At 64.7% G+C, this 56,350-nt stretch carries 55 protein-coding genes (1 of these 55 cut by a window edge); 29 read left to right on the top strand and 26 right to left on the bottom strand.

Annotated features, from left to right (window positions below):
• The 5 genes from J2X62_RS07635 to zapE all read right to left on the bottom strand — a co-directional run.
• Positions 1-194, bottom strand: partial view of a pirin family protein gene (locus J2X62_RS07635; RefSeq protein ID WP_310179484.1) — the 5' portion only. Its footprint begins 691 nt before the window's first position; only the first 194 of its 885 coding nucleotides appear in the window; the start codon lies at positions 192-194; the stop codon falls past the left edge of the window.
• On the bottom strand, positions 194-649 hold the full coding sequence (locus J2X62_RS07630) for a MarR family winged helix-turn-helix transcriptional regulator (protein ID WP_310179482.1): 456 nt from the start codon (positions 647-649) through the stop codon (positions 194-196). Before J2X62_RS07630 ends, J2X62_RS07635 begins: the two co-directional genes overlap by 1 nt.
• Positions 639-1,748 carry an LLM class flavin-dependent oxidoreductase gene (locus tag J2X62_RS07625; RefSeq protein ID WP_310179481.1) on the bottom strand — a complete coding sequence of 370 codons (1,110 nt, stop codon included), beginning with the start codon at positions 1,746-1,748 and terminating at the stop codon, positions 639-641. Before J2X62_RS07625 ends, J2X62_RS07630 begins: the two co-directional genes overlap by 11 nt.
• 88 nt (positions 1,749-1,836) lie before the next feature.
• Positions 1,837-2,211 (bottom strand): hypothetical protein, encoded by a 375-nt coding sequence (locus J2X62_RS07620; protein ID WP_145916547.1) that lies wholly within the window; start codon positions 2,209-2,211, stop codon positions 1,837-1,839.
• Between the two features lie 102 nt (positions 2,212-2,313).
• Positions 2,314-3,270, bottom strand: a complete 957-nt coding sequence (gene zapE, locus J2X62_RS07615) for a cell division protein ZapE (RefSeq protein ID WP_310179477.1) — start codon at positions 3,268-3,270, stop codon at positions 2,314-2,316.
• A 60-nt stretch (positions 3,271-3,330) separates the two neighbouring features.
• Here zapE and J2X62_RS07610 point away from each other — a divergent pair, with 60 nt between their 5' ends.
• The gene (locus J2X62_RS07610; RefSeq protein WP_310179475.1) at positions 3,331-3,864 is read left to right on the top strand and encodes a hypothetical protein; all 534 of its coding nucleotides are present in this window, start codon (positions 3,331-3,333) and stop codon (positions 3,862-3,864) included.
• Here the strand turns inward: J2X62_RS07610 and J2X62_RS07605 are convergent.
• On the bottom strand, positions 3,852-4,739 hold the full coding sequence (locus J2X62_RS07605; protein WP_032382327.1) for an oxidoreductase: 888 nt from the start codon (positions 4,737-4,739) through the stop codon (positions 3,852-3,854). The genes J2X62_RS07610 and J2X62_RS07605 overlap by 13 nt on opposite strands.
• 35 nt (positions 4,740-4,774) lie before the next feature.
• Between J2X62_RS07605 and J2X62_RS07600 the strand changes: the two genes are divergently transcribed.
• Positions 4,775-4,972, top strand: a complete 198-nt coding sequence (locus J2X62_RS07600; RefSeq protein WP_370878648.1) for a helix-hairpin-helix domain-containing protein — start codon at positions 4,775-4,777, stop codon at positions 4,970-4,972.
• 4 nt (positions 4,973-4,976) lie between these two features.
• Here the strand turns inward: J2X62_RS07600 and J2X62_RS07595 are convergent, their stop codons facing one another.
• Entirely contained in the window at positions 4,977-5,783 is an 807-nt protein-coding gene (locus J2X62_RS07595) for a pentapeptide repeat-containing protein (RefSeq protein WP_310179473.1), read from the bottom strand.
• 46 nt (positions 5,784-5,829) lie between these two features.
• Positions 5,830-6,213, bottom strand: a complete 384-nt coding sequence (locus J2X62_RS07590; protein WP_310179472.1) for an MmcQ/YjbR family DNA-binding protein — start codon at positions 6,211-6,213, stop codon at positions 5,830-5,832.
• Positions 6,214-6,294: 81 nt separating this feature from the next.
• Between J2X62_RS07590 and J2X62_RS07585 the strand changes: the two genes are divergently transcribed.
• The 4 genes from J2X62_RS07585 (at position 6,295) to J2X62_RS07570 (ending at position 12,238) form a co-directional block, all read left to right on the top strand.
• On the top strand, positions 6,295-7,056 hold the full coding sequence (locus J2X62_RS07585) for a putative protein N(5)-glutamine methyltransferase (RefSeq protein ID WP_310179471.1): 762 nt from the start codon (positions 6,295-6,297) through the stop codon (positions 7,054-7,056).
• Between the two features lie 116 nt (positions 7,057-7,172).
• Positions 7,173-7,874 carry a type 1 glutamine amidotransferase domain-containing protein gene (locus J2X62_RS07580; RefSeq protein WP_027495228.1) on the top strand — a complete coding sequence of 234 codons (702 nt, stop codon included), beginning with the start codon at positions 7,173-7,175 and terminating at the stop codon, positions 7,872-7,874.
• Positions 7,875-7,982: 108 nt separating this feature from the next.
• On the top strand, positions 7,983-10,298 hold the full coding sequence (gene lon / locus J2X62_RS07575) for an endopeptidase La (RefSeq protein WP_371832716.1): 2,316 nt from the start codon (positions 7,983-7,985) through the stop codon (positions 10,296-10,298).
• Between the two features lie 65 nt (positions 10,299-10,363).
• Positions 10,364-12,238, top strand: a complete 1,875-nt coding sequence (locus tag J2X62_RS07570) for an ABC transporter ATP-binding protein (RefSeq protein ID WP_027495230.1) — start codon at positions 10,364-10,366, stop codon at positions 12,236-12,238.
• Positions 12,239-12,375: 137 nt separating this feature from the next.
• On the opposite strand, the gene J2X62_RS07565 is transcribed toward J2X62_RS07570, so the two are convergent.
• The 3 genes from J2X62_RS07565 to J2X62_RS07555 all read right to left on the bottom strand — a co-directional run bounded on the left by J2X62_RS07565 (position 12,376) and on the right by J2X62_RS07555 (position 17,216).
• On the bottom strand, positions 12,376-13,371 hold the full coding sequence (locus tag J2X62_RS07565) for an ABC transporter substrate-binding protein (protein WP_310179468.1): 996 nt from the start codon (positions 13,369-13,371) through the stop codon (positions 12,376-12,378).
• Positions 13,372-13,454: 83 nt separating this feature from the next.
• Positions 13,455-14,669: a lipase family protein gene (locus J2X62_RS07560; RefSeq protein WP_094661868.1), complete on the bottom strand. Its 1,215-nt coding sequence runs from the start codon at positions 14,667-14,669 to the stop codon at positions 13,455-13,457.
• Positions 14,670-14,900: 231 nt separating this feature from the next.
• Positions 14,901-17,216 carry an ATP-dependent DNA ligase gene (locus J2X62_RS07555; RefSeq protein WP_310179464.1) on the bottom strand — a complete coding sequence of 772 codons (2,316 nt, stop codon included), beginning with the start codon at positions 17,214-17,216 and terminating at the stop codon, positions 14,901-14,903.
• Positions 17,217-17,275: 59 nt separating this feature from the next.
• On the opposite strand from J2X62_RS07555, the gene J2X62_RS07550 reads away from it, so the two are divergent.
• A complete protein-coding gene (locus J2X62_RS07550; RefSeq protein ID WP_032372543.1) occupies positions 17,276-17,704 on the top strand; it encodes an SRPBCC family protein in 429 nt (142 codons plus the stop codon).
• A gap of 91 nt (positions 17,705-17,795) precedes the next feature.
• Here the strand turns inward: J2X62_RS07550 and J2X62_RS07545 are convergent, their stop codons facing one another.
• The 3 genes from J2X62_RS07545 to J2X62_RS07535 all read right to left on the bottom strand — a co-directional run bounded on the left by J2X62_RS07545 (position 17,796) and on the right by J2X62_RS07535 (position 20,306).
• On the bottom strand, positions 17,796-19,223 hold the full coding sequence (locus J2X62_RS07545; RefSeq protein WP_310179462.1) for a DUF222 domain-containing protein: 1,428 nt from the start codon (positions 19,221-19,223) through the stop codon (positions 17,796-17,798).
• Positions 19,224-19,513: 290 nt separating this feature from the next.
• A complete protein-coding gene (locus tag J2X62_RS07540) occupies positions 19,514-19,918 on the bottom strand; it encodes a hypothetical protein (protein ID WP_027495236.1) in 405 nt (134 codons plus the stop codon).
• Positions 19,911-20,306, bottom strand: a complete 396-nt coding sequence (locus J2X62_RS07535; protein ID WP_230074147.1) for a hypothetical protein — start codon at positions 20,304-20,306, stop codon at positions 19,911-19,913. The genes J2X62_RS07540 and J2X62_RS07535 overlap by 8 nt, the downstream gene beginning before the upstream one ends.
• 232 nt (positions 20,307-20,538) lie before the next feature.
• Here J2X62_RS07535 and J2X62_RS07530 point away from each other — a divergent pair, with 232 nt between their 5' ends.
• The 8 genes from J2X62_RS07530 to J2X62_RS07495 are packed head-to-tail and all read left to right on the top strand — an operon-like array spanning position 20,539 to position 27,945.
• The gene (locus J2X62_RS07530; RefSeq protein ID WP_310179459.1) at positions 20,539-21,063 is read left to right on the top strand and encodes an MSMEG_0572/Sll0783 family nitrogen starvation response protein; all 525 of its coding nucleotides are present in this window, start codon (positions 20,539-20,541) and stop codon (positions 21,061-21,063) included.
• 9 nt (positions 21,064-21,072) lie between these two features.
• The gene (locus tag J2X62_RS07525; protein WP_032369567.1) at positions 21,073-22,128 is read left to right on the top strand and encodes an MSMEG_0568 family radical SAM protein; all 1,056 of its coding nucleotides are present in this window, start codon (positions 21,073-21,075) and stop codon (positions 22,126-22,128) included.
• A 1-nt stretch (position 22,129) separates the two neighbouring features.
• Positions 22,130-23,545 (top strand): MSMEG_0567/sll0787 family protein, encoded by a 1,416-nt coding sequence (locus tag J2X62_RS07520; RefSeq protein ID WP_310179456.1) that lies wholly within the window; start codon positions 22,130-22,132, stop codon positions 23,543-23,545.
• Positions 23,542-24,423 (top strand): carbon-nitrogen hydrolase family protein, encoded by an 882-nt coding sequence (locus J2X62_RS07515; protein WP_032406338.1) that lies wholly within the window; start codon positions 23,542-23,544, stop codon positions 24,421-24,423. The genes J2X62_RS07520 and J2X62_RS07515 overlap by 4 nt, the downstream gene beginning before the upstream one ends.
• Positions 24,416-24,706, top strand: coding sequence for an MSMEG_0570 family nitrogen starvation response protein (locus tag J2X62_RS07510; RefSeq protein ID WP_027495242.1), 291 nt, complete (start codon positions 24,416-24,418; stop codon positions 24,704-24,706). The genes J2X62_RS07515 and J2X62_RS07510 overlap by 8 nt, the downstream gene beginning before the upstream one ends.
• Entirely contained in the window at positions 24,703-26,028 is a 1,326-nt protein-coding gene (locus J2X62_RS07505; RefSeq protein ID WP_052067134.1) for an MSMEG_0569 family flavin-dependent oxidoreductase, read from the top strand. The genes J2X62_RS07510 and J2X62_RS07505 overlap by 4 nt, the downstream gene beginning before the upstream one ends.
• A gap of 7 nt (positions 26,029-26,035) precedes the next feature.
• Entirely contained in the window at positions 26,036-26,887 is an 852-nt protein-coding gene (locus J2X62_RS07500; RefSeq protein WP_027495243.1) for a carbon-nitrogen hydrolase family protein, read from the top strand.
• Entirely contained in the window at positions 26,884-27,945 is a 1,062-nt protein-coding gene (locus J2X62_RS07495) for an MSMEG_0565 family glycosyltransferase (protein WP_310179450.1), read from the top strand. The genes J2X62_RS07500 and J2X62_RS07495 overlap by 4 nt, the downstream gene beginning before the upstream one ends.
• Here the strand turns inward: J2X62_RS07495 and J2X62_RS07490 are convergent.
• The 3 genes from J2X62_RS07490 to J2X62_RS07480 are packed head-to-tail and all read right to left on the bottom strand — an operon-like array spanning position 27,927 to position 32,672.
• Entirely contained in the window at positions 27,927-28,958 is a 1,032-nt protein-coding gene (locus J2X62_RS07490; RefSeq protein WP_027495245.1) for an adenylate/guanylate cyclase domain-containing protein, read from the bottom strand. The genes J2X62_RS07495 and J2X62_RS07490 overlap by 19 nt on opposite strands.
• On the bottom strand, positions 28,951-30,378 hold the full coding sequence (locus tag J2X62_RS07485; RefSeq protein ID WP_057474468.1) for an HAD-IB family hydrolase: 1,428 nt from the start codon (positions 30,376-30,378) through the stop codon (positions 28,951-28,953). The genes J2X62_RS07490 and J2X62_RS07485 overlap by 8 nt, the downstream gene beginning before the upstream one ends.
• Positions 30,375-32,672, bottom strand: coding sequence for a glycerol-3-phosphate 1-O-acyltransferase (locus J2X62_RS07480; RefSeq protein ID WP_310179447.1), 2,298 nt, complete (start codon positions 32,670-32,672; stop codon positions 30,375-30,377). Before J2X62_RS07480 ends, J2X62_RS07485 begins: the two co-directional genes overlap by 4 nt.
• 326 nt (positions 32,673-32,998) lie before the next feature.
• On the opposite strand from J2X62_RS07480, the gene J2X62_RS07475 reads away from it, so the two are divergent.
• Together J2X62_RS07475 and J2X62_RS07470 are read left to right on the top strand one after the other, a co-directional pair.
• On the top strand, positions 32,999-33,784 hold the full coding sequence (locus J2X62_RS07475) for a DUF6319 family protein (RefSeq protein WP_310179445.1): 786 nt from the start codon (positions 32,999-33,001) through the stop codon (positions 33,782-33,784).
• Between the two features lie 66 nt (positions 33,785-33,850).
• Complete coding sequence (locus J2X62_RS07470; RefSeq protein WP_027495249.1) at positions 33,851-34,507, top strand: hypothetical protein; 657 nt, start codon at positions 33,851-33,853, stop codon at positions 34,505-34,507.
• A gap of 64 nt (positions 34,508-34,571) precedes the next feature.
• Here J2X62_RS07470 and J2X62_RS07465 read toward each other — a convergent pair whose 3' ends face one another.
• Entirely contained in the window at positions 34,572-35,192 is a 621-nt protein-coding gene (locus tag J2X62_RS07465) for a TetR/AcrR family transcriptional regulator (RefSeq protein ID WP_310179438.1), read from the bottom strand.
• Positions 35,193-35,375: 183 nt separating this feature from the next.
• Between J2X62_RS07465 and J2X62_RS07460 the strand changes: the two genes are divergently transcribed.
• Positions 35,376-37,349, top strand: coding sequence for an MFS transporter (locus J2X62_RS07460; RefSeq protein ID WP_371831959.1), 1,974 nt, complete (start codon positions 35,376-35,378; stop codon positions 37,347-37,349).
• Positions 37,350-37,515: 166 nt separating this feature from the next.
• Here J2X62_RS07460 and ilvD read toward each other — a convergent pair whose 3' ends face one another.
• Complete coding sequence (gene ilvD / locus J2X62_RS07455; protein WP_310179435.1) at positions 37,516-39,228, bottom strand: dihydroxy-acid dehydratase; 1,713 nt, start codon at positions 39,226-39,228, stop codon at positions 37,516-37,518.
• Between the two features lie 220 nt (positions 39,229-39,448).
• Between ilvD and J2X62_RS07450 the strand changes: the two genes are divergently transcribed.
• From J2X62_RS07450 to J2X62_RS07425, 6 genes are all read left to right on the top strand, one after another.
• The gene (locus J2X62_RS07450) at positions 39,449-40,450 is read left to right on the top strand and encodes an Acg family FMN-binding oxidoreductase (RefSeq protein WP_310179433.1); all 1,002 of its coding nucleotides are present in this window, start codon (positions 39,449-39,451) and stop codon (positions 40,448-40,450) included.
• Positions 40,447-41,328 carry a universal stress protein gene (locus tag J2X62_RS07445; protein WP_310179431.1) on the top strand — a complete coding sequence of 294 codons (882 nt, stop codon included), beginning with the start codon at positions 40,447-40,449 and terminating at the stop codon, positions 41,326-41,328. The genes J2X62_RS07450 and J2X62_RS07445 overlap by 4 nt, the downstream gene beginning before the upstream one ends.
• On the top strand, positions 41,325-41,792 hold the full coding sequence (locus J2X62_RS07440) for a pyridoxamine 5'-phosphate oxidase family protein (RefSeq protein WP_045841632.1): 468 nt from the start codon (positions 41,325-41,327) through the stop codon (positions 41,790-41,792). The genes J2X62_RS07445 and J2X62_RS07440 overlap by 4 nt, the downstream gene beginning before the upstream one ends.
• 105 nt (positions 41,793-41,897) lie before the next feature.
• The gene (locus tag J2X62_RS07435; RefSeq protein ID WP_139278565.1) at positions 41,898-42,170 is read left to right on the top strand and encodes a hypothetical protein; all 273 of its coding nucleotides are present in this window, start codon (positions 41,898-41,900) and stop codon (positions 42,168-42,170) included.
• 83 nt (positions 42,171-42,253) lie between these two features.
• Positions 42,254-42,583 (top strand): hypothetical protein, encoded by a 330-nt coding sequence (locus J2X62_RS07430; protein ID WP_310179425.1) that lies wholly within the window; start codon positions 42,254-42,256, stop codon positions 42,581-42,583.
• A 96-nt stretch (positions 42,584-42,679) separates the two neighbouring features.
• The gene (locus tag J2X62_RS07425) at positions 42,680-43,558 is read left to right on the top strand and encodes a universal stress protein (protein ID WP_310179424.1); all 879 of its coding nucleotides are present in this window, start codon (positions 42,680-42,682) and stop codon (positions 43,556-43,558) included.
• Between the two features lie 4 nt (positions 43,559-43,562).
• Here J2X62_RS07425 and J2X62_RS07420 read toward each other — a convergent pair whose 3' ends face one another.
• Together J2X62_RS07420 and J2X62_RS07415 are read right to left on the bottom strand one after the other, a co-directional pair.
• A complete protein-coding gene (locus J2X62_RS07420; RefSeq protein ID WP_231578237.1) occupies positions 43,563-44,915 on the bottom strand; it encodes an MFS transporter in 1,353 nt (450 codons plus the stop codon).
• A gap of 98 nt (positions 44,916-45,013) precedes the next feature.
• A complete protein-coding gene (locus J2X62_RS07415) occupies positions 45,014-45,616 on the bottom strand; it encodes a hypothetical protein (protein WP_310179421.1) in 603 nt (200 codons plus the stop codon).
• 104 nt (positions 45,617-45,720) lie between these two features.
• Here J2X62_RS07415 and J2X62_RS07410 point away from each other — a divergent pair, with 104 nt between their 5' ends.
• Positions 45,721-46,770: an ATP-dependent DNA ligase gene (locus J2X62_RS07410; RefSeq protein ID WP_222065503.1), complete on the top strand. Its 1,050-nt coding sequence runs from the start codon at positions 45,721-45,723 to the stop codon at positions 46,768-46,770.
• A 2-nt stretch (positions 46,771-46,772) separates the two neighbouring features.
• Positions 46,773-47,858, top strand: a complete 1,086-nt coding sequence (locus tag J2X62_RS07405; RefSeq protein ID WP_222097338.1) for a DNA polymerase domain-containing protein — start codon at positions 46,773-46,775, stop codon at positions 47,856-47,858.
• Between the two features lie 91 nt (positions 47,859-47,949).
• Here the strand turns inward: J2X62_RS07405 and nhaA are convergent, their stop codons facing one another.
• On the bottom strand, positions 47,950-49,806 hold the full coding sequence (nhaA, locus tag J2X62_RS07400) for a Na+/H+ antiporter NhaA (RefSeq protein ID WP_032369555.1): 1,857 nt from the start codon (positions 49,804-49,806) through the stop codon (positions 47,950-47,952).
• Positions 49,807-50,018: 212 nt separating this feature from the next.
• On the opposite strand from nhaA, the gene J2X62_RS07395 reads away from it, so the two are divergent.
• Positions 50,019-51,041 carry a putative zinc-binding metallopeptidase gene (locus tag J2X62_RS07395; RefSeq protein ID WP_027495263.1) on the top strand — a complete coding sequence of 341 codons (1,023 nt, stop codon included), beginning with the start codon at positions 50,019-50,021 and terminating at the stop codon, positions 51,039-51,041.
• Positions 51,042-51,174: 133 nt separating this feature from the next.
• The gene (locus J2X62_RS07390) at positions 51,175-51,915 is read left to right on the top strand and encodes a GAF and ANTAR domain-containing protein (protein WP_201010175.1); all 741 of its coding nucleotides are present in this window, start codon (positions 51,175-51,177) and stop codon (positions 51,913-51,915) included.
• 18 nt (positions 51,916-51,933) lie between these two features.
• Here the strand turns inward: J2X62_RS07390 and J2X62_RS07385 are convergent, their stop codons facing one another.
• From J2X62_RS07385 to J2X62_RS07370, 4 genes are read right to left on the bottom strand one after another with little or no spacing between them, the layout of a single operon-like run.
• Positions 51,934-52,563: an SAM-dependent methyltransferase gene (locus J2X62_RS07385; RefSeq protein ID WP_310179410.1), complete on the bottom strand. Its 630-nt coding sequence runs from the start codon at positions 52,561-52,563 to the stop codon at positions 51,934-51,936.
• Between the two features lie 13 nt (positions 52,564-52,576).
• Entirely contained in the window at positions 52,577-53,326 is a 750-nt protein-coding gene (locus tag J2X62_RS07380) for a PIG-L deacetylase family protein (RefSeq protein WP_179274116.1), read from the bottom strand.
• Positions 53,320-54,318 (bottom strand): acyl-CoA dehydrogenase family protein, encoded by a 999-nt coding sequence (locus J2X62_RS07375; RefSeq protein WP_057474453.1) that lies wholly within the window; start codon positions 54,316-54,318, stop codon positions 53,320-53,322. The genes J2X62_RS07380 and J2X62_RS07375 overlap by 7 nt, the downstream gene beginning before the upstream one ends.
• The gene (locus tag J2X62_RS07370) at positions 54,315-55,034 is read right to left on the bottom strand and encodes a glycosyltransferase family 2 protein (protein ID WP_256987349.1); all 720 of its coding nucleotides are present in this window, start codon (positions 55,032-55,034) and stop codon (positions 54,315-54,317) included. The genes J2X62_RS07375 and J2X62_RS07370 overlap by 4 nt, the downstream gene beginning before the upstream one ends.
• A 278-nt stretch (positions 55,035-55,312) precedes the next feature.
• Between J2X62_RS07370 and J2X62_RS07365 the strand changes: the two genes are divergently transcribed.
• Positions 55,313-56,227, top strand: coding sequence for a L,D-transpeptidase (locus J2X62_RS07365; protein ID WP_310179403.1), 915 nt, complete (start codon positions 55,313-55,315; stop codon positions 56,225-56,227).
• The last annotated feature ends 123 nt before the right edge of the window (positions 56,228-56,350 follow it).

Genomic DNA, 56,350 nt, shown 5'->3' with positions numbered 1-56,350 from the left:
AACAGCCAGCTGACGGTCTGTAGGCCGGTGTGCGGGTGCGGTGCGACGTCCATGCGCGAGTGCTCGGGCCCGTAGTGGTCTGCGAAACACCATGCGCCGATGAGGGATCGGTCCTTGTGCGGCAGGGTGCGGCGCACCTTCATGGCACGAGGGCCGCCGAGTGGAACCTCGCGTGGGGTGAAGACCTGGATCATCAGTGCTCCCGAATGTCGGTCTGGGCGAGTCTGAGCTTGGTGCACAGACTGTCGAGTGTCCTGAGCTCGTCGGTGTTCAGTGCATCGCCGACGTAGCGCCTGATGCGGGCGGCGTGTTTGCGTCCGATCGAGGCCTGCAGGTCTGATCCCGCGTCCGTCAGGCAGATCACGGTCCCGCGTTTGTCCGACGGATCATGCTCTCTGACAACGTAACCCATCGCCTCGAGTCGGTCGCACATCCGGCTCAGCGACGGTTGGCTGAGCAGGATCTCGTCGTTGAGTCGACGCAGTCGGAGTCTGCGGTCCGGGCTGGTGCTCAGGGTGAACAGCACGTCGTATTCGCGCATGCCGATCGGATCCCAGATGTCGTCGGCGGCGAACCGGCGCATCAGGGAAACCTGGGAGCGAAAGAGCGACTCCCAGGCTTTCACCGCCACCTCCGTGTCAGACGGCAACTGCTGGTTCCTTCGCAGCGGCCGCGTCCTTCTCTGCCAGCATCGAGGCGTGGGTCGGAGGATTCTCCGGAACGCCGGCCGGGCGTCGGGCAGCGAATTCCTTGCGCAATACCGGTACGACGTCCTCGCCCAGGATGTCGAGTTGTTCGAGCACTGTCTTCAGCGGCAGGCCGGCGTGGTCCATCAGGAACAGCTGACGCTGGTAATCGCCGAAGTAGTCTGCGAATGCGAGCGTCTTCTCGATGACCTGCTGCGGAGATCCGACGGTCAGCGGGGTCTGCTCGGTGAACTCCTCCATCGTGGGGCCGTGGCCGTAGACGGGTGCGTTGTCGAAGTACGGTCGGAATTCGTTCACCGCGTCCTGGCTGTTCTTGCGCATGAACACCTGACCGCCGAGACCGACGATGGCCTGGTCGGCGCGGCCGTGGCCGTAGTGCTCGTAGCGCTCCCGGTAGAGATCGATGAGCTGGATGTAGTGCTCTTTCGGCCAGAAGATGTTGTTCGCGAAGAAGCCGTCACCGTGGTAGGCGGCGATTTCTGCGATCTCCGGGCTGCGGATCGACCCGTGCCAGACGAACGGCGCGATGTCGTCGAGCGGACGAGGAGTGGACGTGAACCGGTCGAGTGGCGTCCGGAAGTTTCCCTTCCACGTGACGACGTCCTCGGTCCACAGGCGTCGCAGCAGCTGGTAGTTCTCCAGAGCCAATGGGATGCCCTGACGGATGTCCTGTCCGAACCACGGGTAGACCGGGCCGGTGTTGCCGCGACCCATGATGAGGTCGACGCGTCCCTCGGACAGATGCTGGAGCATCGCGTAGTCCTCGGCGATCTTGACCGGGTCGTTCGTCGTGATCAGCGTCGTCGACGTCGACAGGATCAACTTCTCGGTGGTGGCCGCGATGTAGCCGAGCATGGTCGTCGGTGACGAGGGTACGAACGGCGGATTGTGATGCTCGCCGGTCGCGAAAACATCCAGACCAACGTCCTCGGCATGCTTGGCGATGGTGACCATCGATCGAATGCGCTCGTGCTCGGAGGGCGTAATCCCGGTGGTGGGGTCGGTGGTGACATCTCCGACGGTGAAGATTCCGAACTGCATGGCGTGCTCCTACCCGAACGACAAGTTCATGCGTTTGCATTGACTATGCCGTACAACCGGGGTGCGGTCCGGGTTATTTCCGCGGCGGTCACTGCACGAGAGACGCGGTTCCGGTGAGCAACCGCACGTCGTACGACTCGGTCGGGCCGTGCTGCTCGGTGGTTCCGCCGTGCACGGTGTACAGCACTGCGTACGAGGTGAACGTGACGTCCTGGCCGTCGTCCGTATCGATGTTGACGCGGGGCAGAACGACGAGCAGGTGGGTCCGGTTACCGTCCGAGAGGGTCTCGACGACGGTCCGCACCTCGAATCCCAGATCGGATCGGGTGACGTCGGTGGATTCCAGCGTCTCTCCACTGAGGACGAGCTGCGCCGCCCACACTCCGGCGGAGCGATGGGCGTCGACGGTTCCGGTGAGGTCGTCACCGCTGAAGTCGTAGTGGTTCGCTGCTGTGAAAGGCATGGTCACAGGCTATGCCTCGGTCGGTGAAAAAACTTCGAAAGAATTTCCCATCCGCTACCCATCCACCCGGCGACGGGCCCCGAATGGACAATGAGACACCCGCTACTGCTGTCGCCCCCGACCGCCGTCAGTAGTGGGTGTCTCCCTTTGTTTTGCGGGCCGGTGACGGCTGTTCGCACTCGTGCGTGACCGAGAGCCCAGTTCGCTGAGTCGACTGATCAGTCTGTCGGTATCGAGTCCGGTGCATCCGACGGCGAATTCGGTCAGCGGCACCACGCCGTGGAATTCGGTACGCACATCGCGGTCGTACAGAACATCGACCAGATTCGCGAAGCGCTGAGCCGCGAAGTCGTCCACGCTCGCGAGAGCCGGAATGTCGGTGATCGTCAGCTGCGGTGCATGCTGGACCATCTCGAGGTAATCGCCCGTCGAGCGGGCAGCACAACACAGCTCGGCAAACGTCCGACCACCCGAGACGGGCTCCACAGTCCACGTACCCGAGGCGAACCGTGATCCACTGGTACCGGCGGCGCGGTAGTCGACGGGGCCGTCGACGCAGACCACCTCGAGGCACTGCTTCAGCTTCTCGATCGTCGGGACGAACGTCGGGTGGAACAGCGGATTCGGCAGCAATTCGTCGGGCGCGTAGTTCGAGGTGACGACCAGGACGACGTCACGGGCAAAGAGTGCGTCGAGCATCCGCGTGATGAGGCGGGCGTCTCCGATGTCGTGGACGTGAAATTCGTCGAAGCACAGCAGTGCCGCCGGAGCCGATCCTGTCGACAGGACATCGTCGATGGCTGCGTCGATGGAAAACCCGTGGCGAAAGTACGCCGCGTGGAGATCGCGGAAGAAGCTGTGGAAGTGCACGCGTTTCTTCGCAGTGGTGTCGGCCGCGGCGAAGTAGCTGTCCAACAGCCAGGTCTTGCCACGCCCGACCGGTCCCCACAGGTAGACACCTCTGTCGCCGGGTGTCGACAGCATGTCTGCCGCTGCGGCCTGGGCGTCGTCGAGAGTGAAGGCAGCGTCGAAGACGTGTCGCGATGCGGTCGGCCTCATGTCACGAACCGTACGCCCCGCTACTCTACATTTGTAGAGGGCGTGTGTAGGGTCACTGCTGTGGACCGCCGCACCGCCATCGCCGACGCCGCACTGGGTGTCATCGCCCGTGACGGCTTGCGCGTGTTGACGCACCGGTCGATCGATTCTGCGCTGGACTTTCCGGCAGGGTCCACGTCGTACTACTTCCGCACCAAGGCCGATCTGCTCGCCGCCGTGGCTACCCGTCTGATCGAGCTCTCGCGGGCATCGTTTCTGGAGATCGTCGGAACCGAAACCGATGTTGCGACGGTGATCGCACGCTATCTCGACGCTGCGATCACCCATCGCATGGTCGAGCTCCGGGCTCGCTACGCGCTGATGCTCGATCCTGCGGTCCCGGCCGACATCAGGGCCGACTTGGCCCGTTCGTTCTTCTCACTCGAACGGGCCAGAGAACTGTTCGACGAGCCAGCCCACGGAGACGGCTTGGTCTCGCTGTGCGAAGGACTGATGGCCGACGCGATTTTCGGCCGTGGAACCGCGAAAGAAGCTGCGGGACTACGGCTTCCGATATCGATCTATCTCGCCGGGATTCCGTCTCAGAACGGGTAGCCGACTCCAGTGAGTTTCTCGCTGGCGTCCCACAGCTGGGCTGCGAGTGCGGGATCCTGAGCCATCTTGGTCATGCTCGCCGGGCCCGGCTTGCCGCGGGACTCGAACAGCGATGTGGGACCGCTGTAGGTGCCGCCGCCTGCGACGTCGACTGCATAGAGTGTGGGAAGCGCTCCGGCTCGGGCGGACTGAGAGATGAACTTGAGTCCGATGGGTGCCAGGGCCGCCAGGATCTTGTTGCTGCCCAGGCCGTCCGGGCTGGAGTAGAGCTCGGTCGACGAGATGCCGGGGTGTGCCGCATTGCTGGTGACCTTGGATCCGGCCTTGTCGATCCGACGCTGCAATTCCAGCGCGAACAGGATGTTGGCGAGCTTGGAGTTCGCGTATCCGCGTTGCGCGTTGTAGCCACGCTCGAGCTGGAGGTCGTCGAAGTCGAGCTTGGGGCGCTGACGGTGCGCGACCGAGGCGACGGTCGTGATCTTCGCGTCGGCGGCGAGCTTGGGGAACAGCAACCCGGTCAGCGCGAAGTGGCCGAGATGGTTGGTGCCGATCTGGAGCTCGAACCCATCCTTCGTTTCGGTTCGCTTCGCCGGCATCATGACGCCCGCATTGTTGATCAGAATGTCGATCGATTCGGGAGCCGACTCGGCGTACTTGCGGACCGAACCGAGGTCGGCCAGGTCGAGGGTGGCCGTGTCGACAGTTCCGTTCGGGGCCTCCGCGCGGATCTTCGCCGCTGCGGCGTCGGCCTTGTCCTGGTTGCGGCAGGCAAGCGTCACGTGATCGCCGCGCTTGGCCAGCTCCAAAGCTGTGTAGTAGCCGATACCGGTATTCGCTCCGGTGATGACAACGCGTTTCTGCTTGGTTTCGGGCACGGCAACAGGCTACCGGTCTGTTTTAGAATGCGCCGGTGAGTACAACAGAACCCGTTTTTCCGACGGGGATCGGAAACCCCGCGATGCGGGCATTGCGAGCTGCGGGATATACCTGTCTCGACGACCTGGCCGGGGTGCCCGCTGCTGAGCTCGCGTCACTGCACGGAGTCGGACCGAAGGCAGTGAGGATCGTTCAGGAAGCGCTCGAGCGCACCGGCAGGTCACTGAGCTGAACGGTCACGTCCAATGTCCGGGACGGGTCACCGACTCGGGTAACTGTGTCGATCGGTCACCGAGCGCCGCGTTGATCTGAAACTGAGTGGCGAAGATCGTTTCGCGCAGATCTGCGCCGCGGAGATCGGCACCACGAAAATCGGTCCCGATCAGGTCGGCCCAGCGCAGGTCGGCACCGCGCAGATTCGCCCCGATGAGATACGTACCCCGCAAGCTCGCACCGCGGAGATCCGCACCGGCCAGCTTGGCTCCGATCATGTCGCGTCCGCGATAGTTCTTCTTCTTGCCCGACACTTCCGCGCGCACCAGATCGCTGGCATCGAGCAGCACCTCGTTGATCCGCGAGCGCAGTACGGAGACGTCGACCGACAGCAGGCTCTCGGGAGTCCCCGACGTGAGAGCGTCAAGCTCCCTGTATTCGCGGGTAAGCCGGCTGTGCAGGGATGCGGTCGATGTCCGGCCACGTGCATCTGCCAGGTACCAGAGCAACTCGTGCAGATCCCGCATGATCGGGAACACCGCGAACATCTCCGACGAGTTCGACGGCGTTTCTCGCCAGTCCCGTCCCGCGAACGTCGATTGCGACACTTTCTGCCCCGCACCGAAACAGTCGTACACCGTGCATCCGGGAAAGCCCTTCTCCCGAAGCGACGAGTGGATGCCGCAGCGCGAGTCCTTCTGAAGGTTGCGGCACGGTTCCCCGGCGGCTTTATCGACGGCGAAATCCGACGACTTGGCGAAGGGCAGAGCAACGCAACAGAGTCCGAAGCAGCTGCCGCAATCGGCGAGCAGATTCTCGGGTGGGCTCATGTGTTCACTCTGTCCTTCGGGCAGCCGCAGCGTCAAACGAGAATCGTCACTCCGGACGTCGGAGGAGTGCGACGAGCTTCTTCGGGGCCCGGGTGCAGTAGCTCTCCGTGATCAACTCGCCGAGTTCCGTTCGATCCACCGACTCGTCGAGCAGCATGCCGATGATCTCGGGTCCCCAGCCGGGAGCGAAGAAGCCATCCTGCTTCGACAATGCGTCGAGTTCTATTCCGGAGGAACGGAATACGAGGACATGCGCCGGTCCGTCGGTCCCCGCCGCTGTTGCGAATGCCGGAGGAGTGCCGTCGACAATGTCGAGGACGTGGGCGAAGGTGCGCCCGCGTACCCGCCATCGAGTACCGACCCACGCCTGCTCCTCGTAGGTCTCGGGCAACGCCAGACACATCTGTCGGACCTCGGGTTCCCAGTTCATTCGACTCCCTGTGACACATGCCGGGCTACAGTATTTCAGCGCGGGGCATTTGGGCGCAGGCACTTGGAGGAGGCTCCATCCATGGTGAGACCCGAGTACGACGAGGTCGTGTCCGGTCTGCGCGGGGCCGGCTGCGTGTTCGCCGAAGAAGAAGCCGACATTCTGATCGAATCCGCATCGGACAGTGACGATCTCGCCGCCATGCTCGCTCGCCGTATCGCCGGGGCACCGCTCGAACACATCGTCGGCTGGGTGTGGTTCTGTGGTCAACGCGTCGCCGTCGAACCGGGGGTATTCGTGCCCCGTCGGAGAACTGAATTCCTGGTGAATTGTGCTGCAGCACTTCAGCCGTCGCGATTATTGGACATGTGCTGCGGATCCGGTGCGGTAGGACTGTCGGTCGGTGGCGTCACCGAATTACATGCCGCCGATCTCGACGCAGCGGCCGTGGAATGCGCCACGCGCAACCTGGCTGCCGTCGGGGGCACGGTGCACCGCGGCGATCTGTACGACGCCTTACCACCGGAGTTGCTCGGCTCCTTCGATGCGATAGTGGTCAACGCGCCGTACGTCCCGACGGCCCACATCGAACTGATGCCGCGGGAAGCGCGATTGCACGAGCCACGCATCGCGCTCGACGGCGGCGAAGACGGTGCCCGGTTCCACCGTCTCGTGGCCGAGGGGGCACCTGCATGGTTGGCCCCCGGCGGTCACTTGCTGATCGAAAGCAGTGCAGCACTGGCTGATTCGACTCTGCGGGCAGTGCGCGACTGCGGATTCCACGCGCGGGTGGGCGCATCGGACGAGTTCGACGCGGTGGTCGTGATCGCTTCGCGTAGGTGACGAGACGAGTGCCATACACGGCCGGTCTCGGCGGCGCGTTTCGACTGTGCGTTTCGACTGCGGCGTTTCGTGGCATTCCCGAACGGATCCCGATAGAGAAAAGAGGCTGTTCGACCATGACTACTTTGCTGTTCGCGGTAACCGCTGCCGACCATTGGACCCTGAACGACGGAAGCAAGCACCCCACCGGGTACTGGGCCGAGGAGCTCGTCGAGTCCCATCGCACATTCGTCGAGGCCGGGTGGGACATCACGGTGGCGACGCCGGGTGGCAAGGCTCCGGTCGTCGACGAGGGCAGTCTGGCCGTCGACGCGAACGGCGGTGACGAGCAGAAGGTGGCGGACCAGAAGAGCTACCTGGCCTCGATCGAGTCGATCCTGTCCTCGCCCGCGAAGCTGGAAGACCAGAAGGCCTCCGACTTCGACGTCGTGTTCGTCCCCGGCGGCCACGGGCCCATGGAGGATCTCGCCGTCTCGACGAGCTTCGGTGCCCTCGTGGTCGACTTCCTCGATGCGAACAAGGTGGTCTCGGCGGTGTGCCACGCACCGGCGGCCCTGCTGCCGGCCGTCCGTACCGACGGCTCCTGGGCTTTCGACGGGTACGAGCTCACCGGCTTCACCGACGAGGAAGAGACCCAGGCCGGGCTGGCCGACAAGGCCCCATGGCTCCTCGAGACCCGGCTGCGCGAGAACGGCGCCAAGTTCGAGAACGCCGACGCCTGGTCGCCGCATGTGGTCGTCGACCGCAACCTCTACACGGGCCAGAACCCCGCATCGACGCGTCCCCTCGCGGAGAAGCTGGTCAGCGCCCTGAAGTAAAGCGTCGTGGACGGTCGGTGTTCTGCCCACGGAGAACACCGACCGATCAGGGAACATCACTACTCCTTTCGAAGTTGAGCCCCTATAGCTCAATCCTTTGGAGGAGAAGTGACCGAAACCGTTCGTGTCCCCGTACTGTTCCTGACCGACCCGATCGTCCTGCCCGGAATGGTGGTGCCCGCCGAACTCGACGAGGCCGCACGCGCCGCCGTCGACGCAGCGAAGGCAAGCAATGACGGCACGCTGCTCGTCGCTCCCCGACTCGAAGATCGGTACGCCGCTTACGGCGTTCTCGCCACCATCGTGCAGATGGGACGGTTGGCTGACGGTCGCCCGGCCGCCGTCATCAAGGCAACTCGTCGTGCTCACATCGGCCACGGGGTCAGTGGCCCCGGGGCGGCCCTGTGGGTCGAGGCCGAACCCGTCGCCGATACAACCCCGAACGACGACCTCAAAGCGCTTGCAGCCGAATACAAGCAACTCGTCGTCGCGATGCTGCAGCGCCGCGACGCGTGGCAGGTGATCGATTCGGTCAACAAGCTCACCGACCCCGGCGCGATCGCTGATACCGCGGGTTACGCGTCGTACTTGACCGACGTGCAGAAGCGGGATCTGCTCGAAACACCTGACGTGGCAACGCGTCTGACATCGCTGATCGAGTGGACCAAGGCTCACTTGGCCGAGGTCGAGGTGAACGACAAGATTTCCGGCGACGTCCGAGAGGGCATGGAGAAGACGCAGAAGGAGTTCCTCCTGCGCCAGCAGCTCGCTGCTATCCGAAAAGAACTGGGCGAGGACGAACCCGACGGTGCGGATGATTACCGCGGCCGTGTCGAGGCTGCGGACCTGCCCGAGAAGGTGCGCGAACAGGCGCTCCGTGAAGTGGGCAAGTTGGAGCGGGCAAGTGATCAGAGCCCCGAGTCGGGGTGGATCCGCACCTGGCTCGACACCGTGCTGGACCTGCCGTGGAACAACACCACGACCGACAACACCGACATCGATTCGGCGCGAGCCGTTCTCGATGCCGACCACCACGGCCTCGACGACGTGAAGGACCGCATCGTCGAATATCTGGCCGTTCGTGCACGGCGCTCCGAGCGGGGTATGCAGTCCGTCGGCGGACGCGGCTCCGGTGCCGTCATGGTGCTCGCCGGACCTCCCGGTGTCGGTAAGACCTCGTTGGGCGAATCGGTGGCGCGCGCTCTCGGTCGTACCTTCGTCCGTGTTGCCCTCGGTGGGGTCCGCGACGAGGCTGAGATCCGCGGCCACCGTCGCACCTACGTCGGCGCATTGCCGGGCCGCATCGTGCGGGCGATCGGCGAGGCGGGATCGATGAATCCTGTTGTGCTGCTGGATGAGATCGACAAGGTTGGTTCGGACTACCGTGGTGATCCCAGCGCCGCACTGCTCGAGGTACTGGACCCGGCCCAGAACCACACGTTCCGCGACCATTACCTCGACCTGGATCTCGACCTGTCCGACGTCGTGTTCCTCGCCACCGCCAACGTGATCGATCAGATTCCCGGCCCACTGCTCGATCGCATGGAGCTGGTGACCATCGACGGATACACCGAGGACGACAAGGTCGTCATCGCTCGGAACTACCTGCTTCCGCGTCAGATGGAGAGGGCGGCAGTCACATCCGACGAGGTGACCGTCACCGACGCCGCACTGCGCAAGATCGCTGCCGACTACACCCGTGAGCCCGGGGTGCGGCAACTCGAACGCTTGCTGGCCAAGGCTCTACGTAAGGTGGCGACGAAACTCGCGGGCACCACGGACGTGCTCGAGATCGACGAGCCGGATCTGGTGACCTACCTCGGTCGTCCGCGCTTCACCCCCGAGGCGCACGAGCGAACCGAAGTGCCCGGTGTCGCAACGGGTCTGGCAGTGACCGGGCTCGGCGGCGACGTGCTGTTCATCGAGGCGGCCTCCACCGAGGGCGACGCGGGCCTCACGCTCACCGGCCAGCTCGGCGACGTGATGAAGGAGTCGGCGCAGATCGCGCTGTCCTACGTGCGAGCGCACGCAGCTCGATTCGGCGTCACTGCCGAATCACTGGATCGCACTATCCATGTGCACGTTCCGGCCGGGGCAGTGCCCAAGGACGGTCCTTCGGCGGGCGTGACGATGGTGACGGCCCTGGTGTCGATGGCCACCGGGCGTCCGGTGCGGTCGGACGTGGGAATGACCGGAGAGGTGACGCTCAACGGACGTGTGCTGCCGATCGGTGGAGTCAAGCAGAAGCTGTTGGCGGCTCAGCGCGCCGGGCTGAAGACGGTGTTCATTCCGGCACGCAACGAACCCGATCTGGACGACGTCCCTGCGGAGGTCCTGGAGGCGTTGGACGTTCGGCCGATGACCGACGTGGCCGACATCCTGGCGCTCGCGTTGGAACCGGCAGAAGCTGCCGCGGCCGCGTGAGGTGACGGCGACCGTTCTCGGGCTCTGCTTGACCTCGAGTTCGGTCGAGGTTCTACGTTGGTGTCATGAGCATGGAGATGACCGCGTGGAACCAGATGTATCGCACGATGAACAGCTCCGGCGCGCAGTCTTCGTTCTCCAAGGAGACTGCGCGTCGGATCCTGTCGTTCGCAGCACCGCATCGACGCGCCCTCGGCGGCTTCCTGGTGCTCAGCGTGGCGCTGGCGGTGCTTGCGGTGGCAACTCCGGTATTGGCCGGGCGGGTGGTCAACGCGATCGTCGACGGGCGAGAGCTACGTGTGGTGGTGCTGTTGGCTCTGGCCATCGCGGTGATCGCCATCGTGGACGCAGGCTTCGGTCTGATCAACCGGTGGCTCTCGTCCAACATCGGTGAGAGTCTGATTCTGGATCTGCGCACCGCAGTGTTCGACCATGTGCAGCGGATGCCGATCGCCTTCTTCACCCGCACCCGAACCGGCGCTCTGGTCAGTCGCCTCAACAACGACGTCATCGGTGCCCAACGCGCATTCAGCACCACGTTGTCCGGAGTCGTCAGCAACGTGGTGACGCTGGCTCTGACGCTGGTGGTGATGATCGGAATCTCCTGGCAGATCACTCTGCTCGCGCTGATCCTGTTGCCGGTGTTCGTCCTGCCTGCACGCCGCATGGGTCGACGCCTCGCACGTCTGCAACGCGAAGCGGCAGCACACAATTCGGCGATGAGCACCCAGATGACCGAGCGTTTCTCGGCACCGGGAGCGACACTGGTCAAGCTCTTCGGGCACCCCGACCAGGAATCCGTCGAGTTCGCGGTTCGAGCCGCCCGAGTCCGCGACATCGGAGTTCGGAGCGCGATGGTGCAGACCGTGTTCGTCACGGCGCTCACCCTGGTGTCGGCTCTGGCCCTCGCCGTGGTCTACGGACTCGGCGGCTTCTACGCACTCAGTGGTCGTCTGGACCCGGGTTCGGTTGTCGCACTGTCCCTTCTGCTGACCAGGCTCTATGCGCCGCTGACCGCACTGGCGAGTGCCCGTGTCGAGGTCATGAGCGCGCTGGTCAGTTTCGAGCGCGTGTTCGAGGTGCTCGATCTCGTGCCTCTGATCGCCGACAAGCCCGACGCGACGGTGCTGCCCCCGGGGCCGGTGGCCGTCGAACTCGACGACGTCAGGTTCGCGTACCCGTCGGCCGACAAGGTGTCGCTCGCGTCCCTGGAGGAGGTCGCAACTCTGGATTCCCGTGGCGGCGAGGAGGTTCTGCACGGTGTGTCGTTCCGGGCCGAACCCGGTCAGATGGTCGCCCTGGTGGGTACCTCGGGTGCGGGCAAGTCCACGATCGCGCAACTGATCGCTCGGTTGTACGACGTCGACAGCGGCGCAGTGCGGCTCGGCGACGTCGACGTGCGGGACCTGACCGCCGAATCCGTCCGCAACACAGTGGGAATGGTGACTCAGGACGGTCATCTGTTCCACGAAAGCATTCGCTCGAATCTGCTGCTGCCGCGCCCCGACGCCACCGAGGACGAACTGTGGGACGCACTGTCGCGGGCCAGGCTCGCCGATCTCGTGCGTTCCCTGCCCGACGGACTCGAGACGATCGTCGGCGAGCGCGGCTACCGCCTGTCCGGCGGGGAGCGTCAACGCCTGACGATCGCCCGGCTGCTGATCGCGCAGCCGCGGGTGGTGATTCTCGACGAGGCCACGGCCTCACTGGATTCGACGTCCGAGGCCGCCGTGCAGGCAGCGCTGGCCGAAGCGCTCGAGGGCAAGACGTCGGTGGTGATCGCGCACCGGCTCTCGACCATCCGAGCAGCGGACGCCATCCTGGTGATCGAGAACGGACAGGTCATCGAGCGCGGAACACACGACGAGCTCCTCGCAGCGGGCGGCCGCTACGAGGAGCTGCATCGAACACAGTTCGCGCACACTGTGCCAGCGGAGTGAGCTAGGAAAGCCGGGAGCGCAGCCTGCGGAGTGAGCTAGGAAGGCCGGGAGCGCAGCCTGCGGAGTGAGCTAGGAAGGCCGGGAGCGGAGCCTGCGGAGTGACCTAGGAAGGCCGGGAGCGCAGCCTGCGGAGTGACCTATGAAACCGGATCTGGGACCACGGTGGCCGGGTCGTTGTCGGTTGCGGCGGCCAGCATCGGGGTGAATCCGTCGATTGCGTAGTCGAGGGACAGTGGGCTCGAGTAGCCGAGAGCCGACGGTAGGTCGGTGCTGAACGAGCCGATGTAGACGGTGCGGTCCTGCTTCACGACGTCGAGTGCGGCGATCAGCGGGTTTGCCTGCAGTTGTCCGCGGCTCTGTCCGGCGATGACGAGGACGTCGGTGTCGAGTCGGCTGAGGTTTTCGGGGCTGACCGTTTCGCTGGCGTCGGGGATCTCGAAGCCGAGGTCGGTGAAGAACAGTGCTCGGATGTCGTCCTTGCCGAGGACGAAGTAGCTGCCGTCGTCCATGACGAACGCGAGTGTCAGTGCCTTGCCGGCGAACTGAGGGTTGTCGGTCTGGGTGGTCTCGAACTTCTTCTCGAGCTCGGCGGTTCGCTCGTCGGATTCCTGCTTCTTGCCCAGTGCCTCGCCGACCACGGCGAATTCCTGCTGCCACGTGGCCGCGGGGACGTCGTCGTATCCACCGATGTCTGCGATCGTCGGGGCCATCGCCGAAAGTTGGTCGTATTGGCCTTGATCGATGAACGAGTACGGTCCGAGGATCAGGTCGGGTGACTGCGCAGCAATCTGTTCGAGGTTCAGGTCGGTGCTGCCGACCTCGGGGATCTCGGTGCCGCCCAATGCTTCTTGGGCCCACGGGCGTTGGCGGTAGTCGTAACTGAGATTTCCACGGGTGGCGACGGGCTTGACTCCGAGCGCCAGCGCGAAGTCCTGCTCGTTGAATCCGATGGTCACGACGCGGGAGGGTGCGGCGTCGATGACCGTCTCACCGAAGTGGTGCTCGATGGTGACGGGAAAGTTTGCACTGTTCTCGGAGTTACCTGAGGCAGTGGATTCGTCGCTGGACGAACAGCCGACCGCCAGTGCCATGACTGCGGCACCGGCGGCGACTACGTGGACGGTCTTCTTCATGGGGACTCCTCGCGCGTGTATTTGCGAGGTTAGCCTAACCGACCCACGTGCTCATCCAGCACGCACCGGGTCGGACAATACGGTCAGCAGTTGGAAACGGCAGGTACTCCGGCGAACCGCTGATCGATCCATTCCAGAGCCTGCGGCAGGCCGAGTACGGCAGCGGTCAGGTGATCGTTGCTGGGTACCTGGACCTCGGTGACGTTGACCCCGGCCCGGCAGTACCGGGCGATCGTGTTGTCGATCGAGCTGACCGGGATGAGCGCATCGGTGGGACTGTGCCACTCGAAGTACGGAGCTTTCGGCACACCGGGGTACATCTCGACGCTGTTCTCGTTGACGGCCGCGATCATCTCCGGGCTGTTCATCAGGTCCAACGTGCCCGCGACCTCCATCGCGCTCTTACCGGCTCCGGCGGCGATGATGTCGTTGGTGCATCCGTTCTGGATCTCGCTTTCGATCTGCTTGCCCAACGGGTTCAACTGGGAGCTGATCGGAATGCGAGTGGGGTACTCGCGCTCGAGGCCGAGCGCAGCGGCGAAGGCGAGACCGAACACCGGGTGGGGTGCGAAACCGAGATCGCGAGCCATGCGCTCGAGGTTCATCGGAGCACCGCCCGCGGCGCTGCCGACGATGTTCAGCTCGGGCGCGTAGTCGTTCTGCAACGCTGCTGCCCACGCCGTCGCCATGCCGCCGCCGGAGTATCCGGCCAAGGCAACCGGGCTCTGCCGCAGCTGCAGCGGATCGAAACGCTGGGTGGCGCGGATGCTGTCGAGAACGATCTGTCCGCCGAGCTTGGCTGCACCGTAGGCACTGTTGGGGCCGAGGTGATCGGCGATGACAACCGTCCAGCCACGCTGCAGAACGGCGTTCAGTGCGGGTGCCTCGCGGATCGCCAGATTGGGATCGTTGGACCAGAGCGCTTGTGACGGTGCACATTCGAGACCGAGTGCGTTGATGATGTGTTGGTAAGACAGCACCGGCCCGTTGGGGGCTTTGTTGCGGGGGACCAGCACGGTGTTGATCGCTGCGATGGGATTACCCGCCGAATTCGTGGAGCGGAACTTCAGCTGCCACACGTCGACGTCGAAGAAGCCGGGAGGTGGCGGCATCGGCCGGCTGGAGATCACGTCCCCCGGTGCCATAGCGGCGAGGTCGGCGGGCGGTGCATAGAAACCGTCCGATATCGGCGTCGGAAACAAGGGTGCCGCAGCGGCCTGAGCTGGGCCGACAAGCGTCGAACAGAGAACGGCAACCGCCGTTATGCTGACAGCGCCTGCCAATTTGAGAACCCGCATCTGGTAAACCCCTCCATGCCTGAATCGAAACGGCGCGCGTCTCGACGATTCGGCAAGCCCCCGTAGAGCTGGCCCGCAACTCGATATAGCTATTGAACTGTGACTCGTTACGCCCCCCGGGCGACGATGAGCGCAACGGTACGCACCCGGCGATTCTATGGCAACCGAAGAACGGTCTTTCTGCCGGTTTCTGTGACTCGGCCAAATCCGCTGCTGGGCAGTTGGCGTCGGCTACTCGGGAACGACGTCCGCCGGCGTCTTGTCCGGGCGCAGTCCGCGCCAGCTCGGGTGACGCAGATGGCCGGATTCGGTGGCCTCGTAGAACCGCACTTCTCCGACGAGAACAGGCTCCACCCATACGGCACCGCGCCTGTCGGCAGTGGGAAGCGTCGTGGAGAAAGGACTGTCCGACGTTTCCAACGGGGCCAGCGCTGCGGCCAGTGAATCGAGCGCGCGATCGTCGAAACCGGTGCCGACGCGACCGACATAGCGAAGGCCGTCGCCGTCGGGGATTCCCATCAACAGCGAGCCGAATCCGCCGGAGCGACGTCCTTGGCCGCGTCGCCAACCGCCGATCACGACTTCTTGCGTGCGCCAATTCTTGTACTTGATCCAGGTGTGGGCGCGCTTGCCCGGCTGGTAGATCGAATCGGTGCGCTTGGCGACGACTCCCTCCCACCCCCGTTCCCGGCTCTCGGCGATGGCGTCGGCAGCCGAACCTGTCAACAACGGCGGCACCAGAACCGAGTCGAGGCCGGTGGTGAGCAGTTCCAACAATCGTCTCCGGTCGGAGTACTTCTTGCGCACGAGGGACGTGCCGTCGAGATGGAGCAGGTCGAAGGCGATGAACCGGATGTCGTCGCGGGCGGCGTTCTGTAGCTTCTCGAAGCTGCTGATGCCGTTGCTGTCGAAGACGACCACTTCACCGTCGATGACGGCGTCGTGATCGGCCAGGTCCTCGGCGAGAGACCGGATGGCTCCGAACTTCTCGGTGTAGTCGTTTCCGCTTCGGGTGCGCAGGGTCATCGAACCGTGAGTCAATTCCGCGACGATGCGGAAGCCGTCCCATTTACCCTCGAACGACCACTCGTCCTCGGGTAGATCGAGTATGTCCCCCGCGGTTGCAAGCATCGGTGAGATGTTCTTCAGCACCGGCTTGTCCGTCGACGGGCTCTCCTGGCTTTTCTTGTGTGCACTGTCCTGTCCGGGTTGGTCTTTCATCAGGTGCATGAGCCACTGGTTGCCCTTGGTGCGGATGAGGGCGAACCTGCCGCGTGCTTTGGCTCCGTGCAGAACGACGATGACTTCGTCGTCCCTCCACTTCTCGAGCTCGTACGTTCCGTTGTCCCAGATCGAGACGTCACCGCCGCCGTACTCGCCCTTGGGTATTCGTCCGGAAAACGTCGCATATTCGAGCGGGTGGTCCTCGGTGTGGACGGCCAGACGGTTCTGCCCGGTCTCGACCGGGATGTTCTTGGGGACGGCCCACGACACCAGGACACCGTCGTGTTCGAGCCTGAAGTCGTAGTGCAGGCGTCGCGCATGGTGTTCCTGAATCACGAACGTATCGTCGCTACCCTGGGGCTCGGCGGTTTTCGGGATAGGCTCTGGAGTTCGGTCCGCGCTACGCATGCTGCGGTACTTGCCGAGCTTGTCCGTGTCGGAGGTGTCGTGCTCTTCCGCTGCCGGTTTCGGGTCGAGATCGGCGAGTAGGTCGCCGGTTTCGTGGAATCGTTCCAGAACCTCCTCGAATCGAAGTTGTTGCAGCCCTGGCGATTCGAGCTCCTCCCAGGTTCGGGGGGCCGCGACGGTGGGCAGGGACCGGCCCCGAAGTGAGTACGGCGCAACGGTTGTCTTCTTTCCGTTGTTCTGACTCCAGTCGACGAACACTCGACCCGTGCGCTTCGCTTTCGCCATCGTGGCGGTCACCCGATCCGGTGACCGTTCTTCGAGCAGGGTGGCGACGCGTTTGGCGACGGTGGACGCGCCGGACGTCGACAGCGGTTTGTCCAGCGGTACGTACAGGTGAATTCCCTTGCTGCCGCTGGTGACCGGGTACGCGGTCATGCCTATGTCTGCAATGAGGTCACGGATCTCGCAGGCCACCTCAGCGCATCGGGCGAGGTCGACGTCGTCGCCGGGATCGAGGTCGAAGACCATGCGGGTGGCAGGGCCGGGTTCGGTGCCGTCGAAACGCCATTGCGGCACGTGCGCTTCGATGGCCGCCTGCTGCCCGAGCCACACCAGATCCGCTGCGGTGGAGAACAACGGGTAGGTGACGACTCGGTCGGAGTGCTGCATGGATCGGCGGTCGAGCCAGTCGGGTGCGGATGCGGCGAGATTCTTCTCGAAGAACGAGGATTGTTCGACGCCGTTCGGCCACCGCTTGCGGGTCACGGCGCGTCCTGCGACGTGCGGCAGCATCGCCGGGGCGATGGCAGCGTAGTACTCGATGATGTCGCTTTTGGTGGTGCTGGTTTCTGGGAACAGCACCTTGTCGAGGTTGGTGACGGAGACCTTTCGGCCTTCGATCTCGAGCGTGGCCATCGTCTCAGGTTAGTGCTCGCCGTCTGAACCTGCGAGCAAGTTGTGACAGGGTCGAATGCATGGCAACGATCAGTGTCTCGGTACAGATGCCCGAGAACCCTCAGGGCGCGTGGGACAAGGCTTCCGCGCTCGAGCGGTTCGACGAGTGGATGACCATCCACGGTGGTTGGTGCAGTCCGCCGCCGAACAAGGTCGGCAAGGGCACGAAGGTCGAGTCGCTGGTGAAGGTGAAGGGTTTCAAGAACACGATCAACTGGGAGTTCACCGAGTACGAGGAGCCGAAGCTGATCGAGATGTCGGGCCGCGGCAAGGGTGGAGTGAGGATCTCGCTGACCGTCCACGTGCGTGAGGCCGAGGGCGGTTCGGAGCTGACACTCGACGCGAAGTTCGGTGGGGGCGTGCTGTTCGGTCCGGTGGGTTCGGTGGTCGCCCGTGCACTCGATACCGATGTGAAGCAGTCGGTGGCGAACCTTGCTGCATTGAAGTGACGGCATCTCGGGATTCCTGAAGTAGCTGTCGGACAATCTCTTCCAGCCCCGCACCGTGTTCTCGGTGCGGGGCTGGTGTGCGTTCAGGTGGTTATGCGATGTGGGGGCCTGCTCGGGCGTGGGATTGTCTGGGTTGTCGGTAGGGGTCGACGGTGGCGGGTGGGACGAACCACGGGTGGTTGTCGGTGCCGATGAAGACTTCCCAGTCGCTGTGGTGGATGAGGCGGTGGTGGAACCCGCAGAGCAGGACCAGGTTGTTCATGTCGGTGGGTCCGCCGTCGGTCCAGTGCCAGATGTGGTGGCCTTCGGTCCAGGCTGCGGGTTTGCCGCAGCCGGGGAACGCGCACCCGTGATCGCGGGCGGTGAGGGCGCGTTTCTGTTTCGCGGTGACGGTGCGGGCGGTGCGGGCGAGGTTGAGTGGGTTGCCGTTCTCGTCCATGACGATGGCGGTGAGGAGGCAATCGCAGGCGAGTTGGCGGGAGGTGTTGCGGGAGAGTGGTCCCATCCACGGTAGCCACCCGACCGACGTGCCGTCACCGAACAAGTCGCGATACGCGCTGCGATCCGGGCTCGGTCCGGCAGCGCTGTCGGTCTCGAGTTCATTCGCCGCGTCCGACTCGGTCGGGTCGGATCGTATTGGGTCGGAGTGGATCGGGTTGCCGGCGTCGATGTCCACCGGGTCGGCTGGATCGGCGTTGTCGGATTCTGCTGCAGCGCGGGTGGTTTCGTCGTCGGTGATGTCGTCGCTGTTCTGACCGCTCAGGCTGTGGAGGTCCTGCAACCGGATGTGCAGGTTGATGTGGGGTCTCTCTCCGCCTTCGGTGGGGCGATCCTTCGAGGCGAGGTAGTGGTCGAGGATCTGCCCGAATGCGTCGGCGCGTCGCCTCGCAGGACTGCGTTCGTCGGGGGTGCCGTCGGCTGCGGGCCGGGGTTCGGTCAACGGTGAGAGTGCGGTGAATAGCTTTTCTGCGGTGACGGCATCGAAGTCGGCCTTGAGGCACAGGCGTTGGTTGAGCATCTTCGATGCGAACAGTTCGTTGCGGTCGGTGTCCTCAGGGGGCGGCTTGTCGCTGCCGTAGGTGTCTTCGAGTTTGGTGATCGCTTCACGGATCTTGTCGGTGCGTGCCCCAGGCCCGGTGGCGGCGGTGATCATCGCGGTGCGGGCGATATCGCGACCCTCTTGCGGGAGGTTTTTCGGGGGTGTTTCGGCGAAGGTGAGGATCAGGGCGGCGTGGTCGACGGACATGACGCCGGTGTTGACGGCGTCGGCGATGTCGGGGAAGTTCTTCAGTCCGCGGGCGAGGGCAACGATCTTGGTGGCTTTGCTGGGGGTGAGCAGGGTGGTGGAGGTGAGCCACCCTGCGGGGCCGGGGAAGCCGAGCTTCTCCCAGCTCACGCGGGTGTCGATCTCGGCGACGAGAGCGATGCGCCGTGCTTCGAGCAACTGGATCTTGTGGGAGACATCAGCAGCGTCGGCGAGGAGTTCGCTTTCGCTCAGTTGCCAGATCTCCGTGGTCATGGACCAAGTGTATCGAACGTGTGTTCGATACGCAATGATGGTGCAATCGAAAACTATTGCTGTGCACAAGGATTCGGAATACGGAACCTGTCGGTGGCCCGTGATAAGGCCGCAACGTCAGTCGAGTGAGGATCGCCCGGGACCGCTGAACTCGAACGTGGCGGCGCGCAGTGGCCTCGATGTAGGGGCCGGCCGGCAGTGCAGGTGAACATCGATTAAGCAGATGCTGCGTCGCCGCCACAGAGGTGCGTCGACACCTGACACAGTTGCGCGAGATGTAGAGCAAGCCTCTACTGCTGGCGTGTCTTTCGCAACCACCACAGTCCTGCGATGGGTAGCACGACCGGGATGAAGACGTAACCGGATCCGAAGTGCGACCACACTGTCGGCTCCGGGAAGTCCTGGGGCTGGATGTAGCTGAGGGTGCCGATGCCGAGGACTCCGACGAGTTCGATGATGCAGGAGACCGTCACCACTCGTCGTGATGCCTCGGTTGCTCGTGCCAGGCCGACCGTCGCGATGATGTAGACCACGGCTGCGAATGCCGACAGCAGGTACGCGACCGGGGCGTTGTCGAATCGGGTGGTGAGTTGCACGATCGATCGCGATGTCGCGGCAACGGCGAACACGGCGTAGACGGCGATGAGGAAGCGTCCGAATCCGGTGCGCGTGGCTTGCTGGAGTTTGTCAGGCATATCCGGCCCAAATCTGGCTCAGTCGCAACACCATGGCTGCGAGGGTGAGGACGGCTACGAGGAGCACTGCGGTGCCGCCACGGGAACGGTCGCCCAGAGACCACCACGTTCCGAGTGGGAGCAGGAACAGCAGTCCGACGAGGTACGACCCGAACGTGAGCCGGTGAATGTCGCGATCGGAGGCGAACATCATCACGAACCCGATCACGGCCTGCAGTGCAACGACGCCTTCGGTAGCCGCGATCGTCCAGAACAGCGCGCGGTCGGCCTTGTTCTTCAACAGAACGGGCCTGTTCGTGGCGAGCTTCACGAGCACCCAGATCCCCACTACCAGGGACAACACGTACAACAAGCCGGTGACGGCGCCGATCATCGAGTTCCTCGTCATGCTGCGGTGGGTGGATGGACTTCCCTTCACAGTAACCGCGTAACACCACGTCAACACTGTGAGGCCCTTGAAACACGACGTTGTTCCGAGCGTGACCAATCGGAAATCGACGAGGCCTGTACTTGTTCCATGGCCGCAGAGGATCTGCCCTCTCGCCGGACATGACGGTTTTCTCGGGTGGACATCGGTGTCCACCGCATCCAGCCCGCTCTGCGAACCTCAGGAGACGCACGTGTCAGATCTCGACCAGTCCATCGCCGAGAACATCAAGAAGTCCCTCGAGGAGATTCCGCATCCCTCACTTCCCAAGGGCAGCAACATCTACGGGTCCACCAAGATCTTCCCCGACTACAAGGCGGAGAACGGCGAAAGCTACTTCACGCTGGTGCACGGCATCGCCCACGAGTCGTCGGTATCGTTCGTCGCGGTGCTGCAGGCCACCCGCGCTCTGCGCAAGGGTTTCGAGTCGGCGATGTACTTCTACGGACCCGGTGCCATCAATTGCCTTGCTACACGCGGTTTCCCGACCACCGGAGACTCGGGCTTCCCGGGTGAACAGAACATCAACGACTCCCTCGCGACGTTCATCGCCGAGGGCGGCACCGTGTTCTGCTGCCGCTTCGGACTGGCCCTGCACGGGGGTCGTGAAGAAGACCTCATCGAGGGCGTCATCCCGGCCCACCCCCTGGACGTGCAGGACGCATTGATCCATTTCGCGCGCAAGGGTGCCATCATCAATTCGACCTACATGGTCTAGGGGACGGTTATGTCCATCTCTACACGTGTGGATCTGGCGTTGCTCGGGATTCGAGGAGCAACGCCGGTGTCCAGAACTGCCGGTGCCGGCCCGAGTGACGATGGACATGTCCGCATCGATGGTCTCGGCGCAGCAATCCCGCGCAACCCGCTCAGTCCGTACGTACTCGAAGAAGGGCGAGTTCTGTTCGACGGCAACGACATCGGCCTCGATGTTCAGGCCGTCGATCGCCCGAAGTTCTACGACCTCTCCACCGCCGACGGCGTCGCCTACGAGAAGATCGCCAAGCTGCACGGCACCAGTGTTCTGGCCACGACCGTGGTCCAGACGTGCATTCGCTACGACGCCGATCAACGGTGCCGCTTCTGTTCCATCGAAGCGTCTCTGGACGCGGGCGACACCATCGCCGTCAAGACGCCTGCGCAACTTGCGGAGGTGGCGGAGGCTGCGGTCCGGCTGGACGGGGTGACGCAGATGGTCATGACGACGGGCACCTCGGCAGCGAAGGATCGCGGTGCCCGTCATCTGGCCCGGTGCGTACGTGCCATCAAGGCCGTGGTCCCGGAACTGCCGATCCAGGTGCAGTGCGAACCTCCGGGTGACCTGCAGACCATCCAGGATCTGTACGACGCCGGAGCCGAGTCCATCGGTATCCACGTCGAATCGCTCGACGACGACGTGCGCCGCAGATGGATGCCGGGCAAGGCATCGGTCTCGATGGACGAGTACCGCGCGGCATGGAAAGAAGCGGTCCGGGTTTTCGGGCGTAACCAGGTTTCGACGTACATACTGGTCGGTCTCGGCGAGGATCCCGACGAATTGGTCTCGGGTGCAGCGGAACTGATCGAGATGGGTGTGTATCCCTTCGTCGTTCCGTTCCGGCCGCTCGCAGGCACGTTGGCGGTGGATGTCGACCGGGCGACGGCTCCCGCTGCCGACGTCCTCGAAAGCGTCACCCGACGCGTCGCCAAGGAACTTCAGGCAGCGGCGATGCTCGGGTCCGATCAGAAAGCAGGCTGCGCGGCCTGCGGTGCGTGCAGCGTTCTGCAGAACGCGGGAGGGTGACATGTACGGCGTCGTGGAGGGTAACGATCTCGCCGGATTGTCCGGCGCTGCAATCACTGTCGTGCAACCGGAGTTCATCGTTCAGCCGTGCACCGGTACAGCAGAATTGAATGCGTACCGGGCGCTGCGCAGAGAGACGTTCGTCGCCGAACAGGGCTTGTTCGCCGGCACCGATCACGACGACGTCGACGACGATCCTCGCTGCGTCATTCTCGTGGCCACCGATCGAGACGGCACCGTGCTCGGTGGGGTGCGCCTGGCGCCCTGCACGGCAACGGATCTGGGGTGGTGGGCTGGCAGTCGCCTGGTGGTCACCACCTCTGCGCGCACTTCCGGTGTGGGCCCGGCGCTGGTTCGTGCGGCCTGTGCTCATGCCGAAAGTCGCGGCGTGCTGCGCTTCGACGCGACGGTGCAGAAGCGCAACGAGACACTGTTCACCCGTCTCGGCTGGATCAGGCGTGGCGACGTCGAGGTGGCGAATACTCCACACGTGGCGATGTATTGGCCGATCGACAGGATCGAACGGCTGGTGTCGTCGACCAAGGCGATGCTCGCCGGCGTCCTCGCGCCGCTGAAGGCGCAGCCACTCGGGCTCGGTGCCAAAGGATTTCGAGGTGACGACGGTGTCCCGGTTCCCGGGAGCGACATGATCGCCGCCTGCGATGCGATCATCCCCTCGATGGTCGACCGCGACCCGGAGTGGGCCGGCTGGTGCGCGGCCCTGGTCAACCTCAACGACCTTTCGGCGATGGGTGCCTATGCAGTCGGCATGCTCGACTCCGTCGGTGCACCCACGCAATCTCGATTGACCCGCATCATCCGCGGCCTCGCCAATGCGTCTGCGGCCTGGCAGGTTTCGGTACTCGGTGGCCACACCCAGGCCGGGGTGCCGTCGTCGCTGTCGGTCACCGCTCTGGGGCGCACAGCGAACCCGGTACGGGCCGGCGGGGGAAGCGTCGGCGATCGATTGACGCTGACGGCGGACGTCGAGGGTAGCTGGCGTCGTGGGTATCAGGGCCAGCAATGGGATTCGACGTCACGGCGCAACTCCGCCGAACTGACGACCATGGCATCGTTCGTCGCCCGTACCGCGCCCAAGGCCGCCAAGGACGTCTCGATGGCCGGCCTGGCGGGCACTACCGGGATGCTGGCCGAGGCAAGCGGAACCGGTGCCGTATTGGACATCTCCTCGATTCCGAAGCCCGACTCGGCGTCGATGGGCGAATGGATCACGTGTTTTCCCGGGTTCGCGATGATCACCGCGGACCGTCCCGGTGCACCGACTGCACCGTCCGGACCTGCACTGTCCGCAGAATGCGGAGAGCTCACCGACATTCCGGGCGTCGCCTTGCGATGGCCCGACGGAATCACCACGCGCGCGGTCACTTCGACGGTGACCGGATTGGGAGAAGCATGAACGACATCACGATCTCCGTGGCCGCAGCCGAGTTCGGCCGCGACATGGAACAGGGTTACGCCACCATCGCCGCCCTGCTCGAGGAATCGCGAAATCGCGGTAGCCAACTGCTGGTGCTACCGGAAGCGTGCCTGGGTGGGTACCTGCCCAGCCTCGGTGGCGGCGACGAGACCGAAGAATCGAGACAGCGTCGACTGAAGGCACTACCGCCGGCTCTGGAACTCGAAGGCCCCGAGATCAGGCGGGTCATCGACATGGCGGGCGATACTGTCGTCACGTTCGGATTCTGTGAGAAGGACGGCGATACCCGCTACAACGCCGCGGTGACGGTCGACGGCAGCGGCATCCTCGGTTCGTATCGCAAGGTGCACCAGCCACTCGGCGAAAACCTCTGCTACGCAGCGGGAGAGAGCTACTCCGCCTTCGACACTCCGGTCGGCCGGATGGGCATGCAGATCTGCTACGACAAGGGGTTCCCCGAGGCGGCCCGCGAACTCGCGCTCGACGGAGCCGAGATCGTCGCGTCCATCTCCGCGTGGCCGACTGCACGTACCGCGACGACCCCGAACATGGAAGAAGATCGGTGGAAGCAACGCTTCGACATCTACGATCGCGCTCGTGCACTGGAGAATCAGATCATCTGGGTCGCAGCGAATCAGGCCGGCACGTTCGGGTCTCTGAGGTTCGTCTGCAGCGCCAAGATCGTCGGGCCCGGCGGTGAGATCCTCGCGGGCACAGGCGTCGAGCCGGGTTTGGCCACAGCCACCGTCGATGTCGAGGCGCTCATCGGCGCGGCACGTGGCGGTGGCATGTACAACCTGCGCGACCGACGGCCCTCGGTCTATCGCACCATCACCAAGGAGACCGTTCATGCCTGAGATGTCGTTCGTGGTGCGGTGGCCCGACGGACGCGAACAGTCCTGCTACTCGCCCTCTTTGGTGATGCACGACTATCTGAGCCCCGGGCAGGAATACCCGGTGGCCGAGTTCGTCCAGCGAACGTCCGAGGCATTGACCGTGGCGAGCGATCGAGTTCTCGCCAAGTTCGGGATGCGGTGCACGTCGGCCGCGCAGCAGATGGAAGAGATTCACGGTGTCAGCGCGTCGTATCAGGCCGGTGCCGTTCGCGTACTGAGTATGTCGGGAGCTGAATTGCTATGAATCCGAACAGCGTGACAGAGAACCACAGTGCAACAGAAAACTACTCGGTGATCGTCATCGGCGGCGGGCAGGCCGGACTGTCCATCAGTTGGCATCTGACGCAGCGAGGCATCGACCACGTCGTCCTCGAACGCGACACCATCGCGCACGAATGGAAGGACTCGCGCTGGGACAACTTCACCCTCGTCACACCCAACTGGCAATGCGCGCTCCCCGGGTACTCCTATGACGGTGACGATCCCGACGGGTTCATGCAGCGCGACGAGGTCTACGCCTTTGTCCGACGCTACGCCGAGAGCTTCGATGCACCGGTCCGAGAGTATGTTTCGGTGAATCAGGCCTTGCAATCCGCGGCAGGCGGCTTCGACCTACAGACCTCCGCCGGCCCCATGCACGCCGATCAGATCGTCGTTGCCGTCGGCGGTTACCACATCCCCACCATTCCGCGCTTCGCCGAGAAGCTTCCCCGCGACATCGTCCAGATCCACTCGTCCGAATACCGCGGCTCGCAGCAGTTCCCGAACGGCGACGTACTGGTCGTCGGCACCGGCCAGTCCGGAGCGCAGATCGCAGAGGATCTCCACCTCGACGGCCGCCGGGTTCATCTCGTCGCCGGCACCGCACCTCGCGTCGCACGCTTCTATCGGGGGCGTGACTGTGTCGCCTGGCTGCACGACATGGGCGTCTACGATGTCTCCATCGAAGATCAACCCGGTGGCGTCGGCAAACGCGAGAACACGAACCACTACGTCACCGGCCGTGACGGTGGTCGAGACATCGACCTGCGCGCGTTCGCCACCGAGGGCATGCAGCTGTACGGCCGTCTGCTCGGCGTGGAGGACGGCATCCTGCAGTTCGCCCCGACCCTCGAAGCGTCCCTCGACGCTGCCGATCGGGTGGCCGAGAGCATCAAGGACAACATCGACGCGTACATCGAGCGCGAGGGCATCAGTGCGCCCACCGAGGGCCGCTACGTGCCGGTGTGGCGTCCGGAATCCGAGACGACCGAACTCGATCTCGCTACCGCGGACATCAAGGCCGTCGTCTGGTCGGTCGGGTTCCGTACCGACTACCGCTGGCTGAAGGTCGGGGCGTTCGACGGCGAGGGCCACCCGACGCACAACCGCGGCGTCACCTCGGTTCCCGGCCTGTACTTCCTGGGCCTGCCCTGGCAGCACACCTGGGGTTCGGGACGCTTCGCCTCGGTGGCCCGCGACGCCGCATTCCTGGCCGATCAAATCGGCCTCGAAATCAGTGCTGCGCAGTCCCGAAACTCGACGCAGTCCCGAAACCCCGCGCAGCCGCAGAGTCAGATGGTCTGATCTCGACGTGGCTCCCATCAAGATCGGTGCATTGGCAGCACATTTCGGTAGAGATGTCGATCGGGCCGTACTGAAGATCACGACGATCATCTCCAGTGCGGCCCGCGAGGGAATCGATCTCTTGGTGCTGCCCGACGCATCCCTCGGGGGTTACATCAACAGCCTGAGCAATCCGGATCCGTCCGAGTTGCCGCCCACTCTCGATCCTGACGGTCCGGAGTTGGCTGCGATCATCGCAGCGGCGGGTGCGATGACGGTGTGCATCGGGTACACCGAGTTGTCGAAGGGGCTGCGGTACAACGCTGCTGCGTGCCTGACGGGCGACGGGATCCTCGGCAGTCACCGCAAGGTGCATCAGCCGCTCGGGGAATCCTTGGCCTACGCCGCCGGAGATCGGTTCGAGGCCTTCGATACACCGGTCGGACGGATGGGCATGCTGATCGACTACGACAAGACGTTCCCGGAGTCGGCCCGCACGCTCGCATTGGATGGCGCGAGAATCATTGCGGCGCTGTCGGCGTGGCCGGCCAGCGTCACCGATCGAGCGTCGTCGCTACCCAACGATCGGCAGTCGCGACTGTTCGATCTGTACGACGCTGCGCGCGCCGCCGAGAACCAGGTGGTGCTCGTCTCGTCCAACCAGACCGGGGTGATGGGATCCCTGCGGTTCCTCGGCCAGGCGAAGATTGTCGGGCCCGGCGGAGACGTATTGGCCAAGACGTGGTCCAAAGGAGGTTTGGCCGTGCACGAGATCGACGTCGATGCCGAGGTGGATCGGGCCCGGAGAGGTCTGCATCACCTGGCCGAGCGACGCGTCGACGCCTATCCGAACTTGTTGCAGGAGAAGCCGGATCGATGAAGATCGCGCTGTTGACCTATTCGTCCAAACCGCGCGGAGGCGTGGTGCATACGTTGGCTCTGGCCGAAGCGCTGGCACGCGCCGGCCAGGATGTGTCGGTGTGGTCGCTGGGCCGCGGGGGCGACAGTGAGTTCTTCCGCAAGGTCGACCCGGCTGTCACCGTGCGGATGGTCCCGTTTTCCCACCGCGAGAACGAGAGCGTCGGCGAGCGGATTCTGCGATCGATAGGCGTTCTGCGGCAGGCCTTCACGCCCGACGAGTACGACATCGTCCATGCTCAGGACTGCATCTCGGCCAACGCCGTCGGGCGGTGCATCAGGACCATCCACCATCTCGATGAGTTCACCACTCCCGAGCTCGCGGCATGTCACGAACGAGCGATCACCGCGCCGTACGCGCGAATCTGTGTGTCCACTGCGGTGGCCGACGACGTCCGACGCGGCTGGGGGTTCGATCCGATCGTCATTCCCAATGGAGTCGATGCCGGAAGGTTCTCGGCAGCAGCCGAATCGGGCCGATCGCACTGGGCCGGGAAGTTCGGCAGGTACGTGCTCGCAGTCGGCGGCATCGAGCCACGCAAGGGCAGTCTCGATCTACTCGACGCCTTCGCCGGGCTGTCCGATCGCCACGTGCAACTGGTGTTCGCCGGCGGCGAGACCCTGTTCGACTACCGTGACTATCGAGCCGAATTCGACCGTCGAGCAGTAGAACTGGGCATGGAGCCGGTGATACTCGGAACCGTCGACGACGACGAGCTGCCGCATCTCGTGGCGCAGGCTGCGGCGCTGCCGTTCTTCTCCACCAAGGAAGGCTTCGGCCTGGCCGCGATGGAGGCGCTCGCCGCATCGACTCCGGTGGTGGCGCGTGATCTGCCGGTACTGCGAGAGGTGTTCGGAGACAGCGTCACCTACGCATCGTCGGTGGAGACCATGACCAGCGAATTGGACCGTGCGTTGCACGAGCCGCACGATCCGTCACCGGGGCTGGCGCTGGCGCACAGCCTCACCTGGGACGAGGCTGCGCGTCGACACCTGGAGTTCTACTCCTCGCTACGCTGACCGGTTCGCTTGTTGCGCTTGAGCCGGTGAGGCTTGAGCTTGTGGAACCCTTTGACCCGTAGTGAACGGACCGATTTGAGGTAGAACTCCGAGTCGTGACGTAGTTCATCCGTCATGACGGTATCGACCAGGATCGTTCCGGGATTGGCCGAACTGGTCAGGCGCGCAGCGATATTGACCACCGATCCGTACAGGTCGCCGTACCGGGCCAGTACCGGGCCCCACGCCAGCCCGACCCGCAGATCCGGCATGTCCTCCTGCTCGTCGAAGGCGTCCTGGAGGTCGAGGGCGATGTGGGCGGCATCCTCGGGGGTCTGCGCGCTGAACATCACCTCGTCGCCGACGTTCTTGATCACCGAACCGCGCCCTCGCGCAATGATATTGGTGGCCAGTGACTCGAACTCCTCGAGAAGCGTCGTCAACTCGCCGATGTCGAGTCGACGCGTCAGGCTCGTGTAGCCGACCATGTCGGCGAACCCGACGGCCATCGTGGGGCTGTCGGCGGCGTCGTCGGGAGCGGCGATGGATCGACCGGCCGCTGCTGCCAGGTGGCGTCGCCAGGTGTATCCCTGGAGCGCTTCGAGGGTGGGGACGGTTTCGGCGGCGATGGCACGGGCGTTCCGTCGAATCGCGTCGATGTCGTTCGTGTCTTCTTGGCTGTCGATGATGCGTTCGAGTATGTGAGAGTTCACAACGCCCACTTGCCATTCCGCGAGCCGGGACATCGACTGCCCGAGGGTGCGTGCGATCGCAACCTCCATCTCGGGCTTGATCACCTTCTGCGCGGTCAGTGCGGTGATCAGCTTCAGAGCTTCGAGATCGGCGTCGGTGTAGACGAGTGCGTCGGTATCGGTGTGGACGGGGAAGCCCATGCCGATCCACAGGGCGATGACCCGCTCGAGCGGAATCCCGGACTTCTCGACGATGTCGGCGCGGTTGTACTTGGGCTCGCCGCCCAGTAGATTCCGCTCGATCTCCGTCTGTACTACCGAGTTGATCTGATTCTCAGGCATATCCCAACGTTCTGTCGAAATAGGAACGGACGGCGTCCACGTACTCGTCGATCTTGTCGGGATCCCAATCCGTGGTGGGTATGGGCTCGCCGACGGTGACCTTGACCGTACCGGAGTGAACGGTGAAGTCCTTCTTCCACATCACGTCACCGGCGTTGTGAATGACGATCGGAACGATCGGCACGCCGGCCTGCATCGCCAGGTGAAAGCCGCCTTTCTTGAATCGGCCGAGACGGGACGTCGGCATGCGAGTGCCCTCGGGGGCGATGGCGACCGAGATGCCGCTGTGCAGCTTCTCGATCGCGGGCCGCATGGCCTCTCGCGCTTGCGCAGGATCGCCGCGATCGACATAGGCGACGTCGAAAATTCTGCCCAGCAATGCGAAGCGCGGATCGCGTTCGAGTTCCCGCTTGGCGACGGCGGTGATGTCGCGTCGCAGGATGGAAGTGACGATGATCGAGTCGGCGGTGCTCTGATGGTTGAACATGAAGACGGCTGGCCTGGCCGACCAGGCATTTTCGGTTCCGGTGACGTCGAGCTTGACTCCGGCGAGGGTCAGCGCGATGTCCGGGGCGATGGTGCTGGTGATATTGGCACCGGTACGGCGACTGCGGGTGAGCAACCCCAGACCGAGCCCGATCGACGCACTCGCGAGCACCGATCCGAGCGCCGCCGTGCTGCGTACGGCCGACGTGATATCCGTGCCGCGCTTCGGGCTGTCCAGCGTCAGGGCCGGCCAGTTCTTCTTGGCGGCATAGCGCGCGAGATCAGGATCGGGGTTGAGGGCGATGGGACGGCCCACGGCCTCGAGCAGTGGCACGTCCTCACCGCCGTTCGAGTATGCGAAACAGCCTGCCAGAGCGATGCCTTCACGTTCGGCGTAGTCGATCGCCGCCTGTGCTTTGCGGGGTCCCCAGAGCGAATCGCCGACGAGCTCGCCGGTGAGAATTCCGTCGGTGACCACCGGAGTCGTGCACAGCAACTCCTCGAACATCATGTCCTGTTGCACCGGCAGTGCCTGGTACGGCGTGGCCGAGGTGGCCATCACGAGGCGATGCCCTGCGTGCCGGTGAGCCTCGACGAGGGCCCGGGCCTGCGGGTAGATCATCGGCGCGATCTCGTTGCGGAACAGGGTGTATGCCTGTTCCATCAGGTCCTCTTCGCGACGGCCTTCGAGGCCGCGGACGGCCTTGCCCATCAGATTGTCGACGGGAGAGTTACGCATCCGCATCTCGACGACGGCACTGGAGATCTCCCACAGTTCCTTGACCGTGACGTCGAGGGTCTTGAGGCGTTCGAGAAACACTGCGCGAGCTGAGAATCCGTTGATGAGAGTGCCGTCGAGATCGAAGAAGGCGATGGTGTCTCGGCCGGGTGGGGCGGCGGCGATCGCTATCAGTCGATCGTCGAACTCGGTCATGGATTGTTCTCCTCGGGGGCAGAGATCGGTTCCACCTCACGGAGCATTCGGTGCGCCATGTCCCGGATGGTACGTACCTTGCGGGCCCATTCGTCGATCTCCAGCGCGAAGTCCCTGCGGCGGCGGGCAATGCCGTCCGAGCTGGAATCGATCAGGTCGCGGTTTTCGGCCAGTTGCAGTGCAGTGTCGAACAGTTCGCCCGAGATGGACTCACTGTGATCGAGCTGCTGGCGGAGCCGCCTGGCCTGGGCAGCGCCGAGGCATTCCGAGATGAACTTCGGTTTGTCGAATTCTCCGCTCTGCGGCAGCAGCATCAGCTGGTCGGCCACTACCTGATAGGCCTCGAAGATCGGCTGCAGTACGCGGTGCGCCAGGTGCAGATCCTGCGATTCGAGCTGTCGCGCAGCATAATCGGGGTCGCTGATGCTGGTGCGCCAGTCCGGGTCGATGAGATCGACCTCGGATTCGAGACGCTCCCCGAAGTCCTTCTTGTCGCCGAAGAAGAACTCGAACTTGAGTAGATCTCGCAATTGCAGGGCCGACGTCCACAACGATTCCTGAGTCAGCGGCGTCGAGTCACCCTCGGTCGGTAGCACCACCAGCTCGCCGATGGCGCGCATCACGAAGAAGTGAATGGCGTTGTTGCGGAAGAACGCTGCCACCAGATGCTTGTCCTGCGCCAGGTAGAACAGCGGTTCGGGGCCGTCGTCGAAACGCTTGACGACGTTGGCGTTGACCTGTGCGATGACGGCCGAGCGGACGACGTCGACGTCGGCGATGTCCACCCCGCCCGCAGTGGGTAGGTTTCTGCGCTTGATGTAGCCGGCCAACGGCGAGATGATGGCCCACATCTCGTTGACGTTGAGTGCGCGATCCTCGATACCCAACAGCGCCATCGTGACCAGTGCTGCCGGGGTCACCGGCGTCGCATCGTTGATCGCATGGGAGACACCGAGCGCGATCTTCTGCACCGCGACGCGCTTGTCGGTGTTCTCGGCGACGATCGCCGCCACCGACATCGGCTCTCCGAAGTTCAGATAGACGTTGCCGCGCAACGTGCCCTGAGCGCGGATGTACCCGATGGCCATGCGAATGCCTTCGGCTTGCTTCTTCGCCCCGTGCGATTCTTCGGCCATCGCGCCGACCTCGTGCAGTCGGTCGTAGGTGATGGACGTCGGAATCAGATAGACGTCCTCCGCGTCGCTCGACTCGAGGGCGTCGACGAGGTAGGTCAGCAGACCGAACCGCGGCGGGCGGAGCTTTCCGGTGCGGCTGCGTCCGCCCTCGATGTACCACTCGAGGTTGAACCGCTTGCTGAGCAGAAAACTCATGTACTGACGCAGCGTCCATTTGTAGATCGTGTCCGAGAATTTGCGCTGAATGAGCACCACGCCACTGCGTTTGGCTATCGGGCCCAACGGCCAGAAGCCGACATTGATGCCGCCCATGACGTGATTGAGCGGCAGTCCCTCGGCGAGAAGCGCGGGACGCAGCACGAGTGGGTCGAGGTAGGAACGGTGATTGGGCAGGAACACCAACGGATAGTTCTTGTTGAGTTCGCGAACCTTCTGCAGCTGACCGCGATCGACGTCGACCTTGTACGCCCGCGAGAAGTACGCGCCGAGGGTGCCCCACATCTCGACGGCGCGCCTGGTTTCGGTCGCCACCATCTCGCCGAGGATGTCCTGAACCCTCTTGTCGACGGTGTCGCGATCCTGGCCGACGTGGTCTGCGAGCTCGGTGATGCCGTCCCTGAACTTCTTCTGCTCCGTCATGTCCTCGACGACGAAGCGCGGAATCTTGTACTCCGAGCCGATGACTCCGCGTTCGGCCTTGTCCAGTGCGAGACTCGCCTGCCGCAGGATGAACGACGACAACGACGTGCCGCCGCCGCGCTCGAACCGATCCTGCAGATCGCTCAGGGTGGCGGGTTCACCGACCAGCACTGCGGAGTGATCGGGATCGTCGTTGGCCACCCACCGCTGCCACACCCGTGTCGGCTTCGAGCGGCCTCTCGGGGCGAAGATGCGGTGCAGAATGCCGGTGCTTCGATCGGTCAACGTGACCCGCAGCGGAATGAGCAGCGGATCTTCGGCGTACCCGCGGACGGTGTCCGACAGCGATGTCCTGGCCTCACCGGACAGAACGACCGACGGGGGCCGACGTTCTCCGTCCGGGGTGGTGGCGTCGATCCACTGATTCAGGGCCTGAACCTCGAGAGTGCTTCTGGCATCGAGCAAGTACACGTGCGGACCGTCGCTGAGCGATTGCTGGTCCGCGTCGAGGTGGTACATCGAAGCTCCTGTTCCGTACCTGCGCAAGAAGGTACGCCGTCAGGCTACGCGGGAGAATCCCGGCGCGAGGGCGGTTCGGCGAGGTGGTCGACGGCACTCGACGGGCGCTCGGACGGCCTGTCCGTTAGAGTCGTGTCATCGGCCTTCTCTGGCCAAGCCTCTTTAGTGTTAATCGTAGTAACTGTTACTTCTGGTTACGGTTACTCGGGGTTACACACACTTGGGATCGACGTCATCCTCGCGACCGATACTCGATGCCGTTCTGCCTGCGCACGTGAATCTGTGCGACAGTATTCGCAAACACTTTCGAGAAAGGCCGGTAGTCGATGCCACCCCGTGGGCGCGCCGTGAACGATTCGCTGACTCCCGAGAACCTGACGACGCTGGCAGCAGCGCTCGCCGAGGGGCGTCGCGCCACCGTGTATCTCCGCGAGCCGAATCCGAGCCTCGGCCTGCCCGACGGTACGTCGGCCAAGGTGGTGTCCATCGACGGCAACACCGTCACCATCAGCCCGAAGGGCGTCAACGACGAACTGCCCTACGAGGCCGAAGAACTGCGCATCACCCGCAACCCGGCGACCCCACCCGCGCCTGCCAAGCGCATCCCCGCGAAGAAGACGGTATCGACTGCGCCGGTATCGAAGCCGGTCGCTGCCTCCGAGCCGGTTGCTGTCTCGAAATCGAGCCCTTCTTCTACATCGGCCACGGCTTCTACATCGGTCACGGCGTCGACATCGAGCGCTGCTCCGAAGTCGGTACCGGCGACCGACGTGGCCGCCAAGCCTGCCGGTGCGGGGTCTGCGTCGACCGGCTCGGCCCCACGTCGTCCGAAGAAGGCGCCGGGCGGAGTGAGCGTGACCATTCATGCCGGTGCCGACAACGATTGGTCGGTCACCGTCACGCAGGGCGCGAAGAGGCCGACCAAGGCGCAGCCGGTGAGTCCGGAAGCGGTCGGTCGGGCCGTTCGTGAACTGGGCGATGTCACTGCACGCGATGCCGTCGAGGCTGTCATCTCCCATGCACGTGAAGAGGCGGCACGCCGCGTGGCCGAACTGAGTCGTCAACTCGACGAAGCTCGGACGACTCTTGCGGCCCTCGAGCAGGACGTATGAGCGACTAGCTCGTGTTACGACACGTTCTGTTGCTAGGGTTCTGCCGACACCGCTGAGAGGGAGTACATGTTCAAGAAATTCATGCTCGTCGTCGTGGGGGCGGCTGCAATCGTAGCCAGCGTCGGCGTGGGGACCGCATCCGCGGCCGCTCCTGCAGCTCTCGGCGGTGGGTCCGGAATCATCGTCGGAGGCCAGGCGGAGTGCACGCTGACGACGATCGGCAACGACCGCAACGGAAATCTCGTGGGCTTCACCGCCGGTCACTGTGGCCAAGCGGGTGCCTCCATCGTCCCGGAGTACGACACCTCCCTCGGTGAGGTGGGCCGCATCGCATTCTCCAACCCGGAGTACGACTACGCCCTCATCGAATTTCAGCGTGACAAGGTTGCCCCGATCAGCCGCGTGGGCAACGTGACCATCTCTCAGGTCGGCCCGCCGACGGCGTTCCCGAACATCGTCTGCAAGGAAGGCCGCACGACCGGCAACACCTGCGGCCTCGCGTACGGAGACGTTCTGCAGTCGCAGGAGACCTGGGCGCAGCTGTGCGTCGTCGAGGGTGACTCGGGTAGCCCGGTCGTCGTCGGCAACACCCTCGTCGGCATGGTCAACGCCTACCTGGGCGTCGCGTGCTTCGGCCCCGAGGTCGGCACCAACTTCGACGCGATCCTTCGCAACGTCGATCAGGGCAACGGACTCGGCGCAGGATTCGTCCCCGCTCCCTGACCCGCACTCGTAGACCGATGTCCCGTCGGCGCAATCACATTGCGCAGGCGGGGCATTCGTCGTTTCAGGGGTGGGCTTCGGCTGGCGCGTCCGCGGCACGGACACCGCTCACGATGCGTTCGGCTTCGTCCGGTGCGATTCCGAGCAGGACCAGACTCGACGTGGTGGCCGCACCTGTGGGGTCGGTGAGCAGCCCGGCATTGGTGGCCTCGAGGATCGACAGCGCGATGGCTTCGATGTTGAGGATCAGCACCTCGGCCGGCAGATAGGTGGAGAACACACCCTCGCGCTGTCCACGTCGTATGACAGCCGCAGCCGACTCCCGCATCGGTCCCAGTAGGTCGTGAAGACCGTTGTGTCCCAGGTCGGTACGGGCAACCGCAAGTAGAAGCCGGTACTGATCGCCGACGCGTGCCAGTGCCAGCGTCTGGCGCACGAACACGGTGACGGCGGATTCGTCGACGGCCGAATCACGTTCGAGCGCGGCCGAGATGCGTTCTGCGGCTTCGAGTGCGATGCCGTCGATCAGGGCTTCGCGAGAGGCGAAGTGCGAGTACACCGTTCGTCGGACCACCCCGGCCGCGGACGCGACGTCGTTGATGGTCGCGTCCGGATTGTTCGCCAATACCCCCTGCGCGACATCGAGAATTCGCGCTCTGTTCGAGCGGGCGTCACTTCGCTGCACGGGCGATCGGTCTGTCCGTGCGCTCGGTCTCGACTCCGTCGTCTTCGGCACACGTCCACTTCTAGCACGATCGCGTCGACGCAGTGTGGTTGCCGCCACAAAAGATTGCCGATCCTAGCGCGAATTTCTTAAGCTGCACAGCACTGTGCAAGGTGTGTCGCACTTTGCCAACGGGGGGAACACATGACACTGCTCGCGATGACACCTGTCCAAGAAATGCACAAACCCTATGCCCGACGATGGTCGGCCTTGGTGGTGTTGTGCCTGAGCCTGCTGATCGTGGTCATGGCGAACACGTCTCTGCTCGTCGCCGCGCCGTCGATGACGATGGATCTGGGCTTGACCAGCAGTGATCTTCAATGGGTGATCGACGGATACACCGTCCCGTACGCGTCGTTGATGCTGTTGTGCGGAGTGATCGGCGACCGGTACAGCCGACGCGGCGCGCTGATCATCGGACTGATCATCTTCGTGGCGGGGTCGGTGGCGGGGGCGCTGACCGATGCCACGCTCGGCGTGATCCTGGCTCGAATCGTCATGGGTGTCGCGGCTGCGATCGTCATGCCTGCGACGTTGTCGCTGCTGGTGGCCACGTTCCCCAAGCGTGAGCGGGCCACAGCCGTCACCGTGTGGGCGGCCACGTCCGGCCTCGCCATCGCCGCCGGGCCGTTGCTGGCCGGGTGGCTTCTCGAGAGCTTCACGTGGAGTTCGACATTTCTGATCAACGTCCCGATTGCGCTGGCCGCCATAGCCGGAGCCGTCGTACTCGTCCCGCCGTCGCGAGCCGTCGATGCCGGTGCGATCGATTGGATCGGCGGGTTGCTGTCGGTTCTGGCCGTCTCGACCATCGTCTACTCCATCATCGAGGGCATGCACTTCGGCTGGACTGTCGGGCCGCTGTACTTCGGCCTCGTCGGACTGCTGTCGGTGTTGGGTTTCGTGGGCTGGGAACTACGACACCCCAATCCGTTGCTGGACGTGCGGATGTTCTCCTCGCGTGTTCTCGGGGGTGCCACCCTTGCGGTACTGGTGTTTTTCCTGGTGACGTTCGGGGCGATCTACCTCGTGGCGCAGTACCTCCAGTTCGCTCTCGGGTACGGCCCGGTCTCCACCGGAGTGCATCTGCTGCCGCTGGCCGGCGCAGTGTTCGTCGGGTCCGGAATCACGATGTGGCTGACCCCCAAGATGGGGCCGCGTGTCACCGTCACCGCAGGGATGATCGTGGGCACGCTGTCGGTCGTATCCCTCGTCGGAATCGATTCGACGGCAACGTATGTCGACTTCCTACCCGTACTGACGCTGCTCGGACTCGCCATCGGGCTGTCCGTCTCGCCCTGCACCGACGCCATCATGGGTGAGTTCCCGGACGACAAGCTCGGTGTCGGCGGCGGACTGAACGACACTGCACTCGAACTGGGCGGGTCTCTCGGCATCGCAGTATTGGGTTCGGTTCTGGCGGCGTCGTATCGACAGGGAATCGAGGGGTTTCTGCAGACCTTCCCCGGTAAGCAACCCAACGGCCAGTACACCGGTCAGGCCGCAGAAGGGCTTGCAGCATCGCAGGATTCGCTGGCCGGTGCGGTGATCGTCTCCGACATCATTCGCGAGCAGAATGCATTTCTGAGCGGCTTCGCAGACAATCTCGAAGCGAATGCCATCTCCGCCTTCGGCAGCGCCGTTGTGCACACCAGTGTCGTTGCGGCCGTGGTGTTCGGAACCGGAACCGTGATCGTGGCGTTCCTCATCCCGGCCAAGAACAAGGCGCTCGCGTCGTCGTCGGACATGATCGCGTTCGAGCCGATCGTGCCCTTCGTTGCGCCGCCGGCCACTCGCGCAGCGGCCGTCCGTGAGGTCGCCGAGCTCGAGCAGCTACTCGAACGGCCATCGGCAGCCAAGCCCGAGCCGAGTACGCCGCGTGTACCGCGAACAGCGAAGCCGCACAACGCTGCCACCCCGGCACTGGTCGACGCCGAACTCGAACGCCCCAGCATCTATCAATTGGCGCTCGAACTCGGCGAACTGCCCGTCGTACCCACACCGCCGGACGTGGAGCCGACCGAACCGTTGCAGACGTTCTACCAACGAGCCAGCCGACAACACGCGACGTGCACCGAGATGAACGAACGCTCGAGCCCTATCTGGGCCATGCCGCTGTAGACCTCCCGAACGCGTGAATGGACCACTGCACTGCCGCCGGGTTGGGATCAATGCGCCTTTGTTGCAGTCCAACTGACTGAAACCCACATTGATCCCAACCGGGGGGGCTAGGGCCGGGGGCTAGGGCCGGGGGCTAGGGCTAGGTCGGCGTCGGGCGGGCGGGCGGCTAGATCAGCACCGCACCGTTCGATGCCGAACCGACCAACTTCGAGTATTTGGCCAGTACTCCGCGGGTGTAGCGCGGAGGCAGCGGTGACCAACCCTCCTGGCGTGCTTGCATTTCGGCTGCGTCGACGAGAACGTCGAGGGTGCCCTTGCCGACGTCGAGTCGGATCTGGTCGCCGTCGCGGACGAAGGCGATGGGTCCGCCGTCGACTGCCTCGGGTGCCACGTGTCCGACGCAGAGGCCGGTGGTTCCGCCGGAGAATCGGCCGTCGGTGAGCAGCAGGACGTCCTTGCCCAGGCCCGCGCCCTTGATGGCTCCGGTGATCGCGAGCATTTCGCGCATGCCGGGTCCGCCCTTGGGTCCCTCGTAGCGGATGACGACGACGTCGCCTGCCGCGATGGTGCCGTCTTCGAGAGCATCCATGGCCGCGCGTTCACGCTCGAAAACTCGTGCGGTACCGACGAATACGTCGGAATCGAAACCGGCGGACTTGACGACGGCTCCGCCCGGGGCGAGTGATCCTTCGAGAATGGTGATGCCGCCGGTCGGGTGGATCGGCTTGTCCAGTGCGCGCAGCACTTTGCCGTCGGGGTCCGGGGGAGCGATGTGAGCGAGGTTCTCCGCCACGGTCTTTCCGGTGACGGTCATGCAGTCGCCGTGCATGAGGCCGGCGTCGAGCAGAGCCTTCATGACCACGGGGACACCGCCGATGGCGTCGACGTCGGTCATGACGTGCTTGCCGAAGGGCTTGACGTCGGCGAGGTGCGGAACTTTCGCTCCGACGCGGGTGAAGTCGGCGAGGGTCAGTTCGACCTGAGCTTCGTGCGCGATGGCCAGCAGGTGCAGCACGGCGTTGGTGGATCCGCCGAAAGCCATGACGACGGCGATTGCGTTCTCGAAGGCTTCCTTGGTGAGGATGTCGCTGGTGCGGATGCCGCGTCGCAGCAATTCGACGACGGCCTCGCCGCTGGCGTGTGCGAAGCCGTCCCGGCGACGATCCGGTGCCGGCGGAGAAGCGCTGCCGGGCAACGACATTCCCATTGCCTCGGCGGCGCTGGCCATGGTGTTCGCGGTGTACATGCCGCCGCAGGCACCTTCGCCGGGGCAGATGGCGCGTTCGATGGTGTCGACGTCGGCGCGCGACATCAGTCCACGTGAGCAGGCGCCGACGGCCTCGAAGGCGTCGATGATCGTCACCTGGTGTTCGCTGCCGTCGGACAGGGTGGCGAATCCGGGCAGGGTGGATCCGGCGTAGAGGAAGACGCTGGCGAGGTCGAGACGCGCGGCAGCCATCAACATTCCGGGCAGCGACTTGTCGCAGCCGGCGAGCAGCACGGAGCCGTCGAGACGTTCGGCGCTGATGACGGTTTCGACGCTGTCGGCGATGACCTCACGGGAGACCAACGAGAAGTGCATGCCCTCGTGGCCCATCGAGATGCCGTCGGACACCGAGATGGTGCCGAATTCCAACGGATACCCGCCGGCCGCGTGGACGCCCTTCTTGACTTCCTTCGCCAGTCGTTCGAGCGAGAGGTTGCAGGGAGTGATCTCGTTCCACGACGACGCGACGCCGATCTGGGACTTGACCCAGTCGTCGTCGCCCATCCCGACGGCGCGGAGCATGCCGCGGGCGGCAGTCTTCTCCAGCCCGTCGGTGACGTCCCGGCTACGTGGCTTGACGTCGACTTCGGGTGGATTGTGCGGGGTCGTCATGACACTCCTGAACGGTCGGCGATGGTGGCTCCTCGGTCGCGTCCTCAGGTTCCGCCCCGAGTCGCATTCACCGTCAACACTAAACCTGTGGCGCTGCGCTCTTTCGGCATGCACCGGAATGCCCTCCATCGAGTGACGAACGGCCCTGTCGAGCACCGCGACCTCGGGGCGACAGTGGGGGCGGATCCACCGCATCGCGGTGGGAGGTCGAGGAGAGACGATGAGCGATCAGCCGGATACGGCCGTGGTGGAAATGCTGGTGGAGCTCGCGTGTCGCGCGCCGTCGGTGCACAACAGCCAGCCGTGGAGGTGGACCTACTCCGAACACGGACTCGATCTGTACACCGACACCTCCCGCGTGCTGGGGGTGATCGACCCGACCGAACGGCAGATGGTGATGAGCTGCGGGGCTGCGTTGGACCATCTCGAGAAGGCTGCCGCGGCGTTTCGGTGGAAGACCGAGATCGACCTGTTGCCCGCCCCGGGCTCGCCGGATCATCTTGCTCGTATCCGTCTCGTGCACGACGCGCATCCTCGGTCGCGTGAGTTCGACATGTTGAGTGCGATTAATCGTCGGCACTCGGATCGGCGGGCGTTCGGCCCGGTGCCGACCGATCGCGTTCTGACGCGATATCTCGGTCGGCAGCACTACGGCACCGAGATGACCGTGTTGTCGGCAGAGTCGAAACAGACGTTGGCGAGGGCCTCGACGCTGAGCGCGGGCATCCGGAAGTTCGACGCGACGTACCAGGCCGAGATCAGATGGTGGGCCGGGCACTCGTTCCGTTCCGGCGGAATTCCGCCGGAGGCGCTGACGAACCGCGCGGATGCGTCGAGGGTGCAGGTGGGGCGAGCATTCCCCGAACCGCACCGCGTCGGCAAGGTGGTTCCGCGGGAGCCGGTCGAAGACGAGTCCACGGTGGTGCTGCTCGGCACACCGTCGGACGAACGACTGGATTGGCTGAACTGTGGCCGTGCCATGTCGACGTTTCTGCTGGCAGCGACCGCGGACGGCTTGGCGACGTGCCCGTTGACTCATATGACGGAACAGGGTCGAAGCAGGCGACTCGTCCAGTCGTTGGCACCGCACATCGGCATGGCACAGGTGCTGATTCGAGTCGGTACACCGATGATCGGTGCCCCGGCGCCTCGAACGCCACGACATGCGGTGGCCTCGGTGCTGTCTGCTCCCGCACGTGCAACGAACAGGAGACGATCGTGATTCTCGCAGCACATCAGAAAATCGTGGTGGGGGTGGATGGTTCGGCCGGCAGTATCGGCGCTGCGCTCTGGGCGGCGACACTGGCAGAAAGGGTGGACTCTCCCCTGCTCATCGCCGCTGCAGTACAGCAGCCTGTGATCTACATGGGCGAGCCCGCATATGTTGTGCCGAGGGAGGTGTGGGACGAGCAGCGCCAAGCTTCCGAACACATGGTGACCGACGTCGCTGCCGCAGTGCTGGCCCGTCATCCCGACCTTGCCGTCTCCACCTCGGTAGAGGAGGCGACGGCGTGCACGATGATGGTCGAACTCTCCTCCACCGCGCGGATGCTCGTCGTCGGCAATTCGGGTTCCGGTCCGATCGTGTCCGTTTTGTTCGGCAGTACGGCGCAGGAGACCTCGAACGCGGCCCTGTGCCCGGTGATCGTGTGGCGGGAGGGCGACGCCGGTTTCGACGCGCCGGTCCTCGTCGGTATCGACGGCAGTGCAACGAGTGAGGCGGCCGTCGAGCAGGCCTTCGATCTGGCCTCGTTGTTCGGTGTATCGATGATCGCAGCGCTCGCCTGGAACTCGTGGTCCCACGGTGCGGCGCTCTCCCCGCCGGGGCCGCATGACAGCACCGAGATCGAGCGTGAGCAGCAGATGCTGCTCTCCGAATGTCTGGCCGGATGGGCCGAGAAATATCCGGATGTCAGTGTCGAACATGTGGTGCGACAGGGTAACCCGGCGCATCTCCTTGTCGATCTGTCCAAGCGAGCCGGCCTCGTGGTGGTCGGCAGTCACGGGCGAGGAGTGGTTGCCCGAGCACTGTTCGGATCGACCAGTAGCAACCTCACCCGCCACGCCCACTGCCCGGTGATGATCTGCAGAGACCTATGACCAACCGCACCGTACCGAATCGTGTGCGCGGGAGTGAGGATCGACGACGAGTTCTGGACTCCGACAACGCTCATCGGCTTGCGCGACGGGCGACCGTCGCACGGCTGATCGGCCACGACCACTTCGGGCCCACCATCGACCCGGTCTCCATCGTGTGGAGCGGTAGTCGGGTGTATTTCTACGCCGAGGGGCGGTCGCGGTTGGGGTGGAGCGCGCTCGATTCCTCGGTCGTCCTGGAAGTGGACGCCGAGGACGACGCTCACCTGACCGTATCGACTGTCGTGATTCACGGAATCGCCCGTGCGGTTGTGGATGCTCGACTCGAAGTCCTCGAACAGCTACTGCCCCGGCCGCATTCGGACGGCCCACCGATGCACCGACTCGTCGAAGTGACCCCGACGTCGGTGTCGGGGGTCGAGCTGATGCGTGGACCGACTGCGGGCGAGACGAATTCACGAGGGTGAAGGCCGGGCCTCATGGCGGCAGGATCGGGACTTTCGACCCTGCCGTCGGCATCGAGAATTCGGCAATGTCGGTTCTACCGATTCGTCGACTTCGAGGAGTTCGAGATGAAGCAGCAAGTACACGACGGACACGACGGGCAGGCCGTGTTGGCCGAGGCCGAAAATGTCCTCGCCGAAGTGCTACTGGTGTGTGCCGTCGCCGCGGTAGGCCTTTTCTTGACGTTGCTCGCGTCCGGTGTGACCGGCTGGGCTGCGGTCTGCGGAGGTGCGGCAGCAGCGATGTTCGTGATGGCCGCAGTGAGCCTTCGTGCAGGGCAGCACGCCGCGCAAAGGTCGCATGCGCCTTCGGGTTCCGATTCTGTGGCGGGGTCGATGTGACGCCGACTTCTGGCGGACGTGAGCCCGCGAGAGCAGGAACGACGAGGAGGACCGACAGTGAAAGGCCACAGGTGCCGGGCTCGATGCGGGTCGATTCCGACTCCGTAGTCGTCGAGATTCCGACGCAATCGGTACCGATGGTGTTTCCGGTGACCACTGCATCGATCGACGGTGTCGTCCATTCGGTGGTGATCGCCGAGTACGGGCCTCTCAGCGGGGTCTCGCCCGACGGACACATCCTCAGAACAGCCGTGCTCGAACGGTGGCCGGACGCACGAGTGTTCGAGCGGCTCAGCACGGGTGAGCGAGGTGCGGACCCGCGCGGCTACGAGAGTTTCTACGTCGAATTGGAGCCGAGCGGTTGCCGAACCGACATCGACCTCGACGAGGTGTCCACGCTCTTCGGCCACTGACCGGACGCGAACACGGACTGCCAATTCGACTGCAACGCAATTCATCATGTCATGGCGACTGTGCCGTGGCCGTCGACATCGAGACAGGAAGATCACATGAGTAATTCCACCGCCCGCACACTTCCCATCGTCGTGGGTATCGACGGATCGGCCGAGGCCGAGGCTGCAGCCCGATGGGCCGGCACCTACGCGGACAAGGTCCACGCGACCGTACGTCTCGTTCATGCAGTCCCCGTGGGGGATTGGTACGGGTCGGCAGCATTCGTCGACGGTGGCGCGCTGGAGAGGGATCTTCGTGCCATGGGCCGCAAACACCTCGTCCGAGCAGAGGGCGAGGTACACGCCGCCGCACCCGGGGTATCCGTGGACACCGTCAGTGTGGACGGCACCATAGCGTTGTACGTGGCCGACGTGGGAGCAGACATGGTGGTGCTGGGATCCAGGAAGTCGAGCGCGATCCGCGACCTCACCCTCGGTAGCAACACGCTGCGCGTCATGACGCACGCGAAGTGTCCGGTGTTGTTGCTCCGCAACGAAAACGACAAGGCCGACGTGGTCCGTCCGATAGTGGTCGGGATCGACGGCAGCGAACAGTCCGATCGAGCGCTGGGTGCCGCGCTCGAGATGGCCGACAACCTGGGCGCACCCGTGATCGCGGTCAACTACTGGGGGTTCGCGGCTCAGGCCGGCATCGGGATGAGCGCCGGCTACATCGACTGGCAGGCGGTGCAGGAAGACGAGAAGCGTTGGCTGGAAACGCATGTGGAGAAGATGCACGAGAAGTATCCGGCTGTGCAGCTTACGACCGTCAGTGCCCAATCGAGCCCGACGCGAGGCTTGCGAGCGCTGTCTGCGTCGGCATCGATGCTCGTTGTCGGGTGCCGAGGTAGAGGTGCCCTCCGCGGTGCGATCCTGGGGTCGGTCAGTCAGAACCTCGTGCACCATGCCGAATGCTCGGTGTTGATCGTGCGGTGAGCAGTCAGTCGACGCTGCGTCTGTCGACCGGGGGTGCGCCCAGATCGCAGTGCGGTGGGCAGTCGGAGGTGTCGCCAGTGCTCTTGATCAGCGCCGCCGCGATGACGGCACCGAGTATTAAGAGCCCGGCGCACATCAGCATCGCCGAGTGGAATCCGGCCGAGAACACCTGTGGCGCGGAGTAATCGGACCCGGCAATGCCTGCCAATGCGGGCAGCGCGGCAACGGCGAGCAGTTGACTGGTTCTGGCGACAGCATTGTTGACGCCCGATGCGATTCCGGCGCGGTCGTCCGGTGCCGCGCTCAGGACGGCTCCGGTCAACGGGGCCACCAGAGCGGACAGGCCGAGGCCGAACACGACGACGGCGGGGAGAACATCGGCGACATAGGTGGATCCGGGCCCGATGCGCAGCATCAGCAGCAGCCCCGCCGCCGACAGCAGCGGCCCGACCGTCATCGGGATGCGCGGGCCGATGCGCCCCGCGAGCCGGCCCGCACGGGCCGACAGTACGAGCATCAGCACGGTGATCGGGATGGTGGCCAATCCGGCTGCGACAGGGGAGAACCCGACCGCGAACTGCAGCTGTAACACCAGGAGGAAGAACACCCCGCCCAGGGCGGCGTACACGGCGAAGGTCACGAGATTGGCTGCCAGGAACACGCGCGAGGCGAACAGTGACGGCGGTACCAGCGGATCGTGGGTGCGGCGCTCGATCACCACGAACATTCCGACCGCGACGATCCCCAACGCGAGCGCAAGAACGTGGGACTCGATCAGGCCGTACGTCAGCAGCCCGAGGGCAGCGGCGACCGTCACCGCGCCGGGGACGTCGAGGCGACCGGCGGCGTGCGGATCACGGCTCTCCGGAACATGTTTCATCGCCACCCACACGACCACCACGGCCAGTGGAACATTGATCAAGAACACCGCGCGCCAGCCGACGGCGTCGACGAGCCAGCCGCCGAGCAGTGGACCGATCGCCGACGCCACTCCGCCCAACCCCGACCACAGCCCGATCGCGGCTCCGCGATCGTCGGATCTGATGGACGCCGAGATCAGCGCGAGCGAACCCGGGGTCAGCAATGCCGCGCCGATGCCTTGGAGCAGCCGCGCGGCGATCAACACCTCGATGCTGGGGGCAAGACCGCACAGGACCGATGCCGCCGTGAACCAGACGGTGCCCCAGACGAACACCCGCCTGCGTCCGAGCCGGTCACCGAGCGAGCCCCCGAGCAGGATCAGCGACGCCAGCGCCAACGTGTAACCGCTGAGCGTCCACTGCAGTCCGGTGACACCCGATCCCAGATCCCGACCGATGGCCGGCAGCGCGATGTTGACCACGGTGGCGTCGAGCATCGCCAGAGACGACCCGAGCACGGTGGCCGCGACGATCCATCGGCCCCGCGCACTGGACAGGGAAATGGCTACATCGGGCCGCTCTGCAGGCTGCTCGGTCACAACTTCTCGACGCAGACGACGAAGTTGCGGGAGTCCTTCTCGAATCCGTACAACGCGGGGTCGGGGCAGTCGTCGACCGACGTGGTGCCCTGCAGGATGGTCACCACCCGGCGGGTGTCGGCACCCGGGGTGGCGCAGTCGACGCGTTGCGCGAACTCGCCCACCAAGTCCATGCAGCCACCGACGATCCAGTCGATGTCGAGGCACAGGGCCCCTTGCTCGATGTCGAAGTACGTCTCGTAGTAGTACTGATCGGCGTCGGGCGGGCATTCGGCCGAGGTCGGAGTCTTGGCGAACACGACGTAGTTGGACTGTGGGGATCCGCAGTTCGCATTGGCGACGGTGGCGTTCTCGACCGTCCCACCGAGTTCGACGCACTGGCCGATCTCGACGTCGATGTCGACGCTGCCGCCCTCGTCGATGTCGGGGGTCGGGGAACCGGTGGTGGTGCGTGGCGGCGTCGTGGTGGTGGGAATGCTGGCACCGGAGATGGCGACGGCGGTCCCGGATACCTCCGAGGCGCATCCGCTCAGTAGCACCGCCGCGCAGGCGGACAGAGCGACGACGAAAGCGCGGACCGAACGAGTGGGTGACGCCATGGTGAGTCCTGCTCTCGACGAAAGAAGCCTGCTGGGTGCATCGACCGTATGTGTGTAGAAAATATCGGACTCGGTTGTCGGCCGCATGAGGCAGGATGAAGTGCGTGGATCTTCCTCTCGCCGTTCCGGTTGCGCCGATGCTCGCCAAAGCCGCGAAAGTGGTGCCTCCTCAGCCCGAGGACGGGCCGCCGGCGTGGTCGTACGAGCCCAAATGGGACGGTTTTCGCGCCATCGTGTTCCGTGACGGCGACGAGGTGGTGCTGGGATCGCGCGGCGGCAAGGACCTGGCTCGCTACTTTCCCGAGCTCGTCGAGGCAGTCAAGGCCGAGCTACCCGAGAAGATCGTGATCGACGGGGAGATCGTGGTGCCGCGCGAGAAGAACGGTTCCACGCGCCTGGACTGGGAGTCGTTGTCCGAGCGCATCCATCCCGCGGCGAGCCGAGTGACGATGCTGGCGGAGAAGACACCGGCGCAGTTCATCGGCTTCGATCTGTTGGCCGTCGGCGACGAGGATCTGACGGGTGAGCCGTTCTCGACGCGGCGGACGCGATTGCTCGACGCGGTGGGCACGGGCGGGCCGAGTTGCTTCGTCACCTCGGCCACCGACGATGCGGCCGTGGCCGAGGACTGGTTCGAGCGGTTCGAGGGAGCAGGCCTCGACGGCGTCGTAGCGAAGAAGCTCGACGGGCCGTACCTGCCCAACAAGCGCGAGATGATCAAGATCAAGCATGCCCGTACCGCCGACTGCGTGTTGATCGGCTATCGAATTCACAAGTCCGGCAACGGCATCGGATCACTGCTGCTCGGCCTGTACGACGGCGAGGATCTGCGCATGATCGGCGGAGCGTCGGCGTTCACCGACAAGCGGCGGCTGGAGTTGCTCGAAGAACTCGAACCGCTTCGGCTCGGTGACGACGTCACCTACGACGGCGAGGCGACGCGTTGGAATTCGTCCAACGATCGCAATTGGATTCCGGTGCGCATCGAGCGGGTCATCGAAGTGGCCTACGACCAGATGGAAGGCGCGCGGCTGCGGCACGTGGCCAGGTTCCTGCGCTGGCGACCGGATCGCGATCCGCGCTCGTGCGCCTACGACCAGCTCGAGGTGCCGGTGCGCTACGACGTCGCCGATGTGATTGCTGGAGGGCGATAGGCATGGCCGCGAAAACACCACCGGCGTTCGTGCAGGCGGGCGAGCGCGAAGTGCGAGTGTCGAGTCCCGACCGCGTGATCTACGAAGCGACCGAACGCACCCCGGAGATCACCAAACTCCAGGTGTGCGAATACTTCGCCGCGGTGGGCGAACCGCTGATGCGGGCGATCGGCGACCGCCCGACCGCGATGGAGCGGTGGCCCGACGGCTACCGCGAGGGCATGCGATTGGCGCTCGGCCCGCAGGACAAGGAGGGCGACGGTTTCTATCAGAAGCGGTTGCCCAAGGGTGCGCCCGAGTGGATCGAGACCGTGAAGATCGCGTTCCCGAGCAAGCGCACTGCCGAGGAACTGTGTCCCTCCGAAACTGCGTCTCTGGTGTGGGCAGCTCAGATGGGCACGCTGACCTTTCATCCGTGGCCGGTACGACGACCGGACGTCGACCATCCCGACGAGCTGCGTCTCGATCTCGATCCGCAGCCCGGGACGACGTTCGCCGACGCGCTTCGGGTCGCCGATGTGACGCGAGAGCTGTTGGAGGAGTTGGGCTTACGCGGCTACCCCAAGACCAGCGGCAATCGTGGCATTCACATCTACGTGCGCATCGAGCCCGAGTACACCTTCGAGCAGGTGCGCCATGCGGCCATCGGCCTGGGCCGAGAACTCGAACGTCGCGACGACGGGGTGACCACCAACTGGTGGAAAGAAGAACGCGGAGAACGCATCTTCATCGATTACAACCAGAACAACCGTGACCGCACCATAGCCAGCGCGTGGAGTCTGCGAGCCCGTCCCGGAGCGACGGTGAGTACGCCGATGACGTGGTCGCAGTTGGCGGACGTCACCGATCCGCGTGACTTCAACCTCGTCACCGTGCCGGAACTGGTGCAGGACGGCGACCCGTGGGCCGACATGGACAAGAAGGCCTATTCACTGGAACCGCTTCTGCACCTGTGGGAAACACTGCCGGGTGGTGAGCTGAACTTCCCGCCCGACTACCCCAAGATGCCCGGCGAACCACCCCGAGTGCAGCCGTCGAAGAAAGTCGCCGAGCACTGGGATGCGGAAGGAAATCGCACCGACAGCTAGTTCCGCTCGGCCTGGGCAGGGTTGCACACTACGTAGCGTTGTCGACGGGATCCGGTCGATCGAGCCGTGTTCTGTGCAACCCGGCCCACCCTCACATGGATTCGAGTTCCCGGATCAACGTCGCCGCGTCGTACGGCCCCACGTGGCGGGTGAGGTTCTTGTCGCCGCGACCCAGGTAGAACGTCGGAGTGCCGCCCACATCGGAGGACGTGGCGTCGAGTTCGTCGTCCTCGACGCGCACCACGTAGTCGCCGGTGCGGATGTCGTCCTCGAATCTGTCCATGTCGAGGCCGAGTTCGCGTGCGTACCCGTCGATGTCGTCGGGTTCGAGGGCGTCGCTGTTGCGGAACAACACGTCGGCCATCTCCCAGAACTTGCCCTGCGCCGCGGCAGCCTCGCTGGCATACGCGGCGTAGCGGGCATGGGGGTGGTAGTCGTCCAGCGGCAGGTGTCGGTAGACATACCGGAGGTCGTCGCCGAAATGCTTGCGTACCTCGGCGACGCTGCCGGTTGCTTTGCTGCAGAACGGGCATTCGAAATCGGCGTATTCGACGATCGTCAGCGGAGCGTCGACGGGCCCGCGGATGTGATCGCGCTTGGCGCTGACCGGACGCAGAATACGCAGCGACGCTTCGGCTTTCGGCGGGTGGATCTTCGCGTCGATGCGGAACAGAATCCAGCCGAGCAGGGCAGCGATGACCGAGGCCGCCAGCACGCCGACGCGGGCCTCGTCGGCCAGCAGCGGATCGTCGAGCGCGAGATCGATGATGAACAGCGAGATCGTGAATCCGATTCCGGACATCGCCGCACCGCCCGCGATGTGCGACATGGTCAGCCCCGGAGCCAGAGCCGAGGGTCGCAACTTCGCGAAAATGGCCGAGGCCCCGGTGATTCCGATGAGCTTGCCGAGCACCAGGCCGGCGATGATGCCCCAGGTGAGCGTCGACGTGGAGGCAGCCTTCAGGGTGTCCGAGCTGAGCACCACCCCGGCATTGGCGAGCGCGAAGATCGGCACGATGATGAACGCGGTGTACGGCTGATACAGGCGCATCAGTCTCTCGTTGACCGAGACGGCTTGATCCAGGCCGAGTCTCGCGGCGCGGGCGTATTCGGGATTCGGCGATTGACGGAAGGCGCGGGTGAGGTCCGAGGCTCGTTCCACCTCGGAGCGACGCGGCGGGTACACCGGAAGAATCAGTGCGATCATCACGCCGGCGAGCGTGGGGTGAACTCCCGACTCGTACATCGCGACCCACGTGAACAGTGCGACGACGAAGTACCCGACACCGCGCCACACCTCGAGCCGACGCAACAGGAAGATCAGTCCGAGCCCGATGAACGCCAACACCAACGGAACCACGTCGAGATCGTCGGTGTAGAAGAACGCGATGATCGCCAGCGCGCCCACGTCGTCGGCCACGGCCAGCGTCAACAAGAAGATCCGCAGCCGCGCGGCCTTCTTCGGGCCGAGTACCGCAAGGGCACCGAGCAGGAACGCGGTATCGGTGGAGATGACCACGCCCCAGGCCTGGGCGGCCGGGCCGGAGGGGTTGAAGGCGAGGAACAGCAGCGCGGGTGCGGCCAGACCGGCGAGTGCAGCCACGATGGGAATCGCTGCGCGCGATCTGTCGGTGAGCTCACCCATCGCGAACTCGCGTTTGACCTCGAGGCCGACGACGAAGAAGAACAGCGCCATCAGCCCGTCGTTGACCCAGTGGGCGAGGTCGAGGGAGATGCCGTGCTCACCCACGGTGATCGACAGTTCGGTGTGCCAGAACGACTGATAGGTGTCACCGAGTGGTGAGTTCGCCCAGATCAGGGCGATCAACGTGGCCGCCAGCAGGAAGCCCGCGGCCAAGGTTTCACTGTTCTTCTCGCCGCGAGCCCGCGAGATCCGTTCGACGAATCGTGCCATCGGCCGGTCCGTCGGCGTGATCTGATCTGCCATCTGCAGCCCGGGTCCTTCCTCGGAGGTGTTGTGAAGCAGTCTGTACCAACACGGCGGTCGACGCTTTACTTCCACGCAGGTCAGTACCCTGGATGGTTCTCTTGCCGGGAAGCGTTGTCGAAGAGATGTGCACGACATATTCGGCGAACGGCATTAGTCCGCCGAGAATCGGGAATACGAGCCCGACTCACCCCTGCCACTAAGGAACATCCATGCGTGATTTCATCTGCCGCAAGTGCGGACAGAAGCTGTCGTTCGAGAACTCACTGTGTCTGAGCTGCTCGAGCGCACTCGGCTTCCATCTGCCGAGCAGAGCCCTCCTGGTGCTCCCGGACAAGGAAGACGGCATCTCCGAGGCCGAGGTGGACGGTGCCATCTGGAAGACGTGCGCCAATCTCAACACCGCACGCTGCAACTGGCTGGTCGACGCATCCGATTCCGACGACCTCTGCCTGTCCTGCCGGCTGACGCGGACTCGCCCGGCCGACGACGACCTGGACGCCATGGCCGCCTACGCGGACGCGGAGACCAACAAGCGTCGCGTCATCCTCGAGCTCACCGAGCTGGGTCTGCCGATCGTCGGCCGGGACGAGGACGCGTCCACGGGTCTGATGTTCGATCTGCTCTCCAGCGCCAACCAGCAGGTGATGACCGGTCACAACAACGGTCTGATCACCCTGGACCTCGCCGAGGGCGACGACGTGCACCGCGAGCAGCTCCGCGTGGAGATGTCGGAGCCCTACCGCACGCTGGTCGGGCACTTCCGTCACGAGATCGGCCATTACTACCAGATGGTGCTGGTCGGAGACGGTGAACACCGCGCGGCGTTCGAGGAACTGTTCGGCGATCCGGATTCGAGCTACCAGGATGCGCTCGATCGCCACTACAGCGAAGGTGCACCGGAGGGCTGGGAGGACACCTACGTCTCGTCCTATGCCACCATGCACCCCGCCGAGGACTGGGCCGAGACCTTCGCCCACTACCTGCACATCCGCGACACCCTCGACACGGCCGCGGCCTTCGGGATGGCACCGGCCGGATCCACCCTCGAGAGCCCGCTGCCCGGCGAGGTCGGCTTCGATCAGATCATCGACTGGTGGCTGCCGTTGTCGTGGGCACTCAACCAGATCAACCGATCGATGGGTCACCAGGACCTGTACCCGTTCGTGCTGCCGGCGACCGTCGTGAAGAAGATCGGCTTCGTGCACTCTCTGGTGGCACCCAGCGCTCTGTGAGCCTCGCTCACGGTCGTTGAGCTCAGCGCCCAGGGGCGTATCCTGTGTTGTCGGCATCCGCCGATACCGGGTACGCCCCCTGCGCATTAGTGGGCAGAGTGCAGTCGCGGGCAGAGTGCAGCAGTAGGACGAGGTGACCACCATCAGCGAGCAGACACTGAACGCGTCGGGTGCCATCCCGCGGGTTACCGACTTCCAGCTGAGTCGCCGGCTGGCCGAGGTGGCCGAGAAGCTGCGGCGTCAGCATTCCGATCCCGATCGCGTCCTGGCCATGATCACCGAGGCCGCGGTCGCTCAGGTCCCCAATGCCGAGTACGCATCCATCACGACGGTCATGCAGGGCAAGTTCGTGCATAGCGCAGCCCTTTCAGGAGAAGTTGCCGGGCACTGCGACAAGATTCAGGAGCAGCTGGGCGAGGGGCCGTGCCTCGAGTCGGCGATCGAACAGACGACCATCCGTATCGACGACATGGACAGCGAGACTCGATGGCCTCAGTTCACCGATGCAGCGTCTGCGCTCGGGGTCAAGAGCATGATCTGCTTTCAGCTCTACGTCGAAGGGTTCAATTTCGGCGCACTCAACCTGCATTCGACGCGAACCGGCGCGTTCTCGGCCGAGGCCGAATCCATCGGTTCGTTGTTCGCTGCGCACGCGGCCATCGCGTTCTCCAGCGCCCGGGAAGAACAGCAGATCAGGGCCGCGCTGACCAGCCGGGATCTGATCGGGCAGGCCAAGGGCATGCTGATGGAACGCTACAACCTCAATTCGCAGGCGGCGTTCGCGTTGCTGGCCAAGCTCTCTCAGGACACCAACGTCAAGCTGGCCGATCTCGCCGTGCAGTTGGTCGACGACGCGGCGAAGTCCACCGAATAGCGACCGGGGCTTCGGGCCTCATCGCACGTCGAGTCCGTCGGTGCTGGCGACCGATACGGCGGGAGCATCGGTGGCGATGAACACCTCGATCCGCACGTCCTCGTCCAGATAGCGGCTCAGTGCAGCCAGTCCGGTTGTGGCAGCGATGATCTCGTGAACCCGGTCGCCCGAGATGGGATAGTCGTCCACGTCGTGACGCCAATGCGCGGCCACCAGTGTGCCTCCGGCCTCCAGCCGCCCGACGATGCGGCTCATGGCGGCCGCCAGGTCGTCGTCGTCGAGGTAATAGCCCACCTCGCTGACGACGATCAGATCGAACTTCTCGTGGGGGTTCGGCAACGCAGATACGTCGTCGGAGAGGGACCACAGTGCGAAATCGACTGCAGCACTCTCGCCTACGCGCGCGCGAGCCGTATCCAGTGCGCTCTGCACCACGTCGGTCGACACCAGATGCTCACAGCGGGCAGCGAGCTGTTCGGTGAGCACGCCGATGGAGCAACCGGGTTCGAGGCCGCGTCGATAGTGCGGCTTGGGCAGCGATGCCAGGGTGAGGGCATACTTGCGACGCTCGTACCACTTGCTGTCGAGCATGAACGGATCCTCGTGCGCGGCATACACATCGCGGAAGTATTCCGGACTCAAGCTCATGCGGACAGCCTACTCATGCGAAGACGACTTCGAACGGACGTCGGAACCGCGTCAGGATGTGCGGTGGCAACACTGCGCGATCTGCCGGGTGATCGGACAGCGGTCGAATCTGAGATTCGAAACGCTCGATCGATGCCCGTTTCGCCTCGACGGCATGCGCGGGCAGGTCGATGCGGCGACTGCGTGACCACGGCACCGCCCGGTGTTCGGGAGTTGCCCAGTGCCACATCCAGATCGGATATTCCACCACCGGTATCCCCACGACGGCGGCCGCGGTGAGGCAGGCACGCGCCGTGGCTTCGTGATCGGGGTGGCCGTCCCCGCGCCACGGCGTCAGGCACCAGGTACCCGGAGTGGCGTCGAGCAGCGGTACCAGCGCGCGGGCCAGAGCGTCCTCGTGCTTTTCGACCTCGCCGTCGGTGAACTGCAGCCGCGTCGGCGGCTGAACGATGCCCAGTTCGGCGAGGGCACGCTCGGACTCGACGGGCCGCAGGGCGCGCAGGTCCTCGGCCGACACCGTCGGAGATCCCGGATGCGAACCGTCGCCGTCGGTGACCGCGACGACCCGTACGTCGACACCTGCGGCTGCGGCCATCGACAGCAACCCACCGACGCCCAGTACTTCGTCGTCGGGATGGGGTGCCACGACGACCATGGTGACGACATCGCTCCAGTGCAGACCGGGAATCGACCAATCTGCGGACAGCCAGTCCGATTCGGCGGTACCGAGGTCGACGTCGGCGTCGAATGCGTTCTCTACCAAGGGTTGTCTTCCTGTGCGATGTCGTGTCCGAGGGCTTCGAGGTCGCGTTCGGCGTGGCTCTGTCGCAGATAGACGGTGAGGTCGGCGACGCGTCGAGCATGCTCTGCGTCTGCGCACAGCGGGCCGGCACCGAGCGCTCGCCCGACGCGGTCGATGCACTGCGTGGCGGCATCCTCGACGACGGCGCGCACGATGCGAGCACGGATCCGAGCGCGGCCGGAGCGGTCGAACGGATCTGCGTCGACCTCGGCTGCCGCGGTGGTCAGGGCACTCGACGCGGCTCCGAGAGCCGATGCGATGGCACCGAGGTGAGCGGCGCGATGTGGGTCGGGACGCGAGCGCACGGTCGAATGAAGGGTGTCGGCCACCGCGCAGGCGCTACCGAACCAGACGGCCGACACTCCGATCGCCCCATGCCAGAAGCCCGGCCGGGTCAGGTAGTCCGTCGGTCCACCGACCACGACAGCGGGGACACGATCGAATGCCACCGAGCCCGAGTCGCTCTCGCGCATTCCGACGGCATGCCACGTGTTCGGCACCGGGGCAGCACCCGGATGAGTCAGGTCCACTGCGAACAATCGCGGCTCGCCGTCGACGCGAGCGGTCACGAGTGCGTGGGTGCAGACGGACGCCCCCGAACACCACGGCTTGGTCCCGGACAGGAGCCACCCCGAATCGCCGCGTACCGCTTCCAGAATCGGAGCCGGGGGTTCCGCAGCCCACACGCCCCAGATCTGGCCACGCTCGGGCGTCGGGCCGTCGAGCTCGTGCAGAATCGCGATCGCATCGGTGTGTGCCTCGGCCCAGCGGCCCAGGACGGTGTCGTGCCGACCCAGCGCAGCCAGCGACTGCCACCGGTGGTCTGTGTTTCCCGAGCCGGGGAGAGCCAGATCCAACCGCCCGTCCGCCTCGAACGCGAGAAACTGCGCGCGTAACGCCGACTCGAGATCGGTGGTGCGATCGGGGGTGTCGACGAATCCGGTGTCGGTCATGCAGAAGGCTCCAGAGAACGAAGGAAGCCGGCCATACCGTCGGGTGCTCTGCCGCGCAGGCGGCCCGAAGTATCGACCGGAATGTCACACACCCTGCGGCACACGGTGCCGCCGAGCTCCAGACGACGGACCAGGTCGTGATCCTCGCCGGTGGCGAGCGGCGCGAACCCGCCGACCGCCCAGTAGTCCGTCGCCCGAACACCCAGGTTGGCACCGTGGACGTGGGGATGGCCCACCTCGTTCACGTACTGAGCGTCATAGGAGGAGCGCAGTGCTTCGTCGTCGACGATGCGGTCCTCGAAGCGCACCGACACCGTCCCGACCACAGCCCGGGCACCCTCGGCGGCGTGCCGCAGATGCCCCACCAGCCACTGCTCGCCCACGGTCGAGTCGGCGTCGGTGGTGGCGTACCACGTGTCGGCGCGGCCCAGACCGCCGTTCAGGTCCGCTGCGAATCCGGCCGCCCGCGCGGCTCCCACGTTGCGATGGGCCACCGTCACGACCGAGACGGACGGGTGACGCGCCGCGACACGCGCCGAACCGTCGGTGCACGCGTCGAGAACGACCGTCGTGGATACCGTCACCGGGGCGACGTCGGCGACGCGACGTGCGGCCTTCGCCAGGGCATTCAGGCAGGCGTCGAGCAGATCCTGTTCGTCGTGTGCGGGCACGACGACGACGATGCGACGGACTGGAGTGCTGGTATCGACAGTCACGAGCCACCCTTTCGGACACCGGACCTCGAGCCCGTTGCGGAACCGCCGGTGGCTGGACGGAGTACGTTGCATGCGACATACCCGTTCGCAGACGATCGACACCTACGGCTCGAAGAAGGGGCTCGGGTGGCGGGAAGCTACTCGTCGTCGTGGATTCCGTCGTCGTTTTCGGCAATATCCGATTAGCAAAAGTCCGGGTGGTATGTGTTAATGGGCGTTGCCCCGCGGCAGCACTGCTACTGGGCATCACGACGCAGTACGAAGGATGGTCGGGTCACATGGCAACTCAGGTTCGCACTCGCAGGTTCGCCCGTATCGGGGCAATTCTCGCAGGTACGGCGCTCGCCGCCTCTGCAGCATTCGGATCTGCCCAGGCGGCTCCGCTGTGGCCGGGCGGCCCCGACGTGTCGATCCCCGGCGTGCCCGGATCCTCGGACCCGGCGGCACCGGCACCCGCCCCGCAGCAGCGGGTGGCACCGTTGGCACCGGCGAACTTCGCCGATCCCAGCATCAGCCCGTCCGGCGGCGAGGTCGTCGGAGTGGCGCAACCCATCGCGATCCGCTTCGACGAGGCCATCGGAGATCGCGACGCCGCACTGCGCGCCATCCGCGTTACCACGAACCCGTCCGTGGACGGCCACTTCTACTGGATCAACGACACTCAGGTGCGGTGGCTGCCCAACGAGTTCTACCCGGCGCACACCCAGGTGACCGTCGAAGCAGGCGGCGCGAAAGCCGAGTTCTCCACCGGCGACTCGATCATCACCACGGCCGACGACAACACCAAGCAGATCACCGTCACCCGCAACGGCGAGGTCGTTCGCACGATGCCCACCTCCATGGGCAAGGTCGGCCACGAAACCCCGAACGGCACCTACATCGTCGGCGAGCGCTTCCGCGACATGTACATGGACTCCTCCACCTACGGGGTGCCGGTGGACTCCGAAGAGGGCTACCGCACGTACGTCGAGTACGCCACGCGCATCTCGTACAGCGGCATCTTCGTCCACGCCGCGCCGTGGTCCGAGTCGCAGCAGGGCTACTCCAACTCCTCGCACGGCTGCCTCAACGTCAGCACCGAAGACGGCAAGTGGTTCTTCGAGAACGCCCAGAAGGGTGACCCCGTCATCGTCGTCAACACCGACGGCGGCACCCTCAGCGGATCCGACGGCCTCGGAGACTGGAACCGCTAGTGCCTGCGGCAGTGGTGGGGGGGGTTTTTGGGGGCGGCGCGACAACAAAACAACACACACCAACGGATAGTGGTTGGTGGGGGACCAGGGGGGGGGGGGGGAGAAAAAATATAAACCGAAATA

This window comes from Rhodococcus sp. 3258 (genome assembly GCF_031456475.1).
Taxonomy (GTDB): domain Bacteria; phylum Actinomycetota; class Actinomycetes; order Mycobacteriales; family Mycobacteriaceae; genus Rhodococcoides; species Rhodococcoides fascians.
Note: the sequence above shows the minus strand (reverse complement) of the source record. Positions and strands in the feature narration are given on the sequence as shown.

Excerpts from the sequence above, each read along its gene's own strand:
- J2X62_RS07435 (WP_139278565.1), top strand. The coding sequence starts at position 41,898 with ATGAAGCAGCAAGTACACGACGGACACGACGGGCAGGCCGTGTTGGCC.
- J2X62_RS07385 (WP_310179410.1), bottom strand. The coding sequence starts at position 52,563 with ATGAGCTTGAGTCCGGAATACTTCCGCGATGTGTATGCCGCGCACGAG.
- ilvD (WP_310179435.1), bottom strand. The coding sequence starts at position 39,228 with ATGACGACCCCGCACAATCCACCCGAAGTCGACGTCAAGCCACGTAGC.
- J2X62_RS07550 (WP_032372543.1), top strand. The coding sequence starts at position 17,276 with ATGGCAACGATCAGTGTCTCGGTACAGATGCCCGAGAACCCTCAGGGC.
- J2X62_RS07405 (WP_222097338.1), top strand. The coding sequence starts at position 46,773 with ATGGCCGCGAAAACACCACCGGCGTTCGTGCAGGCGGGCGAGCGCGAA.
- J2X62_RS07425 (WP_310179424.1), top strand. The coding sequence starts at position 42,680 with ATGAGTAATTCCACCGCCCGCACACTTCCCATCGTCGTGGGTATCGAC.
- J2X62_RS07480 (WP_310179447.1), bottom strand. The coding sequence starts at position 32,672 with ATGTACCACCTCGACGCGGACCAGCAATCGCTCAGCGACGGTCCGCAC.
- J2X62_RS07585 (WP_310179471.1), top strand. The coding sequence starts at position 6,295 with ATGGTGAGACCCGAGTACGACGAGGTCGTGTCCGGTCTGCGCGGGGCC.
- J2X62_RS07440 (WP_045841632.1), top strand. The coding sequence starts at position 41,325 with ATGACCAACCGCACCGTACCGAATCGTGTGCGCGGGAGTGAGGATCGA.
- J2X62_RS07590 (WP_310179472.1), bottom strand. The coding sequence starts at position 6,213 with ATGAACTGGGAACCCGAGGTCCGACAGATGTGTCTGGCGTTGCCCGAG.
- J2X62_RS07535 (WP_230074147.1), bottom strand. The coding sequence starts at position 20,306 with ATGACGAGGAACTCGATGATCGGCGCCGTCACCGGCTTGTTGTACGTG.
- J2X62_RS07430 (WP_310179425.1), top strand. The coding sequence starts at position 42,254 with ATGCGGGTCGATTCCGACTCCGTAGTCGTCGAGATTCCGACGCAATCG.
- J2X62_RS07415 (WP_310179421.1), bottom strand. The coding sequence starts at position 45,616 with ATGGCGTCACCCACTCGTTCGGTCCGCGCTTTCGTCGTCGCTCTGTCC.
- J2X62_RS07555 (WP_310179464.1), bottom strand. The coding sequence starts at position 17,216 with ATGGCCACGCTCGAGATCGAAGGCCGAAAGGTCTCCGTCACCAACCTC.
- J2X62_RS07460 (WP_371831959.1), top strand. The coding sequence starts at position 35,376 with ATGACACTGCTCGCGATGACACCTGTCCAAGAAATGCACAAACCCTAT.
- J2X62_RS07475 (WP_310179445.1), top strand. The coding sequence starts at position 32,999 with ATGCCACCCCGTGGGCGCGCCGTGAACGATTCGCTGACTCCCGAGAAC.
- J2X62_RS07565 (WP_310179468.1), bottom strand. The coding sequence starts at position 13,371 with ATGAAGAAGACCGTCCACGTAGTCGCCGCCGGTGCCGCAGTCATGGCA.
- J2X62_RS07495 (WP_310179450.1), top strand. The coding sequence starts at position 26,884 with ATGAAGATCGCGCTGTTGACCTATTCGTCCAAACCGCGCGGAGGCGTG.
- J2X62_RS07470 (WP_027495249.1), top strand. The coding sequence starts at position 33,851 with ATGTTCAAGAAATTCATGCTCGTCGTCGTGGGGGCGGCTGCAATCGTA.
- J2X62_RS07485 (WP_057474468.1), bottom strand. The coding sequence starts at position 30,378 with ATGACCGAGTTCGACGATCGACTGATAGCGATCGCCGCCGCCCCACCC.
- zapE (WP_310179477.1), bottom strand. The coding sequence starts at position 3,270 with ATGAGGCCGACCGCATCGCGACACGTCTTCGACGCTGCCTTCACTCTC.
- J2X62_RS07375 (WP_057474453.1), bottom strand. The coding sequence starts at position 54,318 with ATGACCGACACCGGATTCGTCGACACCCCCGATCGCACCACCGATCTC.
- J2X62_RS07420 (WP_231578237.1), bottom strand. The coding sequence starts at position 44,915 with ATGCTCGACGCCACCGTGGTCAACATCGCGCTGCCGGCCATCGGTCGG.
- J2X62_RS07560 (WP_094661868.1), bottom strand. The coding sequence starts at position 14,669 with ATGCGGGTTCTCAAATTGGCAGGCGCTGTCAGCATAACGGCGGTTGCC.
- J2X62_RS07595 (WP_310179473.1), bottom strand. The coding sequence starts at position 5,783 with ATGAGCCCACCCGAGAATCTGCTCGCCGATTGCGGCAGCTGCTTCGGA.
- nhaA (WP_032369555.1), bottom strand. The coding sequence starts at position 49,806 with ATGGCAGATCAGATCACGCCGACGGACCGGCCGATGGCACGATTCGTC.
- J2X62_RS07520 (WP_310179456.1), top strand. The coding sequence starts at position 22,130 with ATGTACGGCGTCGTGGAGGGTAACGATCTCGCCGGATTGTCCGGCGCT.
- J2X62_RS07365 (WP_310179403.1), top strand. The coding sequence starts at position 55,313 with ATGGCAACTCAGGTTCGCACTCGCAGGTTCGCCCGTATCGGGGCAATT.
- J2X62_RS07510 (WP_027495242.1), top strand. The coding sequence starts at position 24,416 with ATGCCTGAGATGTCGTTCGTGGTGCGGTGGCCCGACGGACGCGAACAG.
- J2X62_RS07570 (WP_027495230.1), top strand. The coding sequence starts at position 10,364 with ATGAGCATGGAGATGACCGCGTGGAACCAGATGTATCGCACGATGAAC.
- J2X62_RS07505 (WP_052067134.1), top strand. The coding sequence starts at position 24,703 with ATGAATCCGAACAGCGTGACAGAGAACCACAGTGCAACAGAAAACTAC.
- J2X62_RS07625 (WP_310179481.1), bottom strand. The coding sequence starts at position 1,748 with ATGCAGTTCGGAATCTTCACCGTCGGAGATGTCACCACCGACCCCACC.
- J2X62_RS07490 (WP_027495245.1), bottom strand. The coding sequence starts at position 28,958 with ATGCCTGAGAATCAGATCAACTCGGTAGTACAGACGGAGATCGAGCGG.
- J2X62_RS07620 (WP_145916547.1), bottom strand. The coding sequence starts at position 2,211 with ATGCCTTTCACAGCAGCGAACCACTACGACTTCAGCGGTGACGACCTC.
- J2X62_RS07525 (WP_032369567.1), top strand. The coding sequence starts at position 21,073 with ATGTCCATCTCTACACGTGTGGATCTGGCGTTGCTCGGGATTCGAGGA.
- J2X62_RS07515 (WP_032406338.1), top strand. The coding sequence starts at position 23,542 with ATGAACGACATCACGATCTCCGTGGCCGCAGCCGAGTTCGGCCGCGAC.
- J2X62_RS07540 (WP_027495236.1), bottom strand. The coding sequence starts at position 19,918 with ATGCCTGACAAACTCCAGCAAGCCACGCGCACCGGATTCGGACGCTTC.
- J2X62_RS07450 (WP_310179433.1), top strand. The coding sequence starts at position 39,449 with ATGAGCGATCAGCCGGATACGGCCGTGGTGGAAATGCTGGTGGAGCTC.
- J2X62_RS07545 (WP_310179462.1), bottom strand. The coding sequence starts at position 19,223 with ATGACCACGGAGATCTGGCAACTGAGCGAAAGCGAACTCCTCGCCGAC.
- J2X62_RS07395 (WP_027495263.1), top strand. The coding sequence starts at position 50,019 with ATGCGTGATTTCATCTGCCGCAAGTGCGGACAGAAGCTGTCGTTCGAG.
- J2X62_RS07580 (WP_027495228.1), top strand. The coding sequence starts at position 7,173 with ATGACTACTTTGCTGTTCGCGGTAACCGCTGCCGACCATTGGACCCTG.